Origin of the sequence: Hymenobacter sp. HDW8, from assembly GCF_011305775.1 — a bacterium.
GTDB classification, from domain to species: domain Bacteria; phylum Bacteroidota; class Bacteroidia; order Cytophagales; family Hymenobacteraceae; genus Hymenobacter; species Hymenobacter radiodurans.
In genome coordinates this window covers 1,547,501-1,605,171 of sequence record NZ_CP049907.1, presented here as the reverse complement: position 1 = coordinate 1,605,171, position 57,671 = coordinate 1,547,501, and the positions used below count along the sequence as shown (strand labels likewise).

General features: G+C 54.5%; 46 protein-coding genes, 1 tRNA gene and 1 pseudogene (2 of these 48 running past the window's edge). 26 read left to right on the top strand and 22 right to left on the bottom strand.

The features are described from left to right. The 4 genes from G7064_RS06615 to G7064_RS06600 all read left to right on the top strand — a co-directional run. A protein-coding gene (locus G7064_RS06615) for a glycoside hydrolase family 10 protein (protein WP_166075063.1) crosses the window boundary here: on the top strand, window positions 1-837 show its 3' portion. 825 nt of this gene lie to the left of the window's left edge; 837 of the gene's 1,662 nt are visible here — the last part of the coding sequence; the start codon falls outside the window, past its left edge; the stop codon is at window positions 835-837. A 73-nt stretch (window positions 838-910) separates the two neighbouring features. Further along, window positions 911-1,144 (top strand): hypothetical protein, encoded by a 234-nt coding sequence (locus tag G7064_RS06610; protein ID WP_166072966.1) that lies wholly within the window; start codon window positions 911-913, stop codon window positions 1,142-1,144. Continuing rightward, a complete protein-coding gene (locus tag G7064_RS06605; RefSeq protein ID WP_240935779.1) occupies window positions 1,137-4,334 on the top strand; it encodes a SusC/RagA family TonB-linked outer membrane protein in 3,198 nt (1,065 codons plus the stop codon). Before G7064_RS06610 ends, G7064_RS06605 begins: the two co-directional genes overlap by 8 nt. A gap of 32 nt (window positions 4,335-4,366) precedes the next feature. Next, entirely contained in the window at window positions 4,367-5,686 is a 1,320-nt protein-coding gene (locus G7064_RS06600; RefSeq protein ID WP_166072965.1) for a RagB/SusD family nutrient uptake outer membrane protein, read from the top strand. A 75-nt stretch (window positions 5,687-5,761) separates the two neighbouring features. Here G7064_RS06600 and G7064_RS06595 read toward each other — a convergent pair whose 3' ends face one another. From G7064_RS06595 to G7064_RS21890, 4 genes are read right to left on the bottom strand one after another with little or no spacing between them, the layout of a single operon-like run. Then, a complete protein-coding gene (locus tag G7064_RS06595) occupies window positions 5,762-7,012 on the bottom strand; it encodes a hypothetical protein (protein ID WP_166072964.1) in 1,251 nt (416 codons plus the stop codon). Between the two features lie 55 nt (window positions 7,013-7,067). After that, complete coding sequence (locus G7064_RS06590; protein ID WP_166072963.1) at window positions 7,068-8,609, bottom strand: SusD/RagB family nutrient-binding outer membrane lipoprotein; 1,542 nt, start codon at window positions 8,607-8,609, stop codon at window positions 7,068-7,070. A 60-nt stretch (window positions 8,610-8,669) separates the two neighbouring features. Continuing rightward, window positions 8,670-10,571, bottom strand: coding sequence for a TonB-dependent receptor domain-containing protein (locus G7064_RS21895; protein WP_205711188.1), 1,902 nt, complete (start codon window positions 10,569-10,571; stop codon window positions 8,670-8,672). Continuing rightward, the gene (locus tag G7064_RS21890) at window positions 10,568-11,791 is read right to left on the bottom strand and encodes a carboxypeptidase-like regulatory domain-containing protein (RefSeq protein WP_205703489.1); all 1,224 of its coding nucleotides are present in this window, start codon (window positions 11,789-11,791) and stop codon (window positions 10,568-10,570) included. The genes G7064_RS21895 and G7064_RS21890 overlap by 4 nt, the downstream gene beginning before the upstream one ends. A gap of 442 nt (window positions 11,792-12,233) precedes the next feature. On the opposite strand from G7064_RS21890, the gene G7064_RS06580 reads away from it, so the two are divergent. After that, a complete protein-coding gene (locus G7064_RS06580) occupies window positions 12,234-13,412 on the top strand; it encodes an acyltransferase family protein (protein WP_166072962.1) in 1,179 nt (392 codons plus the stop codon). A 54-nt stretch (window positions 13,413-13,466) separates the two neighbouring features. Here the strand turns inward: G7064_RS06580 and G7064_RS06575 are convergent, their stop codons facing one another. After that, entirely contained in the window at window positions 13,467-15,092 is a 1,626-nt protein-coding gene (locus G7064_RS06575; RefSeq protein WP_205711187.1) for a 3-(methylthio)propionyl-CoA ligase, read from the bottom strand. Window positions 15,093-15,448: 356 nt separating this feature from the next. After that, window positions 15,449-18,574 carry a glycoside hydrolase family 3 N-terminal domain-containing protein gene (locus G7064_RS06570; RefSeq protein ID WP_240935778.1) on the bottom strand — a complete coding sequence of 1,042 codons (3,126 nt, stop codon included), beginning with the start codon at window positions 18,572-18,574 and terminating at the stop codon, window positions 15,449-15,451. A gap of 509 nt (window positions 18,575-19,083) precedes the next feature. Here G7064_RS06570 and G7064_RS06565 point away from each other — a divergent pair. Continuing rightward, a complete protein-coding gene (locus G7064_RS06565) occupies window positions 19,084-19,719 on the top strand; it encodes a hypothetical protein (protein ID WP_166072961.1) in 636 nt (211 codons plus the stop codon). Between the two features lie 51 nt (window positions 19,720-19,770). Here G7064_RS06565 and G7064_RS06560 read toward each other — a convergent pair whose 3' ends face one another. Continuing rightward, the gene (locus tag G7064_RS06560) at window positions 19,771-20,778 is read right to left on the bottom strand and encodes an alkaline phosphatase D family protein (protein ID WP_166072960.1); all 1,008 of its coding nucleotides are present in this window, start codon (window positions 20,776-20,778) and stop codon (window positions 19,771-19,773) included. A gap of 159 nt (window positions 20,779-20,937) precedes the next feature. Between G7064_RS06560 and G7064_RS06555 the strand changes: the two genes are divergently transcribed. After that, complete coding sequence (locus tag G7064_RS06555) at window positions 20,938-22,263, top strand: carboxypeptidase-like regulatory domain-containing protein (protein ID WP_165963493.1); 1,326 nt, start codon at window positions 20,938-20,940, stop codon at window positions 22,261-22,263. Between the two features lie 102 nt (window positions 22,264-22,365). On the opposite strand, the gene G7064_RS06550 is transcribed toward G7064_RS06555, so the two are convergent. Then, window positions 22,366-23,901 (bottom strand): ArnT family glycosyltransferase, encoded by a 1,536-nt coding sequence (locus G7064_RS06550; RefSeq protein WP_166072959.1) that lies wholly within the window; start codon window positions 23,899-23,901, stop codon window positions 22,366-22,368. 228 nt (window positions 23,902-24,129) lie between these two features. Here G7064_RS06550 and G7064_RS06545 point away from each other — a divergent pair, with 228 nt between their 5' ends. The 5 genes from G7064_RS06545 (at window position 24,130) to G7064_RS06525 (ending at window position 32,213) form a co-directional block, all read left to right on the top strand. After that, on the top strand, window positions 24,130-25,938 hold the full coding sequence (locus G7064_RS06545; RefSeq protein WP_166072958.1) for a DUF885 domain-containing protein: 1,809 nt from the start codon (window positions 24,130-24,132) through the stop codon (window positions 25,936-25,938). Between the two features lie 135 nt (window positions 25,939-26,073). Beyond that, a complete protein-coding gene (locus tag G7064_RS06540; RefSeq protein ID WP_166072957.1) occupies window positions 26,074-27,897 on the top strand; it encodes a DUF885 domain-containing protein in 1,824 nt (607 codons plus the stop codon). Between the two features lie 116 nt (window positions 27,898-28,013). Continuing rightward, a complete protein-coding gene (locus G7064_RS06535; RefSeq protein WP_166072956.1) occupies window positions 28,014-29,813 on the top strand; it encodes a DUF885 domain-containing protein in 1,800 nt (599 codons plus the stop codon). A gap of 138 nt (window positions 29,814-29,951) precedes the next feature. Then, entirely contained in the window at window positions 29,952-31,538 is a 1,587-nt protein-coding gene (locus tag G7064_RS06530; protein WP_166072955.1) for a serine hydrolase, read from the top strand. Between the two features lie 177 nt (window positions 31,539-31,715). Then, window positions 31,716-32,213, top strand: coding sequence for a DUF4126 family protein (locus G7064_RS06525; RefSeq protein WP_166072954.1), 498 nt, complete (start codon window positions 31,716-31,718; stop codon window positions 32,211-32,213). A 93-nt stretch (window positions 32,214-32,306) separates the two neighbouring features. Here the strand turns inward: G7064_RS06525 and G7064_RS06520 are convergent, their stop codons facing one another. Beyond that, a complete protein-coding gene (locus tag G7064_RS06520) occupies window positions 32,307-32,756 on the bottom strand; it encodes a hypothetical protein (RefSeq protein ID WP_166072952.1) in 450 nt (149 codons plus the stop codon). A 147-nt stretch (window positions 32,757-32,903) separates the two neighbouring features. Between G7064_RS06520 and G7064_RS06515 the strand changes: the two genes are divergently transcribed. Further along, a complete protein-coding gene (locus tag G7064_RS06515; RefSeq protein WP_317172838.1) occupies window positions 32,904-33,662 on the top strand; it encodes a hypothetical protein in 759 nt (252 codons plus the stop codon). A gap of 38 nt (window positions 33,663-33,700) precedes the next feature. Beyond that, window positions 33,701-34,192 carry a VOC family protein gene (locus G7064_RS06510; protein ID WP_166072951.1) on the top strand — a complete coding sequence of 164 codons (492 nt, stop codon included), beginning with the start codon at window positions 33,701-33,703 and terminating at the stop codon, window positions 34,190-34,192. A 51-nt stretch (window positions 34,193-34,243) separates the two neighbouring features. On the opposite strand, the gene G7064_RS06505 is transcribed toward G7064_RS06510, so the two are convergent. From G7064_RS06505 to G7064_RS06485, 5 genes are all read right to left on the bottom strand, one after another. Further along, window positions 34,244-35,113 (bottom strand): RES domain-containing protein, encoded by an 870-nt coding sequence (locus tag G7064_RS06505; protein WP_166072950.1) that lies wholly within the window; start codon window positions 35,111-35,113, stop codon window positions 34,244-34,246. Window positions 35,114-35,241: 128 nt separating this feature from the next. Beyond that, window positions 35,242-36,201 carry an MBL fold metallo-hydrolase gene (locus G7064_RS06500; RefSeq protein ID WP_166072949.1) on the bottom strand — a complete coding sequence of 320 codons (960 nt, stop codon included), beginning with the start codon at window positions 36,199-36,201 and terminating at the stop codon, window positions 35,242-35,244. Window positions 36,202-36,342: 141 nt separating this feature from the next. Continuing rightward, window positions 36,343-37,854: a hypothetical protein gene (locus G7064_RS06495; RefSeq protein WP_166072948.1), complete on the bottom strand. Its 1,512-nt coding sequence runs from the start codon at window positions 37,852-37,854 to the stop codon at window positions 36,343-36,345. Between the two features lie 122 nt (window positions 37,855-37,976). Beyond that, complete coding sequence (locus G7064_RS06490; protein WP_205711186.1) at window positions 37,977-38,660, bottom strand: hypothetical protein; 684 nt, start codon at window positions 38,658-38,660, stop codon at window positions 37,977-37,979. 210 nt (window positions 38,661-38,870) lie between these two features. Further along, window positions 38,871-39,299, bottom strand: a complete 429-nt coding sequence (locus G7064_RS06485) for a hypothetical protein (RefSeq protein ID WP_165963494.1) — start codon at window positions 39,297-39,299, stop codon at window positions 38,871-38,873. 701 nt (window positions 39,300-40,000) lie between these two features. On the opposite strand from G7064_RS06485, the gene G7064_RS06480 reads away from it, so the two are divergent. Continuing rightward, window positions 40,001-40,405, top strand: coding sequence for a thiol-disulfide oxidoreductase DCC family protein (locus tag G7064_RS06480; RefSeq protein ID WP_166072947.1), 405 nt, complete (start codon window positions 40,001-40,003; stop codon window positions 40,403-40,405). A gap of 47 nt (window positions 40,406-40,452) precedes the next feature. On the opposite strand, the gene G7064_RS06475 is transcribed toward G7064_RS06480, so the two are convergent. Then, on the bottom strand, window positions 40,453-40,863 hold the full coding sequence (locus G7064_RS06475; protein ID WP_205711185.1) for a MarR family winged helix-turn-helix transcriptional regulator: 411 nt from the start codon (window positions 40,861-40,863) through the stop codon (window positions 40,453-40,455). 432 nt (window positions 40,864-41,295) lie between these two features. Between G7064_RS06475 and G7064_RS23000 the strand changes: the two genes are divergently transcribed. The 3 genes from G7064_RS23000 to G7064_RS06465 all read left to right on the top strand — a co-directional run bounded on the left by G7064_RS23000 (window position 41,296) and on the right by G7064_RS06465 (window position 42,731). After that, on the top strand, window positions 41,296-41,805 hold the full coding sequence (locus tag G7064_RS23000; RefSeq protein ID WP_317172837.1) for an alcohol dehydrogenase catalytic domain-containing protein: 510 nt from the start codon (window positions 41,296-41,298) through the stop codon (window positions 41,803-41,805). Between the two features lie 17 nt (window positions 41,806-41,822). After that, window positions 41,823-42,299 (top strand): zinc-binding dehydrogenase, encoded by a 477-nt coding sequence (locus G7064_RS22995; protein ID WP_317172836.1) that lies wholly within the window; start codon window positions 41,823-41,825, stop codon window positions 42,297-42,299. 174 nt (window positions 42,300-42,473) lie between these two features. Then, window positions 42,474-42,731: a hypothetical protein gene (locus tag G7064_RS06465; protein WP_166072945.1), complete on the top strand. Its 258-nt coding sequence runs from the start codon at window positions 42,474-42,476 to the stop codon at window positions 42,729-42,731. Between the two features lie 77 nt (window positions 42,732-42,808). On the opposite strand, the gene G7064_RS06460 is transcribed toward G7064_RS06465, so the two are convergent. From G7064_RS06460 to rfaD, 3 genes are all read right to left on the bottom strand, one after another. After that, window positions 42,809-43,648 carry an FAD/NAD(P)-binding protein gene (locus G7064_RS06460; protein ID WP_166072944.1) on the bottom strand — a complete coding sequence of 280 codons (840 nt, stop codon included), beginning with the start codon at window positions 43,646-43,648 and terminating at the stop codon, window positions 42,809-42,811. Further along, window positions 43,573-44,139: an FAD/NAD(P)-binding protein gene (locus G7064_RS06455; protein WP_166072943.1), complete on the bottom strand. Its 567-nt coding sequence runs from the start codon at window positions 44,137-44,139 to the stop codon at window positions 43,573-43,575. The genes G7064_RS06460 and G7064_RS06455 overlap by 76 nt, the downstream gene beginning before the upstream one ends. Window positions 44,140-44,319: 180 nt before the next feature. Further along, window positions 44,320-45,285, bottom strand: coding sequence for an ADP-glyceromanno-heptose 6-epimerase (gene rfaD / locus G7064_RS06450; protein ID WP_166072942.1), 966 nt, complete (start codon window positions 45,283-45,285; stop codon window positions 44,320-44,322). A gap of 415 nt (window positions 45,286-45,700) precedes the next feature. Here rfaD and G7064_RS06445 point away from each other — a divergent pair, with 415 nt between their 5' ends. From G7064_RS06445 to lpxB, 4 genes are all read left to right on the top strand, one after another. Further along, complete coding sequence (locus G7064_RS06445) at window positions 45,701-46,456, top strand: ABC transporter substrate-binding protein (RefSeq protein ID WP_166072941.1); 756 nt, start codon at window positions 45,701-45,703, stop codon at window positions 46,454-46,456. After that, on the top strand, window positions 46,453-47,460 hold the full coding sequence (locus tag G7064_RS06440) for a FecCD family ABC transporter permease (RefSeq protein ID WP_166072940.1): 1,008 nt from the start codon (window positions 46,453-46,455) through the stop codon (window positions 47,458-47,460). Before G7064_RS06445 ends, G7064_RS06440 begins: the two co-directional genes overlap by 4 nt. Before the next feature lie 86 nt (window positions 47,461-47,546). Next, entirely contained in the window at window positions 47,547-47,963 is a 417-nt protein-coding gene (locus tag G7064_RS06435; RefSeq protein WP_166072939.1) for a 6-pyruvoyl trahydropterin synthase family protein, read from the top strand. A 58-nt stretch (window positions 47,964-48,021) separates the two neighbouring features. Next, window positions 48,022-49,131, top strand: a complete 1,110-nt coding sequence (lpxB, locus tag G7064_RS06430) for a lipid-A-disaccharide synthase (RefSeq protein ID WP_166072937.1) — start codon at window positions 48,022-48,024, stop codon at window positions 49,129-49,131. A 107-nt stretch (window positions 49,132-49,238) separates the two neighbouring features. On the opposite strand, the gene clpX is transcribed toward lpxB, so the two are convergent. From clpX to G7064_RS06410, 4 genes are all read right to left on the bottom strand, one after another. Further along, window positions 49,239-50,465: an ATP-dependent Clp protease ATP-binding subunit ClpX gene (gene clpX, locus G7064_RS06425; protein WP_166072936.1), complete on the bottom strand. Its 1,227-nt coding sequence runs from the start codon at window positions 50,463-50,465 to the stop codon at window positions 49,239-49,241. Window positions 50,466-50,673: 208 nt separating this feature from the next. Next, window positions 50,674-51,372 carry a ClpP family protease gene (locus G7064_RS06420; RefSeq protein WP_133272071.1) on the bottom strand — a complete coding sequence of 233 codons (699 nt, stop codon included), beginning with the start codon at window positions 51,370-51,372 and terminating at the stop codon, window positions 50,674-50,676. Window positions 51,373-51,475: 103 nt separating this feature from the next. Then, entirely contained in the window at window positions 51,476-52,810 is a 1,335-nt protein-coding gene (gene tig / locus G7064_RS06415) for a trigger factor (protein ID WP_166072934.1), read from the bottom strand. A gap of 108 nt (window positions 52,811-52,918) precedes the next feature. After that, window positions 52,919-53,000: transfer RNA gene (locus G7064_RS06410), tRNA-Leu, on the bottom strand. A gap of 314 nt (window positions 53,001-53,314) precedes the next feature. On the opposite strand from G7064_RS06410, the gene G7064_RS06405 reads away from it, so the two are divergent. The 4 genes and pseudogenes from G7064_RS06405 to G7064_RS06390 form a co-directional block, all read left to right on the top strand. Then, entirely contained in the window at window positions 53,315-55,525 is a 2,211-nt protein-coding gene (locus G7064_RS06405; RefSeq protein WP_133272073.1) for a RelA/SpoT family protein, read from the top strand. A gap of 212 nt (window positions 55,526-55,737) precedes the next feature. After that, window positions 55,738-56,208, top strand: coding sequence for a Fur family transcriptional regulator (locus tag G7064_RS06400; protein WP_133272074.1), 471 nt, complete (start codon window positions 55,738-55,740; stop codon window positions 56,206-56,208). Continuing rightward, complete coding sequence (locus G7064_RS06395; protein ID WP_133272075.1) at window positions 56,205-56,552, top strand: STAS domain-containing protein; 348 nt, start codon at window positions 56,205-56,207, stop codon at window positions 56,550-56,552. Before G7064_RS06400 ends, G7064_RS06395 begins: the two co-directional genes overlap by 4 nt. Continuing rightward, window positions 56,552-57,671 (top strand): annotated as a pseudogene (locus G7064_RS06390) (adenylosuccinate synthase); it runs 151 nt beyond the window's last position. Before G7064_RS06395 ends, G7064_RS06390 begins: the two are co-directional and overlap by 1 nt.

The following is a 57,671-nucleotide window of genomic DNA, read 5'->3' as shown; positions in this document are numbered from 1 at the left end:
ACCACTTTTAAGCCAGCTTCTTATTCAGTGCTGCTGGACTGGTGGGCCCGCAACCGCTTCGATCGGCACTTATATATCGGGCAGGGAGCCTATCGCATCTTCGAAACCAGCAAGCGCGACCCTTCCTGGCGCGACCCCACCGAACTGCCCCGCCAGATTCGGCTGAATCGCTCGTACCCGACGCAGGTGAATGGTAGCGTATTTTTTAGCTCAAAGTCATTGATGGCTAATCCGCTGCATGTAGCTGATACGCTGCGTCAGGATTTGTTTCGCTATCCGGCGCTGGTGCCTTCCATGCCTTGGCTGGATGCTGTGCCACCCCGTCCTGCCCAAAACTTGGTACTTACCCGCACTGGTCGGGCTGTAAGCCTGCTCTGGCAGCCAGGTCCCGCCGCCACCGACGGCGACGTAGCCCGCTACTTTGTGGTGTACCGCTTCGGGCCCGGCGAAACGCCTGCCCCCGATGATCCGCGTCGCATTGTGGCCCTAGTGCCTCGCCCCGCCAACAATCTGCCGGCCCTGGTAGATACTACCGCCCGCCCCGGCGTGGAGTATTCGTACTATATCACCGCCGTCGACCGCCTCCACAATGAGAGCCCGCCCGTACGAGCCAGCACGGTAGCCGGCGCGCCGGTGCTGGTGGCGCAAGCCCCTCCCGCAGCGCCAGCACAAGCCCCAGCCGCTCCGCCAGCAGCCACGCCACCGCCGGCCCGGCCCGTGCCACCCGCCGCATCTCGGCCCCCTATTAGCCGCCCGACGCCTAGCACCACCAAGACCAAGGTGAAGATAAAGAAGCGTAAGCGTGGTGGCTTGTTGGAACGCGTATTTGGCCGGTAACTGGCGCAAGAAAGTCGAGCAATAGGCCTTATACTACCATAAAAAAGCCCCCGGAGTTTCCGGGGGCTTTTTTATGTGGCTTCAAACGGCCTTAACCAATTTCAAACCCCAGTGGAATGCAGGCAGAGAGTTTGGTATGCAACAAGCTGAGAAAAAGAAGCAGCTACCAGAAGCGGCTTTGAATGGAGTTCCTATGTCTTTGACAGGTAAAGTTTTATTCAAACTGGTATTTATCCCATATATTGATAGCACTCAGTTCTTTGCCACTTTCCTTTCTTTCCACCTTAATCTCTCCTTTTATGCGTAAAACTTACTCGATGAGGCTAGTCTTGGCAGTAGGCTGGCTTCTCGTATGCGTACTATTCACTACGCAACTGGCGGCGCAGCCTGGGGGCGGAGGGCGCGAGTCCTACACCTTGCAAGGGCGCGTTGTGGATGAGCGGGGGCAAGCGCTGCCTGGAGCTACGGTCTTGTTGGGTGGTACCACGCTCGGTACCGCTACCGGCGCCGATGGCACCTACAGCTTGTCAGCACAAGTAACGCCCGGAACCTACACCCTCACGTTTTCCATTATTGGCTACCGGCCTCAGTCTCGATCTATCAGCCTGGCAAGCACCCCAACCGTAACCACTGATGTCACTCTCACGGAGGCTCTTCAGACCCTGGACGATGTGGTTGTAATTGGCTCCACCATCAGCGTAAATAAGCGGGAGCTAGGCAACGCCATTAATACGGTAACGGCCCGCGACTTAGAGCAAACCGGAACTGGGGGCGCGCTCAATGCCTTGCAAGGCAAACTGCCCGGCGCGCAAATCGTGCAGAACTCCGGCGACCCCTCGGGCTCCATGTCGGTGCGGTTGCGGGGTATTCACTCGTTGCGGGGCTCCTCAGACCCACTTTACGTTATCGACGGCGTAATCGTGAGTAATAGCAGCACGAACGTGTCGCAGCAGGCCGCGGGCCCCGACATTGGGACGGCTAATGCCGGCCAAAACCGCCTCGCCGACCTTAATCCGAACGACATTGCCAGCATCAACGTCATCAACGGAGCGGCAGCGGCGGCGCAGTATGGGTCGCGAGCCTCAAATGGGGTGGTGCTCATTACCACTAAACGCGGGAAGACAGGCGCAGCACGGGTATCTGCCTATGCTAGCTTCAATATAAACGAGCTGCGCAAATCGGTGCCCGTCAATACCTACGGCCAACAGTTTGGCTTTGCGGGGCTACGCCTATACACAATTGGAGCTCCCACCGCCCAGCAGATAGCGGCCAACCCCGGTATCACGACCACAAGCATTACAAGGGCCGGAGCCACTACGCTATTGGCCACCAACTTAGTAGAAACTCCACGCTACAACTACTTCAACGACGTTTTCCGGACGGGCTACGGTACGGATAATGGTGTGTCTATTTCGGGCGGGGCCGAGCGGACGCAGTACCTGGTGTCGGTGGGCTACCTGAAAAATCAGGGTATTATTGAAGACACCGATTTCACGCGCTACAACGTGCGGGCCCGCGTCGATCAGCGCTTGGCCAATTGGGTCCGGGCTTCGGTGGGAGTGGCTTACAATAACAGCTTTTCCAATGAGAAGGCTAATGGAAACGTATTCTACAGCCCCATCAACTCCATCAACATCACCAACAATATCTACGACATCAACCAGCGCGACCCTAATGGCAATTTGCTGGCCGTAGAGCCTACCCGCGTTAATCCGCTGTCTACTATTGAGGACATGAAGTTTACGCAGCGTATCAACCGTACCATTAGTGATATTCAAGTTAATCTGACGCCGTTCAAAGGTTTTTCGGTTGATTATATCTTCGGGGCAGACACGTATTCCCAGGTGGGTGAGAACTACATCCGGCCTTATCCATACCAAGCTGCGGCCGGCCTGCCGCTACAGCGCTATCCGTCCGGGTTTGCAGCCAATGCGAATAACAACGTGCTGCAGCTCAACTCCGACGTGAACGTGGGGTACGACCGGCAACTGACCGAAGACTTTAAAATGACGCTATTGGCCGGCTATAGCTATCAGTTCCTGCGGGGGGAGTTGGTGCGCACGCAGGGCCAAAATCTCGCGCCGTTTATTACCACTGTGAGCGGCGCGGCCAGCAATACGGTAGCTTCTGGCGCCGAATTAGATCGGTTTGATTTGAGTGGAATTTTCGGGCAAGCCACCTTTGGTTTCCGCAACTTGGCTTTCCTGACGGGGGCCATTCGCCGCGACCGATCGTCGAAGTTCTCGTCCTCCGAAACCAACCAGTACTATCCTAAAGTGAGTGCCTCTGTGGTGCTCTCCGACCTAGGCTTCTGGAAGGATGCAGCGTACGCCAAAACTTTCAACTCACTGAAGCTGCGCGCCAGCTACGGCGAGGCCGGTAACCTGAACGGCATTGGTTCCTATGACCGGTTCTATCAGTTTACGCCCATTGGCTTTCAGGGCCGCAATACCTTCCTACCCAACGCACGGCTGGCAAACCCCCGGGTGCGGCCGGAGCGCGTAGCCGAACTGGAAGTGGGGGCCGACCTAGGCTTCTTTAATGACCGGCTTGGCTTGGGCGTAACCGTGTATGATCAGAAAACCACCGATCTGGTGGTAGACCGGCCGCTGGCGCCGTCGCGGGGCGGTTCATCCATCGTGGAGAACGTGGCTCGGCTCAACAACAAGGGCGTGGAAGTGCAGCTGAGCGCTGCCCCAGTGCGAACGGCCGATTTCAGCTGGGACTTCACAGCCATTTACAGCCGCAACCGCAATAAGATTGTGGACTTGGTGGGTTCGGCGGCCATAGCGGTCGACAACGTGGCCGGCGCGCCGGTGTATCTGATTAATGGACAGCCCGCGGGCGTATTTTATGGCTCGGCGTATGCCCGCAACCCCGATGGCTCCCTGCTGCTGACCCCTCAGGGCTTTCCGCAGGACGAGCGCACTACGGGCCAAGGTGTTGGCTCAATTGACTTCACACCGGCTCGCACCGCCGAGGGCCAGCCCAGCTACGCACCGGGTACTACTATTGCCAACGTCATCATTGGCAACCCAAACCCGGATTGGACTGGCTCATTCAGCACCAGCTTTACGTACAAGAAGCTCTCTTTGCGGGTGTTGCTCGATGCCGTGCAGGGCGTGGATGTATTTAATGCGGACTATCGTACCCGCCAGGGCGTGGGCCTTGGCGAACTGGCCGAGCAGGAACTGCGGGGGGAGATTCCACGCGGCTACATCTTCGCCGTGTATAACACCCAGGAATTCCGGATTGATGATGGCTCGTATGTGAAGCTTCGCGAAACGGCCCTCACGTACACATTGCCCCCCATCAGTAAATTCATCAGCGACCTCAATGTGTCGCTTATTGGCCGCAACCTCTATTCGTGGGACGACTACAAGGGCTTCGATCCGGAAACCAGCGCGGGTGGCGCTTCCGATTTGTTTCGGGCGGTGGACTTTGGTAACGTGCCGATTCCGCGCACTTACCAGCTCCGGTTGTCGGCCACTTTCTAATGGGGTTTCCTCTTCTCCAAACTAGCCAATCCATGAAAAAGATACTGATACTGCTGGCTGTGCTGTCGATGGCCACGAGCAGCTGCGACAAAGAATACCTGAACCCCAGCACCGCCAGCGACGTGCAGGTGCTAACCAACGCCGACGGCCTGATTACGGTATGCAACGGTTTGCAGGCCCGCTTCACGACGGGTGGGGCGCTGAGTCCGCTCTACAATACCGTGGCGGCTGGGGGCCTGAGTACCCGCGAGCTGACGGTAATTAACGTCGGCAACATCGAGGAATTTAACGTCAGCCTGGGGGCCGGCAACGTGACGAACCTCAACGGCGTGGTGCGCAATCTTTGGACCCAGTCGCAGCTGGTGCGCGCCAATGCTGACCTTGTGCTGGCCAACGCCAACAACGCTACCGACCCTGGCACGCGTAGCGGCATCATTGCCTACGCCAGCATCTTTCGGGCCCTGGCAATTGGTACTTTGGCGCAATACTTTGAGCAGGTGCCCATTGTTACGCAGGCCAACGCGCCATTCGTGAGCCGCGTGCAGGCCCTACAGTCGGCTGTAGAGCAGCTGGAGGCAGCTGCTACCCAATTGAATACTGCGCCCGTATCGGCCGACTTCAACAGCAAAATTATTGGAGGCATTAACCTGCCCAACACCGTGCAGGCCCTTATTGCCCGCTACAGCCTGATGGCCGGCGACTACGACAAGGCCATTGCCGCCGCCGGGCGAGTGGATCTGGCAAGCCGCTCAGTGTTCAGTTTCGACGAGCTGGCCCGCAACCCGTTGTTCGAGGTTGCTTTTGGCAACCGCAACGTGTTTGAGCCGACCAACGTGAATCTGGGTTTGACCGGCGCGTTGACTCCCGAAGCCGGCGACCGGCGCATTCCGTTCTATACGCGCGCCAACCCCACCGCTACCCAAAACCGGGGCACGGGCTTCTATAGCGCCAGCGCAGCGCCCATTCCGGTGTATGTGCCCGGCGAAATGCTGCTGATTCGGGCCGAGGCGTATGCTCGCAAAAATGACCTTGCCAACGCCGTGCTGGAGCTCAACCGGGTACGCACCAGCACGGCGGCCGCCACTACTGGCACCGGCGGCTTGCCCACTGCACCTCCCGGTGCCGGCCTAGCGCCGTATGCTGGTCCGCTCACGCAGGAGGCCGTGCTGTTGGATATCTTGCGGAACCGCTCTGTTGAGCTTGCCTTCCAGGGTTTCAGGCTGGACGATAGCCGCCGCTTCAATCGACCTGGGCCGGGGGCAGCGGGCTCCGAGCGCAACCGCAATTTCTACCCATACCCCCGCACTGAGCGTGAGAACAACACGGTTACGCCTGATGACCCAGCGGCGTAGCGCCAAGCAAGCGAATACAAAAAAAGCCCCCCGGAACTTCCGGGGGGCTTTTTTGCTGAATGGAAAGATGCTAGTCTACAGCGCCTTCACATCCAGCGCCAAGCTTACACCGGTAGCCGTCCGGTTCAGGCCGGTCACCGTGAAGATTACATACTGGTCGCCGCCCCGCACGCGGGCTACATACACGTCGCCCACCAGCACGCTGGCTACGCTGGCAACCTGATTAGCAGCGGTGGCCGTGAGATAAGTCTGACGAACGCTGTTCAAGGTAGCTGCTGTGTACACGGCGGCCGTTGTTTTTACCAAACGGGTAGTGTTCAGGGCATCCAGCTTCACCTGGTTGGTGGCAATGCTGGTGATGGCAATATCCTTCACCGTGGCCGCGTCGGCGGCAGTGGCCGCGCTGAAAGTGGCGAAGTTGAAAGCTGCCAAGTCGCCACCGGTAGTGCCGGTGTAGGTGAGCGTGATAGGACGCACCGCCGCCAGCGCCGTGGGCGTACCGGGCGTAATAGCAGCCGAAGTAACCGAAGCCGTACGGGCCGGCGTGCGCACTTTTGCCTCAAAGCGGAAGGTGACAGGCTGCCCCGCCGAGTTGGCTGGAACGGTTGCATCAACGTTTACTGTGGTAGCCGCGCCGGTTTGGGCTCCAACGGCTGGGAGGCGCTGGCGCAGCAAGCGCCGCTCGGCGGCCGTGCCTACGCGCACGTAGGTAATCAGGCTGTCGAGGTCTTTGTAAAGAATGCTCGTGGCAGGAGTCGTAGTCGTGGCGGTCGTCACGCCGTTCACATTCAGCGTCAGGTTGTAGCGCACCACGTCGCCGGCCACTACGGGGCCAGCGGTAGGCGCTGTCACGTTCGCGACGCTATTGATGCGAATGGTTGGCGTGGGTTCAGCTACCCGAAAAGAAGCAGAGCGGGTTTTTGATTGGCCATTTTGGCTCACCAAGCGCACATCTACCCGAATTAGCGCTTTATTGGCCGCCTGCGGCACCACGTAGCGCACTACCAGCGTATCGGCCCGCTTGATGCGGGAATAAGCCGGCTGATACGGAATGGTTTGGACCACCACAGAGTCGCGACTGGGCTCTACTTTTTGCAGCACCAGTACTTCCTTGATTGGCTCGCCCTGAGAGGCAAAGTTTATTTCCAATGGTACTGTTTCCCCCACCGCATACTTGGTGTCGGGGTTACTGGTGGCGGCCAGCAGGGTTGGGAGCTGGGGCCCTACCTCGGTATAGTTTTCGTCCAGCTCATCATCGCAGCTGGTGGTGAGGCCCGTGAGCGTCAGCAGCAGGAGGGGAGCGTAGCGTTTTAGAAAATGCTTCATATGCAGCGTTGCGGAAGTAAGTCAGTGAAAAAGGGGCTGGGGGGCAAATCTGGCCTTATGGCTGATCCCACCATACCGGCTGAGCAATATAATCGGGGGCATTTGCTCCGATGCGCGCAATCTCATTTGGGTTGTACAGCACTTCCGTGGCACCGGGCAGCAGGCGGCGTGGGAAGCGTATGCTCGCCGGAGTTGTTGGCGTAGCAGCCGTTACTAAAGCCTGATTTACCCCACTTGGCACCCGGAAATTCACGTAAATGGCCGGGTTAAAATCAAAGCGGCGCAGGTCAGACCACGATTCCGGGTTCAGGAACATGGCGATGTACTTCTGCTCCATAATGCTTTTCAGGGTTAGGTCGGCAGCGCTTTGCGGCACGGCTGAGCTAGCCAAATAAGCCGTGATCTGGGCTTCGCTGATCGTTGGGTAGGTCAAGGGCGGCGTGCTGGTGCTCGTGCCGCCTACCCCGATTTTGCGCATGTGCGCCCGAATACCTTCTTGGAAAGCAGTGAAAGCCCGCGCCCGGTTGTTGGCCCGGAAAGCGGCTTCTGCCTCAATAAACTTCAGTTCGTGGTAAGTAATCAGCTCAAAGTAGCCCAGCTCGCGGGCGTACCAGCTCGCGTAGAAATCAGTCTGCACGGTAGTTGGTTGCGGACCGCCGCCCAGGCCGGGGTCGGCGCCAGTGCTGGTGGCGGTGGCCATAATCGGCAAACGCGGATCGACTAGGCCAAACGTGCGCCCGTCCAGGTACTTGATAAAGTTGGCCGAGAAAGTGGAGGTCGCGAAGTTGTTGCGGGTAGTACCAAAGATGTTGGTAGTGCTTACCAAAGGAGCCACAGCTACTTGAAACTGAAGCTGTGCGTCATCGGCCGTCGCCTTAAAGCCTTGGTCGACCATCGCCAGAATAGCGTTGGGGTCGTAGGAGGCCTTCTTCGTCAGGTGATGATTTTGCCGGGCCTTCAGCGAGTTCGCCAGCTTAATCCACTTGGTTACGTCGCCGCGGTACAGAATATCGCCGCTGACGCTAGGCGCGGTCACGTAGAGCGGGCGGAAGTTAGCCGAAGCAGGCTTGCTCATTTCCACGATGCCTTCGTCGAGCAGCCGATTAATGATGGCATAAATCTCTTCCTGCGAATCGTACTTGGGCGTGTAGTTCTGCGCGCCCAGGAAAGCTTCCGTGTACGGAATGTCGCCGAATATATCAGTGGCGTGGCTGAGAATTAGCGCCATCATGATTTTGCCCGCGCCCACGTAATACACCGAGCCTTCCGCCTCCGCGGCCGCAATCATCGGCGGAATATTGCCCCCCGAGTAGAAGTAGGTGTAGTTAAAGGAGTTGGTGCTCTGAGCGTTGGTGTAGAAGTAGTTATCTACTGTGTTACCACCGGTGCGAGCCACCAGATATTGCGTGATAAAGGGAGTGCGCAGGGCCGTGAACATCTGCGTCTGCGCGCCGTTGGAGATGATGTTCGGGAGCAGGAAGTTAGGCGTGGCCGTAGTGGGGTTGTTCGGGTCGGTGTTCACGTCGAGGAAATCGTCGCAGGAAGTGAACATACCGCCGCCCAGCACCAGGCCCAGCAGGAGAATGAGTTTTTTCATAAAAATATAAAGACAGGAAAGCCCGAAAAAGCCCCCCAGCGGAGGCCGGGCCGATGAAGTTTAGAAAGTAACGCGCACACCCATATCCACGCCGCGCGTGGCTGGCACGCTACCAAAGTCGAAGCCATTGGAGCCGCCACCGCGCACGCCGGCACCAGCCGCCGAGGTTTCTGGGTCAGCGCCGGTGTAGTTGGTGAGCAGCAGCAGGTTGCGGCCCGTTACGCTCAGCTCCACACCCTTGATGAAGGACTGTCCAAACGTAGCCGCCGGAATGTTGTAGCTCAGCGTAGCGTAGCGCAGACGCGTCCAGGACACATCCTCGATAAAGGCCGAGCCCACCGTACCTAGCGTATTCTGGTAGTAGCCTTGAGTCAGCTCCACGGGGCGGGTGTTTTGGGTGTAAGTAGTCGAGCCGTCGGCGTTTGGCGTGGCAATTACGCCGTCAAATACCACTTCCTTGTACCGGTCCAAAGTCCGCTCGCTCAGGCCGCTGGTGCGGGTTGCATACCAGTCGTTGCCGTTCACTACTTTGCCCCCCTTGCGGAAATCAAGCAGGAACGTAAACTGCAGCGCCTTGTAAGTGAATGTGTTAGTCAATTGGGTAGTGAAGTCTGGTGCGCGGTCGCCTTGGTAGGTAAAGTTGGCATCTACCAAAGGATAGCCAGTGGTAGGGCTGATGAGCACGCGGCCATCGGGGGCGCGCTGCCAGTCGCTGGCACCAATACCGGTGATGGGCTTGCCGGGGTAAGCGCCACCCTGCGCAAAGTCAATAATAAAAGCGTCCGACTGGTTTACCACCGTTAGTACACTAGGTAATTCCACCGTGCGGTTTTCGTTGCGGTAGAAGTTGGCCAGCACATCCCAGGTAAAGTTGTTGGTTTTCACCGGTGAGCCATTGAGGGAGATTTCAATGCCCTTGTTTTCTACAGTGCCACCATTGATGTACTGCAGAATAAAGCCCGTCGCCTGACTCACGCGGGGGGCAATTAGCTGGTCGGTGGTGCGGGTGCGATATACGTTGGCGTCCAGTCCGAGGCGGTTTTGCAGAAAGCGCAACTCCACGCCCAACTCATACGAGCGGCTGCGCTCGGGAATAAGCAGGCTGTTTGAGCCGAAGAAACCGTTGCGGAAACCGCCACCGATGTAGGTGTTGGCCGCCAAAGGCGATTCCACGCGGTAAGGGCCAGTGTCTTTGCCCACTTCGGCAATAGAACCGCGAATCTTGCCGTAGTTCAGAATGGGGTTTTGCTCTAAGCCCAGCGTGCGGGTAAACTCGTAGCCCGCTCCGATAGAGCCGTAGCCAAAGCCTTTGCCGTAAATCTTGTTCTTGTCGGGGCGGGGCAGGGTAGACGAGATGTCGTAGCGCCCGCTCAGCTCCACAAAGAGCTGATCCCAGAACACCATGCTCAACTGAGCAAAGTTGCCCACGAGGCGCCGCTGTACGTTGCTGGTCAGGGCGTTGCGGTTTACGGTGTTGTTAATGCTGATAAAGTTCGGGTTCTGAAAAATCAGACCGATAACGTCTGTCTTCTCATTGCGAAGCTGCTCAACCGTATTACCCAGCGTCAGCGTACCGCTGAAATCCTCGCTGAACTGATGGTTCAGGGTCGCCAGGAAGTTGGAGTTCAGAATGCGATTAGCGTTGGTGGTCTCGGCAATACCGCCATCCTGGTTGTTCACCAAGGAGGTACCCACGGCCCGTACCGAGCGCACGCGCTCCTGGTAAAAGTCGGTGCCCAGGGTATAGCTGAAGTTGAGCCACTTATAGGCCGCAAAATTCAACGTTGCGTTGCCGATAAAGCGGTTGGTGCGGTCGGTTTGGGGGTTGCGGTTTACTGTAAAGTAAGGATTGTCGGCGTCGTTGGCGCTGGTAGATGCGCCCGTGAGGCGGCGACGGCTGCCGTCGGGGTTCAGGTAAATGCGCGCATCATCGTTGCGGGGCCAGTTGAGTAAGCTGATCAAATAGCCCCCGAGCCGCCAAACAGGCCGGGGCCCTGCACGGGGCGCTCACCGCCCGAGTTCAGGTAGTTGGCCGAGGCGTTGGCGCTGAACTTAGGCGAAATCTTCACGGTGCCCGCTAAGCGTACCGAGGCTTTGTCGTACTTGCTTTCGGGTGTAATACCTTTCGAGTCGAGGTGCTGAACGGAGAGCAGGAAGCTGGCTTTTTCGGTGCCGCCCGTCATGTTCAGGTAGTTCTGGAAAGAGGTGCCTCGCTGGTAAAAATCTTCCAGGTTGTTAAATACTGTTTCGCCGGGCGCAAAGCGCGGGCCCCACGACTGGCGGGTGCCTGGGTCAGAAATGCCCAACGAACCCTGCTTGTATTGGTCCTGTAGCTTGGGCAGGCGGTTCACCTGATCCACAGAAAACTGAGTACGATAATTCAGCGTAATCCGACCCGCCGTGCCGCTTTTGGTCTTGATGATTACGGCACCGTTGGCCGCACGCAGGCCGTAGAGTACAGCCGCTGCGGGGCCTTTCAGCACCGTCATGCTCTCGATGTCCTCGGGGTTAATGTCCGAAGCGCGGTTGGTAGTACCCACCGAGCGGCCCAAAATGCCATTGAAGGCCGAGCCACCGCCCGGCGCCGTCGATTCGGCAAACGAGGAGTTGTCCATAATCACCCCATCGATGACGAACAGGGGCTGGTTGTCGCCGTCGAGGGAAGTACCTCCCCGAATAACGATGGCTGCGCCCTCGCCGGGGCCACCGCCTGAGCTGGTGATGTTTACGCCCGCGATTTTGCCCTGCAAGGCATTCACGATGTTAGGCTGGCGTGAGTTGACTAGCTCGGTGCCTTGTACTTCCTGCACGCTGGTCACGATGCTGCGCTGCTCTTTCTCAATGCCAAACGAAGTCGTTACTAACACTTCCCCCAGATTGGTGGTGCTCGTAGCCAGCGCTACATCTACCGTAGCACCTGTCGCGGGTCGCTCCTGAGCGGTGTAGCCGATAAAGCTAAAAACGAGAGTGCTGCCTTCAGCTACATTGCTAAGCGTGTAACGACCTTCGGCATCAGTCTGAACACCGTTGGTAGTTCCTTTCACAATGACGTTCACGCCCGGCAGGGGCGAGCGGTCCTCGGCGGCTGTTACGACGCCGGTTACGGTTCGGGTGGTTTGGGCATGGACTGGCGGGGCTAACAGCCACCCCAGCGCCAGGAAAAACCATAAAAGTTTTTTCATAGAAGGGAGAGAAAGGTGAATAGATGAGGCGAGTGGGAAAAAAGAAAAGACCGGAATCCGAGCGCTCGAAGCAGTTGGATTCCGGTCGATGAAACGTCCGAAGTTATTGGGGGACAATACACAAGCAAGTACAAGTACCCATAGAAAGAGGGAATAATCGAATTACAAAGTCAGCTTTAGTGGGCGGCAACTCTGCGATTCTGCGCTTCCAGAGCAGAAAATATGAGTTAAAGCTAAATGCATGATTTAAGCTGCACAACTATATATGTAATTTTATTTAGTGAAGCTTATACCGAAAATGAGTTCAGCCGAATCGGAGGAGCGTTTCCTAAAGCGTTTCTTTACCTTGGCGGGGCTGGCGAAACGGTACCTCTCCGATTATTCAGGCTGCCTGACGTCTGCTTTTTTTCCCGGCAAACCTTACCTCTAGCTCATTTAACCTATGCAATCCACTACGCAGGCCGCCATCGAAACAACGCACACGGTACCGTTGGTGGAGGCCAGCGGCCCGGCCCGACTAGTGTCGCTCGATGTATTTCGGGGCATCACCGTCATGGCCATGATTCTGGTGAATAACCCCGGCAGCTGGGGCCACATCTATGGGCCGCTGGAGCACGCCAAATGGCACGGCTGCACGCCTACAGACCTGATATTCCCTTTCTTTCTGTTCATTGTGGGCGTCAGCATTGTGTACGCGCTCGACTCGGCCAAACAAGATAAAAGCCGCCACCCGCAGCTGTTGCTGCGCATTGTGAAGCGTTCAGCTATTTTGTTTGGACTAGGGCTGTTTTCGGCGCTGTTTCCCAGCTTCGTGTTCGAAACGGTGCGGATTCCGGGAGTGCTGGCGCGTATTGCCGTTGTATTCTTGGTGTGCGGTACGATATTCCTGAAAACGAACTGGCGGACGCAGGCGTGGCTGCTGGGGGGCATTTTGGTGCTGTATAACATCCTTATGCAAGTGGTGCCGGTGCCCGGCTTCGGCCCAGCCAATCTCGAGCCCGCCACCAACCTCGGCGCCTGGCTCGATCGGCTCATACTAGGCGAAAATCATCTGTGGAAATCCAGCAAAACCTGGGACCCGGAAGGGTTGCTGAGCACCTTGCCCGCCATCGGGACAGGCATTGCTGGCATGCTCGCCGGGCAATGGCTGCGTCGGCGCAATACAGAGTCGGCCACTAAAGTGGCGTGGCTTTTTGTAGCTGGCGGCGCTGCTATTGTGCTGGGAATGATCTGGAATGGGTGGTTTCCGATCAACAAAAGCCTCTGGACGAGCTCGTATGTACTCTATACGGCCGGTATTGCAGTGGCTATGCTAGCGGCGCTTTACTGGCTCTGCGACGTGCACGGCTACCGCGCCTGGACCAAGCCTTTTTTGGTGTACGGTGTGAATGCCATTACTGTATTCTTCCTATCGGGTTTGGTGCCGCGCTTGCTGCAGATGATTAAAGTACCTGCGGCCACTGGCGAGTTGGTGGGCCTGCGCACCTGGCTTTACGACACGTTTTTTGTGCCCTATTTCAGTCCTATCAACGCTTCGTTGGCGGGCGCTATCGTGTGCGTGCTGATTTGGTTGGGGATACTGTGGGTGATGTATAATCGACGAATAATCATCAAGGTTTAGATAAAAAAGCCCCCCAGAGTAGTTATGGGGGGTTTTTTTATAATAGATTGAATCCTAGAAAGTATAGCCCGCGAAATCCTGACGCAGCTTGGTTTTGAGGAGCTTACCCGTAGCCGTGTGGGGTAGTTCACTCACAAATTCTACCGCGTCGGGCGTCCACCAGCGCGCAATTTTGCCCTCGAAGAATTGTAGCAGCTCTTCCTTGCTGACTTCGGCGCCCGGTTTGAGCACTATCACCAGTAATGGCCGCTCGCTCCACTTCGGATGGGGCACACCGATAACGGCTGCCTCGGCTACGGCTGGGTGGGCAATGGCGTGGTTTTCCAGATCAATGGACGAAATCCACTCGCCGCCCGACTTGATGACATCCTTGGAGCGGTCAGTGATCTGCATAAAGCCATCAGGGTCTATAGTGGCTACATCGCCAGTTTTAAACCAGCCACTTTGAGTTAGCTGGCCCGGCTCACCGGCCCGGAAATAGTCGCCCACGATGAAGGGGCCGCGAACGAGCAAGTCGCCGAAGGCAACGCCATCGTGCGGCAACTCTTGGCCGGCATCATCCACTATTTTCATGTCTACCCCAAAGATGGCGCGGCCCTGCTTGGTTTGAATGGCAAATTGCTCATCGGGGGAGAGGAGTAAGTGTTTGGCTTTGAGCGTGCAGGCCGTGCCCAGCGGACTGGTTTCGGTCATGCCCCAGGCGTGCCGGATTTCGATGTGCAATTCCTCGTCAAAGGCTTTTAACAACGCCGGCGGGCAGGACGATCCGCCCACAATCATGCGCTTAAGAGTGCTGAATTGTAGCTTTTTCTCCCGCATAAACGTTAGCAGACCAAACCAAATAGTGGGCACACCAGCCGTAAACGTGACTTTTTCCTGCTCATACAGTTCGAACAAGCTAGCAGCGTCGAGGCCGGGGCCGGGCATCACCAGCTTGCAGCCGTTCATGGGCGCCACGTAGGGAATGCCCCAGGCATTGACGTGAAACATGGGCACGACGGGCAATACCACGTCGCGGGCCGAGCAGTTGAAGCAGTCGGGCAGGGAAGCGGCGTAGCTGTGCAGCAGCGTGGAGCGGTGGGAGTAGAGCACGCCCTTGGGCTCGTCGGTGGTACCAGACGTGTAGCAGAGCGACGAAGCGGTGTTCTCGTCGAAAACGGGCCACTCAAAGTCAGATGTTTGGTCGGCCAGCAGCTCCTCGTAGCAAAGTAGCTCGCCGGGCAAAGTGGAGTCGGCGGGCATGTGGGCGCGGTCGGTGAGCAGAACCCAACCGGCAACTTTTTGGCAGTGGGGGGCTAATTTCTCGGCCAGCGGCAGAAAGGTGAGGTCCAGAAAAATGTAGCTGTCCTCGGCGTGGTTGATGATAAATACTAGCTGCTCAGCAAACAGCCGCGGGTTGATGGTGTGGCAAATGGCCCCCAGCCCCGACACGCCATAATAGAGCTCGAAGTGGCGGTGGTTGTTCCAGGCCAGCGTCCCGATTCGGTCGCCCATGCCGATACCCAAACTCTTGAGCGCGTTGGCTAACTGCTTGCTGCGCTGGTGGGCATCGTGGTAGGTGTAGCGGTGGATGCCGCCTTCCGTTAGGCGCGACACAATTTCCGTGTCGGAGTGCCATTTGGCCGCGTGTTCAAGAAGCCCCGCGATGCGCAGGGGCTGGTTCATCATCAAGCCGAGCATAGAAAAATGGGTTGGGTGGGAAACGGACGATACCGTTTTCTAAGCTAATAAAAAACAACGAGTGGCCTCACCCCCCGGCCCCCTCTCCTAAAAGAGAGGGGGTGCCAGACGCTCAGCCTACGCGGTTACGTCGGCTACTGCCTCTGCAACCGCTACAGCGCGATTAGCTTTAACACAAAAAAGCCCCCCAGATATTTTCTGGGAGGCTTTTTTATAACGCTTCACTTCCTAACGAAAGCGGTAGCCGTACTGGAGGCACGAGCCGAAAGTGCGGCGTAGAAGTAGAATGATTAGCGTCAGGCTCCCCTCTCCCTTAGGAGAGGGGGCCGGGGGGTGAGGCCACTCGTTGAAGCCTCTTAGTTCTCCTTCAGCACCGGCGATTCAGTGGGCGTGCTTTTGCCCTGCTGCACCGCTTCAATGGCAACTTGCAATAAGTGACTGCGCACGCTCAGGTCGCTGATTTTATTGTTGTTGCGGGTGGGGTTGACCCGGTTGGAAAGGAAAATGACCGTAAGATCGTACTGCGGATCGACCCAGAAGTAGGTGCCAGTGTAACCCGTGTGGCCGTAGCTGCTTGGGCTGGCATTTTTGGCTGAGTTCACCGAGGGGTTGGCAGCAGGCCGGTCGAAGCCGAGGGCGCGGCGGTTGTCGGGGCAGAACTGGCAGCGCGTGTATTCGGCGATGGTTTCGGGCTTGATAAGCTGCTGCCCGCCGTATTTACCATTCCAGGCGTACATCTGCACTACTTTTGCCAGGTCATTGGCATTGCCGAACAGGCCCGCGTGCCCAGAAATGCCCCCCAGCAGAGCCGCGCCTTCGTCGTGCACGGTGCCGTGCAGCTGGCTGTGGCGAAATAACGAGTCGTACTCGGTGGGAGCAATGCGGCTAAGCGGGAAGCGGCGGGTGGGGTTGTAACCCATGGTTGTCGCACCCAACGGCTTATAAATCTCATCCACCACAAACTGATTGAGTGGCTTGCCCGAGGCTGAGCGCACGAACTGCGGGTACATGATAAACGACAAGTCGGAGTACACGTAGCCGGGCTTCTCATTCAACGGCGACTCGGCAATGGCTTCGCGAATGCGCTCGGGGAAGTCTTTGCGGGCCCACAGATTGGTGGCAGCCTGATAGGGAAAGCGCGCCGACGAATCGGAGCGGAAGAAGCGCCGGTTTAGCTCCGACGGCTTGGTGGCCGATACGTCGGCCGCATCGGGGCTTTTGCCAAACAGCTTATTGAAAATACCGCGGGGCTTGGTGTAATCTTTCCAGAAGGGAATCCAGGCCTTGAGGCGGGCTTGATGGGTAAGTACGTCGCGTAGCTTCAAATCCTGCTTGTTCGTGCCCACAAACTCGGGGTACAATTGCCCCATGGTCATGTCGGGGTTGAACTTGCCCTGATCCTGAAGACGCATGAGTGCCGGCAGCGCCGCCGATACTTTCGTGACCGAAGCCAAGTCGTAGATGTCGGTGTTCTGCACTGGGCGCGGCTTTTTGCCCCCCAGACGTGGATTGTCGGCGTAGTCGTGGGTGCCGTAGCTTTTGCGCAACACCACCGTGCCTTTTCGGGCAATCAGTACTTCGCCACCAGGGAATGCCTTGGCCGCCAACGCCTGCTGCATCATCGAGTCCACGCGGGCTTCGAGGTTGTTATTCATGCCCACCGCTTCAGGCCAGCCGTAGCTTAGGCGCATGCCACCCTGGGTGCTGAGGCCGAAGCCGCGCGGGTAATCGTCAGAGATAGTAACGGGCAGTTTGCCTTGGGCGCCAATGCCGCCAAAAATCATTTGAGCAGTCAGGTCCTGAGCGTTTTTGCTTTCCTGATACGCCAGCACCACGGCGTCGGCGCGGGCCAGGTCGCGAACTTTAGCCACAGCATAGGCATTGCCAAACACGCTTACCACAATGCGCTGCTTAACCGAGGCCAGCTCGCGCAGCAGCACGTTAGTCTCCGGCGTCACGCCAAAGTTGGTCGCCGGCAGGCGGCCTAAGTTATTCAGACCGACAAGCAGCGTATTGTAGCCTTTCAGCGCCTCCCGAATTTTCACCAGCTCATCCAGCGTGGGCGTGGCCGACAGCCAAAAATGGTCGGCGGGGGCGTAGTCTGCCACCATGCGCTGGAAGTCAGTGGTGTCTTTGGTGCCGATGGCCACCGTGGCAATACGTAGCGTGTCGAGGCCTTGCAGCGGCAGCATGCTCTTCTCGTTGCGCAGCAAGGTCAGAGACAACTCGCTCAGGCGCTGACTCAGGTAGTTGGCGTGCGGGGTGTTGAGGTCCTTGTACAGGTTTTTGAGGTCGATGGGCTGGTACTTGTTCAGCCCTGCCCACTCCTTCAGCGCCAGTACTTTGCGGCAACGGCGGTCAATTTCTTCCTGCGTGATTTCACCTCGATTAATGGCTTCCCGAACCATCGTCAGGGCGAGCGGAATGTTTTTGGAGAACTCCAATACGTCGTTGCCGGCCAGCAGCGCACGTACATCCCCTTCACCGGGCGGGAACATATTGGTGAGGCCCTTCATGTTCATGGCATCGGTGAAGATAACGCCTTCAAAGCCCATTTTCTCCTTTACCATGCCCGTCACGATGGGCTTGGAAAGGGTAGAGGGAATGCCGGTGCTGTCGAGGGCCGGAATGTTGAGGTGAGCGATCATAATTCCCCCCAGACCACGTCGCATCAGATCACGGAAGGGGAACAGCTCTAGGGTATCAATGCGGCGCTTGTCTACCCGAATGAGGGGCAGGGCGAGGTGAGAGTCGGTGTCGGTGTCGCCGTGGCCGGGGAAGTGCTTGGCTACGGCCAGAATGCCGTTGTCCTGCATGCCGCGCATGTATTGGTAGCTCTTGGCCGTTACTTCCTCGCGGTTGTCGCCCCAGGAGCGGTAGCCAATGACGGGGTTAGCCGCGTTGTTATTCACATCGACCACCGGCGCAAAGTTGACGTGCATACCGGTGCGCTTGAACTGGCGGGCAATTTCAGCGCCCATCTCGTAGAGCAAGGCAGTGTCCTGCACGCCACCCATGCTCATTTGGTACGGAAACCGCGTGGTGCTATCCAGGCGCATTCCGATGCCCCACTCCGCATCCATGGCCACCAGCAGCGGCACTTTCGCTTGGGCTTGGTAGCGGTTCAGCAGCTTGCTTTGGCGCACTGGGCCGCCCTGGAAGAAAATAAGCCCCCCAACGCCGTACTGCTGCACCAACTGCGACACAGAGTCCTCATCGATGCGCTTACGGTTAGAATACGCCGCCACCATAAAGAGCTGTGCCACCCGCTGGTCGGGGGTGAGCGTGGCCATCACCGAGTCTACCCATCGTGACTTCGCCAACTGGGGGGCAAAAGGCACCGGCGCATTCAGTGAAACTGGCTTTATCGGAGCAGCAACTTTAGGTTTAGTGGGTTTCTTCCGTCGTTGCTGGGCCGAAGTGGCGAAAGGCAGGAACAACAGAAGCAGGATGAAGAGCGAGATATTCCGGGTCGTGAGCAAGGGCGCAGGGTTCGGTGGATGACAACCGCGAAATTACGCGAATATGGAAGTAATCTGAAGTGCACGCACGCAGGGTAAGCATGATAGCATCAAGACATCCAAAAGAATACTATCAAACAGTGCTGATTACTGTCATTATAAGTAGCAAAAATTTGATACTTATCTGTACATTACCGATATAATGGCAGCCAAGCTACAGCAGGCTCCTACTTGCAGCACAAATGCTTAATCGTATCTGTCGGATACGTGCGACTTGTCTACAGAACCACATTCAGTTATGTAGTTGTGCCACTTGTTGCTGGTTCACTTTATCGTACTAAATGACTTGTTTAGTAATTAAATAGATTTTGTATTTAAGTATTTTACCTCCTATAATTAGTGCATAAATAACATAAATGAATAAAATTATGAAATAATATAAATAGCTAGTAATATGATGTGTTTACTCTTGGTGTCTTTTAGTAGACTGGGTTTGCTTTGTATATCTCATCATTTAAAATATGTTTACCATGTTTAACACTGTTGTTGAAAGTGTGCGAGAGAATATGAAAGCTTTTTTCGCCAATATTATTGCAATATTTCTTTTGGCGATAATTCCAATATGTATTGTTGTTTATGGTTATTTCAATTTCAATATAAATGCTGCACTATTTACGAAGGATACAAATTCAATAGCCGGCAGTCCTTTCTATTATGGCATGCTGTCAAATTTAGGGGCTGTATTTTGGGCGTGTGCTGCAGCTATCTGCTTTTTAGGCTCAAACGTGGTCTTGTTTGATGAGGCTATAAAAACTTTTTTTACCTGGTCGTTTTTGTTTTCTTCCCTGTTGCTGTTTGATGACTTATTCCTGCTTCATGAGCAAATACTTCCCGTATACTTAGGCATAAGTGAGGTTGTTTGGTTCGGTATTTACGTGCTTGCCATGCTCGTATATATTGTAAAATATAGAATGATATTAATTCGGGGGCCTTATCTATATTTCTTATTATCGGTTTTTTTCTTCGGTATGTCTATTCTGATTGATATTATTCCTTTTGAAGTGAAAGGGGAAATAATAATAGAAGATGGGTTCAAGTTTCTAGGAATTATATATTGGATGGCTTTTTTTTATAAATTATTTATGGTGCAGTTGAGAAAAAGTTAACCACTGTAAAATTCTATAAGTAAGCGTCTGCAGAAATTCAGCACAAATTAGCTACCTAATCTGTATTTCCTCGGTATGAAACACGTTGCCTTGCTCTCCTTTTAATTGCATAGCTACCAAAAGCTTTTTGCCTTTCTGCCGAAGCTGAAATAGGGCATAGTGTTTCTGATTGACCAGCGGACCTACGCGGTATTTATTTGGCTCGCCAGTGTTGTTGGTAGCTGGGTGCGTGAGGCCGCTGGACGTGACTTCGTACACGGGATAAGGCACGCCAGGGACGGACATTTTGGCCATTTCGCCAATGTGGCGGTCGCCGCTCATGAGCAGCACGCCTTTAGCTTTCGTGCTGGCTAGCAATGCCAGAAAGCGCTGGCGGGCAACCGGGAAATTGGCCCATTTCTCATACCGATGCTCTTCGGCCAGAAACTGAATGCCGGAGCCAATAATATGGGCATCGGCGTCGCTGTTGGTCAGTTGTTCTTCCAGCCAACGCCATTGCGCCTCGCCCAGAATATCGCCGGTAGGGTTGGGTTGATACACTTTGTTGGCGTCCCGAAACAAGGCATCTTGATGGTAGCGGTCATCGAGCAAAATTACCTTCACTCGTTTCTTCCCGACAGTATAAGTATACGCGGCATAAATGCCCTCCTGCTGGCGGCGGGGGCTGGCAGCAGGCTCCTGCAAGAAGTCGAGGGCTAGTTGCTGACTTTCTTTTTTGGGGCCAAACGATTTGTCGCCATCGTTGCGGCCATAGTCGTGGTCGTCCCAGGTACCGATGACGGGGACTTGGGTGCGGAAGGCTTTGTACTCGGGTTGGTTGAACTGCTGGTCGTACTTGGCTTTGAGCACGGTCATGTCTTCCGTGTCGCCGTAAATGTTGTCGCCCAGCCAGATCCAGAGGTCCGGTTTATCCTTGGAAATTGTCCCCCAGATGGTCTGCGGAAGGTCTTGGCGGTCGCAGGAGCCGAAAGCAATTGTCATTGCTTTGTTGCGCTGAGCCACGGCCGTCGGGCTGCCCAGAGTTAAAAGTAAACTCAGGATCAGGAGATAGTTTTTCATGCTGCAAATATGAAAAATAGAGCAGAAGGAGCGACGTGCTTGGTGTGAAGCTACGGTTATAAAAAGCCCCCCAGCCGTCAAAAGCATCCGCCGCCGGTCTAATTTTTGTGAGTCGGGCACACGCCACGCCGCCGCTGCGCGTTAAGTGTGCTACTTGCCTTGAAAACTAACCGACTCTTGCCCTTGAATACGCTCCTGATTTTTCTTGCTTTTCTTCGTGTGCGCCTGCTGGGCGGTAAACTCGCTGCCCGCTTTGGTGTCGTCATACTGTTGGTTGGTGGCTTAAGCCACGGCGCCTATGCCCAGTATCCAGTGCGGGGTATTATCCGGGATAAAGAAACCAAGGAGCCGCTGCCATTCGTGGGCATTGGTGTAAAAGGCACCACTATGGGCACGGCCAGTAATGAGAATGGGGAGTTTACCCTGAGCTTGCCCTCGGTGCCGCAAACGCTGATTTTTTCCGAGCTAGCCCATATAAAGGATACCGTGCGGGTTACGCAGGCAGGTCAGTCGTTGGAAATAGAGTTGGCGCCGGCTACAGTGGTGCTGTCGGAGGTGAAAGTGGCCAGCTACGCCTACCAGCTGGTAGACCGCGCGTACCAGCAGATGAAGAAAAACTACGGCCGCAAATTCTACGGCAAAGCCTATTACCGCCAGATTACGCGCATCGACAACGACCCCACGGAGCTGCTGGAAATGGTGTGGAATGCCAAGTCCAACATCGCCCGCATTGAAGGCACGAGCATAGCACAGGGTCGCTACGCCGCTAAACAGGCGCTGATCAGCGACAAAAACTTTTCGCTCTACACCAAAGCTTTCGGCCTCTACGACGATAAGGCCGACACAACCAAAGCGCTGGGCCTTTTCAGCCCCAACGTGGTAGCGAATTACCTGCTAGAAATCAAAGGCGTGTTGGAGAAAGGAGAGACCGGCGGCGTGGCCGAAATTGCCTTTGAAACGCGCCCCGAGCAAACCAAATACCGCTCGAAAGGCACCGTCTGGATTGACGTGGATACCTACCAGGTAATTCGCTACAAAATGACCACGCCCCAGCTTACCCGCAAAGCCAACAACCCAACGTTCTCCTTCAAAAACACAGAGCTGGAGCTGGATATGGTGTTTCAGAACGATACCACGGCCGTAAACCCATTGGAGCACATCAAAGCAGACATGACCTACGATTTGGTGCGGCCTGGTTTGCCACCATCCAAAATGAAAGTGTCGGCGTTTACCTTCTTCTATGACACCAGCCGCAAGCCTACTAACCTGACATACAACAAAGTCACCAGCAACGAGCGCGACCTGGAAACCATCCGAAAGGTGAAATACGACCCTGAGTTTTGGGCCAATAATCCGGTGGTAAAACGTACGCCGCTGGAAGATGAAGTAGCCAAGTCGTTTGAGCAGAAAGGCGCCTTCGGAACGATGGTGAAAAAGCCCGAGCCTAAGGCCGACGTCCGCATTCGCAATGGCCGAATAGAATAGCACGCTGGGGGGCTTTTTGCTAGCCCCAAAACAATACTTTTCAACACCACGCCCCAACTTCTGCACGGAGTTGGGGCGTGGTGTTTTTGATGAAAGTGGCATTTACTTATGTTGCTCCCATTCGGCCAGCTTGGTTCGGTGCTCCCAATAAATTCGATTGATAATAGCTGTATCCGGATTGGTGCCGAGCGCAATGGTAGTGCCTTGTTCGCGGGCGTAGCTATTCTCAATTTTGCCCAGGCGCTGGTAGCTGGAAAAATGCCCCCCAAATTCCTCCGAGTCATCCGTGACCAGTAGTATGTGGCGATATGGCTGGGCAGGGCGCACTGGAAACCAGTACAAGTAGCTGCCATTGAAGCTATGCGCGGCGGGCATATCCCGCTTCCGATTATAGTAATTTAAAGCCCCGGCTTGGCCGTAGTTGTCGCACAGCACCAGCGTGCGGCTGCGCGAAGAGTCGGGCAGACTCTGGTAGGCTTGCCAGGCTTTGTCGGCCAGTTCTTGCCAGCCCAGCATATCGGCAAAATCCTGGGGTAGTGGGTGAATTTTGCCGTCTTCCCAGCGGTTGGCGCCAGTGCTGCGGTAGGCTTCACCAATCTTCTGCATTTGGGCCGGCGGATAGAGCGCATAGGCATACGGAAACAGGGGTATAGCCAGCACCAGCAACACGGCCGGCAATAGGGGGCGCGCCAGCTTGCTCAGGCGCGGGGAGCGCTCCAACTGCTGCTCCAGCCACGCCGCGCCGGCCGCGAACAGAATAGGGTAATAGCCCAAGGCATAGTAGCTCTTGCCGTGCAGCACAGTCAGCAATAAAAGCCCCCCAACGAAGACTAAGCCCACGCTGCGGTACGGCCGAAAGGGTTGGTAGAACAACAGGGCCAACAGCCCCGGTACCCACACCCACACAGCCGGAAAACACATCAGCAATTGGTCTTGCCAAAAGTCAGCCGCCGACACATTCACTAGCTGCGACTCGTGCAGCAAAGCCATATGATGCAGGAACGGTATGCCGTGCCGCAATTGCCAGATCAGGTTGGGTAAAAACAGCGCTAGGGCAATGCCAGCCGCTATCCAACCGGCTTTAGTAACCAGAATACGGCGCTGCTCAGTCAGGAGTAGAGCGGTGAGAAGTGCTCCGATGAAAAAGAAAGTGGTGTACTTATTCAGCAAACTCAGGCCCAGCACCACGCCGATGCCATACAGGTAGCGCGGCTTTAGCTGCTGGCTGTGGGCAATCAGCGAGTAGCAGCTTAGCGTAAAAGCAAAGACCTCAAACGAGTTGGGTTGAAAGAGAAAATTGAGGCGCGAATAAGCACACACGATATAGCTGAGGCACGCCAGCACCTGCGCCCACTTGCCGCCGCCCAGCCGCTGGGCCGCTCGCCCTACCACATACACGGTGCCCGCGCCCCACAGCAAGGGCCAGAATTTTACCCAAAAATACCCCCCGCCCAAGGCCAGCGTAACCCAGCTTTGCATGGCCATCAGGGGCGGCACTTCTAGGTAGCCCCAAGCGAGATGCTGGCCATAGTTGAGGTACAGGTATTCGTCGCGGTGCAGCTCGTACACCCGGCTGGTCAACACGAAGCCCAGCACAAACTTAAGGCTGGCGAAGAGCAGCGGAATTAGACGTTTCATGTCGGAATATATTCGATTTGCAATAAATGCCGACGTTACGTTGTTTCTGGCTGATTGATGCAGCCTTTTCAGAGTAGAGCGCTCTTATGCAACGAAGTAAAATACTGCGTTTGATCAACCGCAAGGTTACCCTAACCCCGCTTCAGCCTGCAATGGTAGCCTTACTGTGTAACTGACTAGCTATATTGCTCCCCACTCAACTCCTCCTCATCTCTCACCCATTTCCCCATGAAAAAACTAGCCCTTACCGGGTTGCTGGTTGGCTCACTGCTAACCGCTTGTAATCAGCAGAAAACTACGGCCGATGGCGGCAGCGACACGGCGGCTACCGGCACCGCCGAAGTGAATGATCTGTCGACGCTGTTTGCGAATTTCTGGGAAGAAAACCTCAAGCTCTTTCCGCTGGACGCCACCACCCAGGGCGATAATCGCTACAACGACCGGCTGCCCAACGACCAGACCAAAGCCTTCCGCGACACGCTCCAGACGACGTATCAAAACTACCTTACCCAGCTGCAAAAGTTTGACCGCGAAAAGCTGTCGGACAATGACAAAATCAGCTACGATATCTTCAAGTATGACCTTGAAAATAAGCTGGCCGGCCTGAAGCAGAATACCTGGATGATACCGTTTCAGCAGTTCTGGGGCATGCCCCTTACGCTGGGGCAGTTTGGCTCAGGTTCGGGCATTCAACCCTTCAAAACGGTGAAGGACTACGACGACTGGCTAAGCCGCGCCAAGGGCTTTGCCGCCTGGGGCGACTCGGCCATCGGCAACTTCCGCAAGGGCATAGCCACGGGCGTGGTGTTGCCGCGTCCGCTGGTGGAGAAGATGATTCCGCAGATGCAGGATTTGGTGGTCACGGACCCAACCAAAAGCTTGTTTTACGGCCCCGTAACGAAGTTTCCGGATGGTTTTTCGGACGCAGATAAGCAGCGCCTCACCGCCGCTTACAAGGATGTTATTCTGCAGGACCTCGTGCCGACCTACCGAAAGCTGGGGACCTTTTTGAAGAATGAATACCTGCCTAAAGCTCGCACCACCACGGGTATTTCGGCTATTCCTCAGGGTCCGGCTTTGTACACCTACCTAGTGAAGAATTGGACCACTACCGACAAAACGCCCGAGGAAATCTATCAGACGGGTTTGTCGGAAGTAAAGCGTATTCGCTCGGAAATGGAGCGGGTAAAGAACGAGACAGGTTTTAAAGGCGACCTGCCGGCTTTCTTCACTTACCTGAAAACGGACAAGAAATTTACCCCTTACCAAACGCCGGAGGATGTGTTGGGAGCGTTCCGTGCCATTCAGGCCAAGATTGACCCGAACCTGAAAAAGATGTTTGGGCGCACGCCCAAAACACCATTTGAGATTCGGCAGACGGAGGCTTTCCGCGCTGCTTCAGCCTCAGCCGAGTACAACCAGGGTAGCCCCGACGGCTCGCGTCCGGGCGTGTTCTACGTACCAATCCTGAACGCTAAGGAGTTCAACACGACCTCGGGAATGGAGTCGCTGTTTTTGCACGAAGCCATTCCGGGTCACCACTACCAAACTTCCTTACAGCAGGAAAATGAAAGCCTGCCCAAGTTTCGCCGCTTTGCTTGGTACGGCGCCATGGGCGAAGGCTGGGCGTTGTACACCGAAAGCCTCGGCAAAGAGCTGGGCCTCTACAAAGACCCATATCAGTACATGGGTGCGCTAGGCGACGAGATTCACCGCGCTATTCGCCTAGTAGTGGACGTGGGTATGCACACCAAAAACATGACCCGCGAAGAGGCCATTAAATACATGATGGACAACGAGGCCATCAGCGAGCAGGGCGCCACAGCCGAGATTGAGCGCTACATGGCTATTCCGGGGCAGGCGCTGAGCTACAAAATCGGCGCCCTGAAGATTCGGGAGCTGCGCCAGAAGTATGAGAAGCAGTTGGGGGGCAAATTCAACCTCAGCAACTTCCATGACGAGCTACTGAAAGACGGGGTGATGCCGCTGGCCGTGCTGGAGCGCAAAATGGACGCTTGGGCCGCCACGCAGAAGTAGCCTTGCTTCTCTTTTGCTGAGGTCAAATTGTCTTCACAAAAAAGCCCCCAACTTTATTTGGGGGGCTTTCTTTATGCCTAGTTAGGAGGGCTTGAAATCTTATATATTTGATGAATTCTACTTTTTCCCGCTTTTATGAAATTACCTTTTCTCACTGCTTTAGTAGCATTTGCGCTAGTAAGCCCGGCCGTGGCGCAAAAAGCGAAGCCAGTCACAACTAAGCCCGCAACCAATTCCCGAGCCGCTTCGTCATCTTCTTTAGCGCCACTGGCGGCTTTGTTTGAGGCTTACTCAGAAGAAGAAGCTCGGTTGGAGCCTTTTAATGCCATGCAACAGGGCGACAACCGCTACAACGACCAGCTGCCCAATGACATGACCCAGGCGCGGCGTGAGGAGGTGCGCGACTTTTACCAGCGCTACCTCAAGCGGTTGGGCCAGATAGACCGCAAACGCCTCGGCGCCACCGACCAGACTAGCTACGACATCCTGGTGTATTCGCTGACTCAGCGCCTGGAAGGCTATGCATTCAACAACTGGATGATGCCGTTCGACCAGTTCGGTGGCCTGCCTACTTACCTGGCCGTGATGGGGACGGGCACCGGCGCACAGCCCTTCAAAACGGTGCAGGACTACGACAACTGGCTAAGCCGGGTGGGTAAATTTCCGGTGTGGGCTGATTCAGCCATCGGTAACTTCCGCCAGGGAATAAAGGCCGGCGTAGTGCTACCCAAGGCGCTGGTTCCCAAAATGGTAAGCCAGCTGCGCCCCCTGGCCCAGGCGGGCGCCGACCCGACTAAAAGCTTGTTTTTCGGCCCGGTAAAGAACTTCCCGGCCAGCTTCTCGGCGGCCGACAAAGCCCGCCTCACGCCCCTGTTTGAACAGGCTATCCGCCGCGACTTGGCAGCCCCCTACCAGAAGCTGGCCGACTTCCTCGAAACCGAATATCTGCCCCAGGCCCGCGTCAGCAGCGGTATTGGAGCGCTACCGCAGGGTGCTGCCCGCTACGCCTACGCCGTGCAAGTGAATACCACCACCACCCGCACGCCGGAGCAGATTTACCAGACGGGCCTAGCCGAGGTGGCGCGCATTCGCACGGCCATGGAGACGATTAAAAAGCAAGTTGGCTTCGCCGGCGACCTGAACGCCTTTTTCGAGCACCTGCGCACCAGTCCACAGTTCAAGCCTTTCAAAACGCCGGAGGAAGTGCTGGCCGTGTACAACGGCATTCTGGCCCGCATCACGCCCAACTTGCCCAAGCTGTTCGGGCGCACGCCCAAAGCAGGGTTTGAGGTGCGGCGCGTGGAGGCGTTTCGGGAGGCGTCGGCGTCGGCTCACTACATGCCTGCCGCGCCAGATGGTTCGCGGCCCGGTATTTTCTACAATCCGATTCCCGATGCAACGCAGTACAACGTGACGCGGGGCATGGATGCACTGTTTTTGCACGAGGCCATTCCGGGCCACCACTACCAAATCGCCTTACAACAGGAAAACACCAGCCAGCCCCGGTTTCGCCGTTTTGCCATCTACAGTGCCTACGTGGAGGGCTGGGGCTTGTATGCCGAGTCGCTGGGCCGCGAACTAGGCGTGTACACCGACCCCTACCAGCAGATGGGCGCCCTGAACACCGAAATTCACCGCGCCCTGCGTCTGGTAACGGATGTGGGCTTGCACACTGGCAAGCTGACCCGCGAAGAAGCCATCAAGTACCTAATGGCCAACGAGCCGATAGACGAGCAGCGCGCCACGGCCGAAGTAGAACGCTACATGGCCGCGCCCGGCCAGGCGTTGAGCTACAAAACCGGCCAGCTTAAGATCAGCGAGCTGCGTGCCCGCTACGAAAAGCAGTTGGGCCCAAAGTTCGACCTACGCGCCTTTCACGACGAGATTTTGGCTGGGGGCTCCATGCCGCTAGCCGTGCTGGAAAAAACAATGGACGCCTGGGCCGCGAAGCAAAAGTAGACTTGCTGCTCTTTTACTGAAAAAGCTCCCCAACTCCAATTGGGGGGCTTTTTTGTGCCTAGCTAGCTGCACTAAAAAACCTATATATTTGATAAATTCTACATTTTCTACTTTTTATGAAATCACCTTTACTCACTGCCTTTGTGGCCTTGGCATTGGTAAGCTCGGCCGTGGCGCAAAAAGCCAAGCCAGCCACAACCAACTCCCGAGCCGCTTCGGCACCGCTGGCGGCCTTGTTTGAGGCTTATTGGGAGGACCAAGCTCGCCTTGACCCACTCAATGCCACTGCCCAGGGCGACAACCGCTACAACAATCGCCTGCCCAACGACCAAACTCAGGCCTTCCGCGACACGCTCCGGACCACGTATCAAAACTACCTTACCCAGTTGCAAAAGTTTGACCGCGAAAAGCTGTCGGATAATGACAAGATCAGCTACGACATTTTTCAGTACGACCTGAAGCAGCGGGTAGAATGGCTGAAGTTTAATTTATGGATGATACCGTTTCAGCAGTTTTGGGGTCTGCCTATCAACATGGGTCTGTACGGCGCGGGCGTGGGCAACCAGCCGTTCAAGACCGTGAAGGACTACGAGAACTGGCTGGGCCGGGTGCAGGGCTTCACGGTGTGGGCCGATTCGGCCATTGGTAACTTTCGCCGCGGTATGAAGGCCGGCGTGGTTTTACCTAAAGCCTTGGTAGTGAAAATGCTGCCACAGATGCGAGCGCCTGACATGGTGCCGACTGATCCAACCAAGTCGCTGTTCTACGGCCCCATCAACAACCTTCCCAAAGACTTTTCCAACGCCGACAAGCAGCGCTTGACTGAAGCCTACAAGAAGGCTATTACAACGCAGGTGGTGCCTACGTACAAGAAGCTGGGCGACTTCCTAGCCAACGAGTACTTGCCCAAGGCACGGACTACCACGGGTCTCAACGCCGTGCCGGGCGGCCCTGAGATGTACCGCTTCCTAGCCAGCTACTCGACCACTACCGAGAAAACACCCGCCGAGATCAACGCCATTGGGCTGCGCGAAGTGGCCCGCCTCCGTACCGAGATGGAGCGTATGAAAACTCAGTTGGGCTTTAAAGGCACGTTGCGCGAGTTCTTCGAGCAGGTAAAACACGAACCTAAAGCCCAGCCCTTCAAAACTGCCGAGGAGGTGCTGGCCGGCTTCGATAAAATCCACGCCACTATTAAGCCCAACCTGAAAAAGATGTTTGGGCGCACGCCTAAAACGCCGTTTGAAATCCGCCGCACCGAAGCCTTCCGCGAAGCTTCAGCTTCCGCTGAGTACAATCAGGGCTCACCGGATGGCACCCGTCCAGGCATTTTTTACGTGCCTCTACCCAAGCCTGCCGAGTACAACGTGACGCAGGGCATGGAGTCGCTGTTCTTGCACGAAGCCATTCCGGGCCACCACTACCAGATTTCGCTGCAGCAGGAAAATACCAGCTTGCCTAAGTTCCGGCAGTTTGGTGGCTACGGCGCCATGACCGAAGGTTGGGCTCTGTACACCGAAAGTCTAGGCAAGGAGCTAGGCCTCTACAAAGACCCGTACCAATACATCGGCGCCTTGAATGATGAAATGCTGCGCGCCGTGCGCCTGGTAGTGGACACCGGTATGCACACCGGCAAAATGACCCGCGAGCAAGCTATTGCCTATATGCTAGACAATATGCCCGCCAGCGAGGAAGACGACATCTCAGCTGTAGAGCGCTACATGGCTATTCCGGGCCAAGCATTGAGCTACAAGATTGGCCAACTCAAAATCCGGGAGCTGCGCGCCAAGTACGAAAAGCAACTGGGGAGCAAATTCAATCTCAGCAACTTCCACGACGAGCTGTTAAAAGATGGTGTGATGCCGCTGGCCGTGCTGGAGCGCAAAATGGACGCGTGGGCAGCTACGCAGAAGTAGTTTCGCTTCTGATTACTTAGAGTTAAATCGTCTCCATCAGGAAATGCCCTCCAACTTCACTGGGAGGGTATTTTTTTGTCATAGCTAGCTGCACTGGGAAAGGTTATATATTTGATACGTTCTACTTTTTCCTGATTTATGAAAAAACTTTTCCTTTCTACTTGGTTGGCCGTCACGCTAGTAAGTACTGCCTTCACCACCTCAATCCTGGCCCAAACCGCCCCGCCTGTTACCGCCCCACTCGATGTAGCAGCTGTGGACGCGGTAGTAGCCCGCACTCTGAAGGCATTTGACGTACCAGGCATTGCCGTGGCCGTGGTTAAGGATGGGCAAATAATCATGTCCAAGGGATACGGCGTCAGTTCTATGAAAACCAAGGCGCCGATGGACGCCAACACGCTAGTGGGCATTGCCTCGAATACCAAGGCATTCACTACGGCGGCGCTAGGTATACTGGTGGACGAAGGCAAGTTGGGCTGGGACGATAAGGTGACGAAATACATCCCGGAGTTCAAAATGTACGACCCTTACGTGACGGCCGAGTTCACGGTGCGCGACCTGCTCTGCCATCGTAGCGGCCTGGGCCTGGGCGCCGGTGACCTGATGCAGTTTCCCGACTCAACCGACTTCACCGTCCAGGACATCATTCACAACCTACGCTACTTCAAGCCGGTGTCCTCGTTTCGCAGCAAGTACGATTACGACAACAATCTCTACATCGTGGCCGGCGAGGTGGTGGCGCGCATTTCGGGCCAACCCTGGGCCGAGTTTGTGGAAGCCCGCCTACTGAAGCCGTTGGACATGAGCCGCAGCGCCACCAGCTTTGCCCGCCTGCCCGATCCGACTAATGTTATCGACGCACACGCGTCGGTGGATGGCCGAGTGCAGGTCATTCGCCGCGACCAAAACAGCGTAAGCGGTCCGGCCGGCGGTATTTACAGCAGCGTAACTGATTTGAGCAAGTGGACCATGATGCTGCTGGGCGGGCCCAGCGCCCCCGCGCCCCTGTTGAAGCCTGCCACGCAGTGGGAAATCTGGAGCCCGCAAACCATACAGCGGGTGGGGCCAGGTCCGACGCCCTACAATACGCATTTTGTAGCCTACGGCCTGGGCTGGCGTCTAAGCGATGCGCGGGGCTACAAGGAAGTGTCGCACGGCGGTGCCCTGCCGGGCATGTTTACGCGAGTGCAGCTGGTACCGGAGCTGCGCTTGGGCATCATCGTGCTTACCAATCAGGAAAGCAGCGCCGCCTTCACGGCTGTCTCCAACACTCTGCTGGACCACTACCTAGGCATTACGGGTAAAGACCGGGTGCAGGAAATGACCGACATCATGAAGACGAGGACCGCTGGCAACACGCAAGCCGACGAGGCCGTGTGGAAACAAGTGGCCGCCGCCCAAAAGGCCGCGCCCAAAAAGCCGAACTATAGCGCCTACGTCGGCCGCTACCACGATGCCTGGCTCGGCGACGTGAACATCGTTGCCCAGGGTAACCAGCTCTGGCTGAAAGCTAAACGCTCACCACGCCTGACGGGACAGCTACTGCCCTACGGCGACAATACTTACGTGGTACGCTGGCGCGACCGTAGCTTCAATGCCGACGCCTTCGCCGCTTTTACCCTCGACGCGCAAGGCAAGGCCACAAGCATCAAAATGAAGCCTGTTTCGGCTACCACCGACTTTAGCTACGACTTCCAGGACTTGGACCTGCAGCGGGTACTGTAATGTCGGGCGGCAAGGTGCTTACTTTCTTTGGCCGCTACGCTGAAATAGACTTCCGAACTTCAGTTTTTGATTGAAAAAAGGCAGCCGAAAGGTTGCCTTTTTTATGCCTGGTTGGTGGCTACTACAGATTGACTTCCGTTTAAGGTACTAATCACTATTTTATTAACTGTCAATCCAATGTCTAAGCAACTCCAACAAACGCTCGCCCTTGGCGCCATAGCCGGTATGCGTAGCATGTCGGCGCCCGCCACCATCAGCCACGTCCTAAGCAACAATAAATCGAAGGCTATTGGCCGGTCGGCGCTGCGGTTTTTGCAGTCGCCAACCACGGCTAAGCTGCTGAAAGGAGTAGCTATATCCGAAATGGCCGCCGACAAGCTGCCCGGTATGCCCGACCGCACTTCGCCTCCTATTCTGCTGGGTCGTATTCTGGCGGGCGGCTTAGCGGGTGCGGCGGCGTATAAAGCCCAGAAAGACAGTGTGGTAAAAGGCGCGCTTATTGGCGGGGCCGTAGCGGTGGCCGCTAGCTACGGGGCTTTGTACCTGCGCAAAGCGTTGGGTTCCAGTACTGGCCTGCCCGACCCTGTGCTAGCCGTAGCGGAGGATAGCCTGGTTCTCAAAAGCGCTCTTTCCGTAGTGCACGATGCTCGTCGGAGCACCAATAATCAGTTGTAATAGAGCTTTATAGTTGCAAAAAGCCCCCAGAGGATATCTGGGGGGCTTTTTTGTATCTACTAGTAGCGATTCGCCACTGTAGTTGGTGGGCTGTTATTGCTGCGTGGTTTGTCCACCGCCACTACCTGACGTTGTGCCGCCTGTTGTAGCGCCGTTGCCACTCTGATCGGTGCCTGAGGCTTGCGATGGTGCCTGCTTCGCGTTTTGGCTGTTACCGTCCTGCGCTTTATCCACCGGAGCTGGCTGACCCGAGGCCGTTTGCGGCGACGTAGCCGTGTTGCCGCTCGGAGCCGAGTTCATCGCATTATCAACAGACTGCTGCTGATCGGCGGCCGAACCTTTGCCCGCTGGGGGCTGCACGTTCTGTACACGGTTCACGCTGTCGCGGTCAGTCTCGTTGCTGGTCGCGTCTTTGGCCGCTTCCGTGTTGAGGTTCTTATCGAATTGGGTGTTTTCGCCGGGGCCCTTTTCGTAGTCGCAGGAGGCTAGCGGGGCCGTAGCGACCAGCAGAATAGCCAGCGCGTAACGCTGTTGAAGTTTCATAGAAAGTGTTTTGAGTTGAAAGACTAGGGTTGGAAGCCCTGTATACGACAAGCGGGCGTCAATAGCCGAAGCTACTGCGGCAAGAAAGTTTGGGAAACGCATTTTTGTCAGATGAGCCAATTCCGCGTGGCCCGATACCTTTGCCGGATGCCCGTTTCAGCCCTGATGAATTGGAGTGGAGGCAAAGACTCCGCCCTCGCTCTCTATCACGCCCTGCGCGACCCTAGCTACCAGGTGACGCACCTGCTTACCAGCATCAACGCCCATTACCAGCGCGTATCCATGCACGGCGTGCGGGTGGCCCTGCTCGAAGCGCAGGCCCAGCGCATCGGATTGCCGCTGGTGCCGCTGGCACTTCCCGAATCGCCCAGCATGGAGGAGTATGAGCGACTTATGCACGATGCCTTGGCTCCGTTGCAGGTTCAGGGCGTGAGTCAGGCTATTTTCGGGGATATTTATCTGGAAGATCTTCGCGCCTATCGGGAGCAGCAACTGGCGCGCGTGGGGCTGGGAGGCATTTTTCCGCTCTGGCAGTGCCCTACTGCCGATTTGCTGCGCGAATACATCGACCTAGGCTTTCAGGCTGTGGTGGTGTGCGTGAATGAGCAGCACCTCGACGCCAGCTTCTGCGGCCGCCTCCTCGACGCTGATTTTCTCCGCGATTTGCCCCCGGCGTTGACCCTTGCGGCGAGAATGGCGAGTACCACAGCTTCGTATTCGACGCCCCGTATTTCAGCGGCCCGATCCCGTTTGTGCGCGGCGAGTTGGTGCGCCGCACCTATCCGGCCCCTACGCCCGGCGCACCTGAAGCCGGCTTTTGGTACTGCGATTTGCTGCCAGCCTCGTAGCTCATCCTTATGGTGTGGGCAAGTAGGCGTGAAGAATGATTTTATCAGCATAACTTGAATAACGCATCCGTATTCCTCTCCAAATCTGAACGCCTCATGAGCCAGCCGTATACCATCCCCGCCACTACTCGCATTGGCCACGTACACCTGAAAGTGGCTGATTTAGATCGCGCCATCGACTTTTACTGCGGCCTGCTGGGCTTCGAGATAACCCAGCGCTACGGCTCACAGGCCGTGTTTATCTCGGCGGGCGGCTACCATCATCATATCGGGCTGAACACGTGGCATAGCCTGGGCGGACCACCCGCGCCGCGCAACACGGCTGGCCTGTATCACTTAGCCATTCTGTACGCCACGCGGCCGGAGCTGGCTGTGGCCCTGAAGCGGCTGTTAGATGCCAACTATCCCGTCACCGGGGCCGCCGATCATGGCGTGTCGGAAGCTATTTATCTCAATGACCCCGACGGCAATGGCGTAGAGCTGTACTACGACCGCCCGCAGGAGGAGTGGCCTCGTTCCGCCGCCGGCGAAATCAATATGGTGACCGATCCGTTGGATATTCCAGCATTGCTAGCATTGGCTAAGTAAGCGTAAGAACCAAAAAAGCCCCCCAGAAATGTTTCTGGGGGGCTTTTTTGGTTATAAGCAATAGTCGTTTGCTTGGGCCCCTTCGCGCAAAACCCAGTTGCCGGGCTTATTGAGCCAGTGTAGCTTTTCACCGGGAGCTACGCCGCGGGCAAAGTTGAGCGAGCATACATCAATGGTTTCAGTCTCAACACGATTCACCGACAGGTGCTCCACATATTGAAGCACGAGCTTTTGCTCATCAATGCAGCGCGGATGCAGCGCTAGATTGTGCGAAGGGCTGTCCATGGCCGCCGACGGATACAGGAGGCCATCGAACTTTTCGCCTAACCCCAAGGCTTCGGTAAGGGCAATGGATAAGCGGTAGCGGTGCTCTTCGCCGGGCTTAATGGGCTGAGTGAAGCAGCCTGTCATAAACTCAGTCATGAGTCGCTCCGGCTCCGGTAGCTGCTTTAGTGCCTTTCGTAGTACCTTCTCGCGGTCAGAGTGCGGGTCGTCGGCGCAGAGGTCGGCGTGGCTGAAGCCCGCAATGCGCAACGGCTCCCGGGCCTGCCAGCGGCTGATGATGATTTGGTCGCCTTTTTTTACGCCGGCCTCAAAAAAGGGTGGGTGCCAGGTGGCGCTGCAATAAAACATGGGTACGCCCGCCCGGTTGGCGCGCTGATCGTTTTTTACCCGCTCAGCCGGCGCATACGACACATCGGCGAAGCGGTGTGGAAGCTTTTCGCAGGGCGTACCCCGGTACAGCAGCAGGCCAGCATCAAAGTCCAGGCAGCGTAGTGAGTGACCCGCGAGTAGCTCACGCATCAGTGGTACCAGGTCGTCAACGGATTGCTCGCGAAGGTCGAGCTTATGAATAGCGGCTATTTTCTCTTTGATTTCCTTCGCAGCCGATTTGTGGGTGTTGGGTTGGGAGGAACGCATGGGTGGGAAAGCTGAATAAGTATAGACGAGCTTGGTGGCTATAGTACCTAATGAGACCTCACCCCAGCCCTTTTGGAAAGAGCAGAGTGAGGTCTCACTGGGGAATCCAGGGTAGTTTACGGCAAAACCTAGCGGCGGTAGCGCTTCTTGCCCTTTTTGTTCTTCACTACTACCAGCGCCACTGTGGCAGCTAAGCCCAACCCTAGCGCCCACTTAGAGAAGGCGGTGCTCACCGCCGGCGGTACTGAGGTCACGCCGGTTTCGTCAGCGGTAGCGGGCTGGGGCACGTAGCGGCCGTGCTTCGGAATGGCTACTTCATCGAAGTTATCTACGAGCGCCTGAAGCTGCTGCAGAAGCTGCGTGCCGTGCATCGGAATGCCGTGGCCAGTAGCAGCAATTTGGGGCTTCAAATCGGCTAGCAGCGTCACCGATTGGCGGGCCTGGGGCCAGTTGGGCGTGAAATAAGCGGGCGGGCCATGTACCTCTTGGCGTTGCTCCCACACCGCCGAGCCCGATTCCTGCTTCACGGTCACGAAGGCGTCGCCGGCAAGCAGTACGCGGTCGTGCTCGCGGAAAAACGCAACGTGGCCGGGTGTATGGCCGGGCGTATGATACCAGCGCCAGCCGGGCAAGTGCGGCACCGAGCCATCGGCTGGCAGCTCCTGCACCCGGCTGCCGAGGTCGATGGGCTGCTTGGGGTAGAGAAAAGACAAAGCAGCCATCGCGCCGCCGCCCACGGTTGGGTCAGGTGGGGGATACGACGAGCGGCCCGTGAGGTAAGGCAGTTCCAGCTTGTGCGCGTACACGGGCACATCCCATTCGGTCGCCAGCGTAATTAGCGCCCCCACATGGTCGAAGTGGCCGTGGGTGAGAATGATGGCGGAGGGCCGCGCCTCCGGGCCAAATATCTCGGCCGCATGGCGACGAATAGTGCCAGCCGAGCCCGGCAGGCCCGCATCTAATAATACCCAGTCATGGGTTGGCGCTTCCGGCTCGCGCACATAGTACAGATTGGTAAATACATTACGCAGACCCCAGATACCCGGCGCAACGGCCTGAAGCTGGGGCGTACTAGCTCGGTTAGCCATATAGAAAAGTGTTTTGGTTAGAGATAGTGAAGTAGGTAGCAAGTGATACGCCGGGGGGCTTTTTCTGGTTTATTTCAACCAGAAAAAGCCCCCCAGTAAAACCAGTAGTAACGCACTAGCCAAGAAAATGGCAGAGGCAGCTTATTTGGTGGGCAGCGCGGTTTCGCAGCTACAGAGCACTTCCCGAGTGGGCTTAACTACCCGATAGTTGGGCTGCGAAACTTCCTTCATATAAATGACATCCAGCCGCTGTACGGGGGCATTGCTGGAGTCTTCATTCCATACGCGCAACAGATAGTTGCAGTAGTACGGGCGCAGGTAAGCATTGGAAATGAACAGGTAATTCTCAGAATACTTGCGCCACCGGTCGTTTTTAAACAACGACACCACCGACTTTGGCTTGGCCAACGTAACGGGTTTTCCCTTGCGGTTTAAGTCAATATGTTGGCCTTTAGGCGTGGTGGCATCCAGAATGTACCAGCCGTCATCTTTGAAAACAGCCGGCGCAAACATGCCCCAGTGCTGATCGACGCGGAACAAATAGCCAAACCACCGCAAAGGCTCCGACATGGTGAGTGAAGGCTTGGCAATCGAATCGAGGTTCCACCAGCAAATATACGCCAGCAGTAACGTGACCACTCCGTTGCGTAAGCCGTGCAGTATTTGGATAGTCTTGGGGGGCAAATTCAGGCTCGATTCCACGTTTACCCGCACCGGGCTGCGCCAGCTATTCAGACGGGCCAAACGGGGCCGCAGGCGCTGCGTGCGCGTCCGCACGTGCCGATCTATCCAATCCATGGCTGGTGTTGGCAGCAAGCCCAGCACCGAGGCCATGTTGATGAGGAAGAATAAGCCCACAAATAGCGTCAGGCTGATACCTAGGTGAAACCCGTACATCACCACCACAAACAGCACCCGCCAGAACGGCACGCCCACCGGAATAAACAGTACAAACGGCAGCAGCAGCTCGGTGTAATAAACCGCGAAGGTGAGAAAGCGCATTACCTCCGGAAACTGATACAGAATCCGGCCGCCCGGCATCAACACTTGGTCGAGGCTAAGGGCGTAGTAGATGGCGGTGCCTTCCGTGGTCCATTCGGGGGCATTTTTGAGCAACGCCGTGCACCAGTACACCAGCGCCAGCTGCACCACATACGCCACCGTGGCTGCGCTGAAGTACGAATACGAAACTGACTTCGGCTCCGTTCGGCCCGCATCGGCGGAGTACATACGACCCCAAGGCAGAAAAATGCCCCAGAACAACAGCATCCGCAGCAAATCGTCGCCGCCCTGCCCGATGATGGGGTTCCTGTTTTGCAGCGACACCAGCAGCAGCCACGATACCACCGTTGCTAAGCGGGTTTTGTAGCCCAGCAGCAGTAGTATGGCAAACCCAGCCGCCACCAAAAACAGCAGCGCCTGTATTTGCCACAACCCACTGATGTTGTGCAGACTAACTTGGTAAGCATTCCAGTTGCGCTCGTACAGCACATGCAGCGGCAGAATGCCCATGTTGGCATAGTGCGCCTCCAAATCGGTGCTGCGGATGGCAAGGTCGGTCAGAACAACGGCGGCTGTTGCTATGCGCAGCAAGGCCAGCGCACGCAGGTCGAGCACGAACGGCTGGCGCAAAAAATCGAGGACACGGGTCATGGGAGCCGCGCTGGGGGCAAAATGGGAGAAAAAAAGAAAGCGAAAAGGTACGCCACCGAGTTGGATGGTTTGCCTTTTCGCCTTCAAAAAGAGCAACCGACTTTTAAGGTCGGAATCAGAAATTAGTTTGTCGTGGTGCCAGTAGTAGAGCCACTGGTGGTGCTACCGCTGGTAGAACCCGTTGTGCTACTGCCACTAGTAGTGCCAGTAGTGGTACGACCTGACGTGGTGCCTGTGGTCGTACGGCCTGACGTAGTGCCGGTAGTAGTAGTACCTGACGTGGTGCCGGTAGTGGTCCGGCCAGTACCCGTGGTAGTGCTACCCGATGTGGTACGCGTGTTCGTGCGGCCCGACGTAGTGCCGGTAGTAGAAGTGCGGGTAGACTGTGTAGCCGTGGTACGGCCACTAGTTGTGCCAGCAGTAGTTCCAGCAGTGGTGCCGACCGTAGTGCCCGTGGTGCTGCCGGCTGTTGAGCCAGCGGTAATAGTGCCCGCCGTGGTGCTACCGGCTGTCATGGTGCCTGTGGTAGAACCGGTGGTCATGGTACCGGCAGTGCTGCCCGCCGTCATTGTGCCAGCGGTGGTTCCTCGGGTCGTACCGGTTGTGGTAGAGCCTGCGGTTACGCTTCCGGTAGTGGCACCAGCCGTGGTGCCATAGGTAGTGCCCGTAGTGGCACTTGTAGTGGTGCCGGTGGTCGAGCCGGTGCTACCGGTGGTCGAGCCTGCGGTAGTTTGTGCAGTGGCGCTAGCCGAAACGAAAACTGCTGCCAAAAGGGCTGCGAACGAAACAAAAGATGACTTTTTCATAGCTTTTTGAGAATGAGTGATAAAAACATGAACAGTAGCATAACAGAAACCATAAACGGTAACTTGTAAGCTGGTAAGCAACTTAAGAGTAGGCCTACGGTCGAAAAATGACCTCAGAAACCAACTTCTATCTATAAAAAGAGGGATAATTACTAGACAGTAATTATCCCTCTGGTCTTAGGTTATATGTTCAAATCAATGAACATGACCCTAGCGGGTGGTTGTGCCCGTAGTAGTGGAGCCCGTAGTAGTGCTACCTGAAGTAGTACCGGTGGTGGTACCAGTAGTGGTGCCGGTGGTAGTACCCATGGTCGTGCTACCGCTGGTGCTACCCGATGTGCTACCCATAGTAGTGGTACCAGTAGTACCCGTTGTGGTTGAGCCAGTCGTGGTGCCGGTAGTAGTAGTGCCGGTGGTGGTACCGCTGGTGCTGCCGGTATCATAAGTCGTGCTACCGCTAGTGCTGCCCGAAGTAGAGCCGCTGGTGCTGCCAGTTGAAGTGTCGCTGGTGGTACCCGTGGTGCTACCGCTGGTCGTGGCGCTGTCAGTGCCAGTAGAGGCGCAAGATGACATCAGCGAAGCTGATACAAACATGCCGGCGAATGCGAGAGTCGAGAGAAGAATCCGTGATTTTTTCATTGGAAGGATTAGTTGGTGAATGGGTTAAACCAGAGCGGGATAGAATTCAAGGAGCCCCTTCTACGTGCAAACCGAAAGAAATAGTTACTGATAGATGCATTTATTTTTATGGACGGATCGAAATAATAGACAATAAATCAAGGTTTTAATTATAAAAACTCGCCTGTAGACCCTGATTTTACTACTATTGAAGGGTTAAATAAGAATCAGACATAGATCTGTAATTAGAGAGTAAAATAGTTGTAGGGGGCTTTTTAGCTATCGATTAGCGGGTTGTAGAACTATTATCTACTCCAGCACCCGCACCTCCACTAGTATCACCTGCGCCAGCCGTTGAGCTACCCCTTACGGTAAACTGTGGTGGTGCCTACTGTTGTGTTGGTGGTCGTACCACCAATACCTGTTGTTGAGTCAGCAGTAGTACTAGGGGCTGGTGGGTCGGGGAAAGTTTCGTCATCGCGAAGAACAAGGCCTGCTGATAAGCCCATAAAGCCAGTCGCAGTGGCCGATAACCATACTTTCTAATAGCTCAGTTAGAATGAAAAGTGATTTACCTGTACTACACGTTTGAGGTGGAGGGATAACGAAACACTTAGCTTTAATGTATTCAAACTAATCAACCGCATTATGTGTGGTTCGTATGGCTACTAAACGCTACGTTTCAGCACAGCCGTTTGTGTTTGGAAGTAGTCGTATCCTCTATGAAAGATCAGCCCGCCGTTATCTTATTCGATGGAGTTTGTAACCTCTGCAACGGCTTCGTGCAATTCGTTATTAACCACGACTCCGGGGGGCATTTTCGGTTTACTTCGCTGCAATCGGAGGCGGGTCAGAAGCTGCTGACTCAACACGGCACAGCCGTAACTCCCACTCCCGAAACAGTAGTATTGATTGAGCAAGGACAAGTATTTACTCACTCCACGGCCGTACTGCGCATCCTGCGTGGCTTAGGCGGAGCCTGGCAATTGCTGTACGTGGGTATTCTGCTGCCGCGCGCGCTGCGCGACGCGCTGTACCGTTTCGTGGCGCGGCACCGCTACCAATGGTTTGGCCAGCAAGAGTCGTGCATGTTACCTACGCCTGAACTGGCACAACGCTTTTTATAGACTAGAGCGCTTCTAGAAAGTATCTGTACTCGGAGCGTCCAGCAAGCCTATGTAGTTGCCGCCTCGGTGACGGCGGGCAGCAATGTTTTTAGCTGCTTGAGCACCGCCGCATCGGCACCCATAGAGGCGAAAAACCGACTCTCAAATTCTTCTACGGCCCATGCGGCCTGCACCGCCGCCCGTACACCCGCCGGAGTAAGACTTATGGCTTTGGCGCGGGTATCGGTGGCATGTTCAGCGCGCAGAAGTAGGCCTTTGGCCTGCAGTGTACGGAGCAGCTTACTGGTCATCATCTTATCGATGCGGGCGTGGGCTGCTAAGTCCGTCTGCGTAATTGTACCCTGCTGCCCCAGCCAATAGGCTGCCGCCAGCACCACAAACTGAGCATGGGTAAGCCCGAATTGCTCCAGTGCCTTCTTTATTTCCCGCTGCCAATGATTGCTGACCTGCCAAAGCAAAAAGCCAGGGCTGTCATCCGGGCTTTCAAAGGAAAAAAGCGATTGGGCAACCATCGTGCGTAGTCATGAAAAGTAAGTGAACAGAACCTGCCGTTCCATCATACGGACAGGTGCATAATGGTGCTTAAAAAGCCCCCCAGTAATTTTTTAAGCCATGTTTGATCTCTCAAAGGAATCAGTACATTCGAGCTGCCGCCGCGATTAACTAATCAGATCATAGCGCCCTGCCAGCACAGCATGCATGGAAAGCCAACAAGCCAGATATCGCGCTCTCACCAGAGGAGAGAAAGCTTGATCTGAGTCAATTAGAGCGTATTTCATTAGTAAGGTGAGTAGTAATCGAGATTATAGTAATCATATTTACTATAACTATGTGTGCGCTTTTTGCTTTCTCTGCGTACTAAATTCTATTCCTTCACTTACGCTACATTCATGCAAGTTTTACAGCTTGATGGCATCAACCAGCCACTAGTTATTCAGGAAGTACCTACCCCCACACCAGCCGCTGGCGAAGTGCTGGTAGAACTTCGGGCCGCGGCCTTCAATCACCGCGATGTCTGGATTCAGAAGGGGCAATATGGTGGCCTTAAATTCCCGTGCATTCTGGGTTCCGATGGAGCTGGCGTAGTAAGCGCCGTGGGAGAGGGAGGCGATGAGTCGCTGTTAGGCCAAGCGGTAGTTATCAACCCGGGCCATAACTGGGGCGATAACCCGAGGGCGCAAGCGAAAAACTTCAAGATTCTGGGCTTGCCCGATCAGGGTACGTTTGCTGAGTACATCAGCGTTCCCGCCCACTATGTGCGAGCCATGCCGGCCCATTTGAGCTTTGAGCAAGCCGCTGCGCTGCCCCTTGGCGGGCTTACAGCTTACCGCGCAGCCTTCACCCGAGCAGAATTGCAGGCGGGCGAGCGAGTACTCATCACGGGTATCGGTGGGGAGTAGCAGTGCTGGCGCTGCAAATGGCCGTAGCACGCGGCGCCGAGGTGTGGGTAACGTCCAGTTCGGTTGAAAAGCTGGCTCAGGCCCAAGAGCTAGGTGCGAAAGGTGGAGCCAATTACAACGACGAAAACTGGGTGGCCGACCTCACGAAGGAGGCTGGGGGGCTTTTTGACGTGATTATAGACAGTGCTGCTGGTCCCAGCTTCAATGCCTTGCTTGATGCTGCCGCACCTGGCGGTCGTATCGTGTTCTTTGGTGGCACGCTGGGGACTATTCCGCAGGTACCGCCGGCAAAGGTATTCTGGAAGCAACTCACCATCCTCGGCTCCACAATGGGCACGGAGCAAGATTTTGCCGCTATGGTGAGTTTGGTAGAGGAAAAGCAGATTGTTCCGGTCGTAGATCAGGTATTTCCGCTCGCCGAGGGAGAAGCTGCCATTCGCCGTCTGGCCGACGGCGCACAGTTCGGTAAAGTTGTCCTTAGAATTAAGGACTAGAGCGCGGATTTCGGGCTTTTAAAGAAGGCTAAAATAGAGTAAGTAGAGGCGGTGTTCCAGATAGTAATCTGCGGAAAAATACAAGCTGATAATAGGCGGATCAGGGAATGAAAACGGTGCTGAAGCTGTTGTCTTTTTGACTGCTTTTCTGATGTATACCTTACTGCTCTAGCTATGAAATCACCCGCTGAATACCTTACTGGTCCGGTTTTTCAACTGACTTATCCTACCGGCGAAACTGATGAGTCGGTGCCGGTCGTTACCTACTACGATGCATTGCGGGCGCTGGAAGAAGCGTTAGCTGACGCGGAAGAGTACAAGTATTTGTTGCTGCGTGCTATCCGTCGCAATGCCTCGGACGCAGTTGCTCCTGAAGGCACTACCATTACTCCCGAAACGCCGGTAGTTCCTATGTATGCCGAAGCGGCTTAGACTACTAATCGAGCAACAAAAAAGGGCGCCATATGTGGCGCCCTTTTTTGTTGCTGGCAGGTTTGGAAAACGTACGTTTACAGCTGGCTAAGAACGTGCTGAGCCAGTGCAGCCGCCTGCTCCCGTAGCTCCGGCACGGCTGTCGATTCGAAATAGGCAGGGCGTCGGCTGGGTCCCAAGGTGAAAAACAGCGAAGAGGCCTTCCCGTCAGCATCCAGGAGTGCTCCGTGCTCGTCGGTCTGAATGCCCAAACGCAACGGGTCGGAAACAAGATGCTGTGCTTCCCGGAGGCCTTTTATAAGTGGATCTTGCACGCGGCTGTAGTCGAGTAAAGGACCAGTGCAGGCAATGACATGACGAGCTAAAAGCTGCGCTTGTTGGCTGCCGTGCGTTATTTCAACACTTAAGTCGGAGCCTTGGGGGGCAATTTGGCGCACGCGGCCCAAGTGGGTTTGAAGCTGTCCGCGGCTTCGCAGCTGCTCTACTACTGCTACATTCTGCTCCGGGCTTCGGTGCCGCACCACCGACCACAGAGATGATACATGACGCAGAAAACGCTCCTGCTCCGGTAGCGGCCAATTAGTCCATATCCGCCCCAGATCAGGGCGAAGCGAGTCCAGCACATCCCGCCAGTTGTAACCAGCAGCTTGGGCCGCGCGGATGTGCTGACGCACTACGCGTACTACCGCGCCTACATCTGTGAGATGAGCTAAATCGGAAGCATAAAAACTGGGGTACTGCGCATGCTGTCCTGGGCCGTGCACCGTTGGCCACCAGCCATGACGCGAAACGGCGATAATTGGCCCTTGATGCTCATCGGCGTGCAAAGCCATGAGTACATCTACGGACGTAAGGCCGGTGCCAATAAGCAAAACCGAATCCTGGGGGCAATTCCGGTCAGTGCGCCGGGCGTCCACGGATTAGGATGATAGTTGGGAGGAAATTTGCCCCCCAATCCCGCACTAGTAAGCCCAATTGGCGGGAAATTGCCCAGTGCTAATACCACGCGGTGACTGCGCAACACGTGGCCATCAGCAAGCTCTACCAACGCCGTATTATCTGTCTTATCGATGGTGGCGGCTATTGCTGCCTGAGAATGCCATTGAATCCGAATCCCGTTGCTCGCCTCGCCCAGAACCTGACTGACGCATTCCTGGATGTACTGCCCATACGTCTGGCGCGGATAAAAAACGTCTTCGTCGCCCGGCAGGCCTTTTGCCCGTAGCCATTCCACGAAATGCTGTGGCTTATCAGGAAAGGCGCTGATACGGCCCGCCCGCACATTCAGCAAATACTCCGGCCGCGGCGCCGAATAAGCTAAACCCAGTCCCGGCGCGGGACGCGGGTCAACCAGGTGTATGTCGTAAGGATAGTGGCCGTTCGCGTGGGCAAACTGTACAGCCAACATGGAACCCGAAAACCCCGCGCCTATTATCGTAATGGTACATCGCTGGGGCATGCAAGTGCAGTAGAAACGGGTGAAAGAGTAAAAGCAGGAGGAAGCTCAGGCTTTAAAACGGACAGCCTGACCAAGAGTTTACCAAGGTCAGGCTGTTTTTAGTTAGCCAGAAAAAGGAGACCGACTGATTTATAAATAAGCGCCGCTCACTAAATAATTCTGCACATAGTCTTGAATGCCATCCTCGAGCCGCGTGAATGGCCGATCATAGCCAATGCTGCGCAGCTTCTGCATTTCGGCCTGCGTGAAGTATTGATAAGTGTCGCGAATGTCTTCGGGCGTGTCTTTAAAACGAATGTCCGCTGTTTGATTAAGGGCCGCGAACGTGTTCAGCGCCAGATCTAAGAAGGTGCGCGCCTCGCCGCTGCCCAAGTTATAAATGCCCGAATTTTTGCGGTGGTGCATCAGAAAATAGCACACCTCGCACACGTCCTTCACATACACAAAGTCGCGCTTCTGCTCGCCATCGGCGTACTCAGGGTTGTGAGAGCGGAATAGCTCCATGGATCCCGTACGCCGAATTTGCTCATAGGCGTGAAATATCACCGAGGCCATGCGGCCTTTGTGGTATTCATTGGGCCCATACACGTTGAAAAACTTTAAGCCGGCCCAAAAAAATGGCTTTTCAGTCTGCGCGACGGCCCAGTTGTCGAAGTCATTTTTTGACTCTCCATAGGGGTTGAGTGGCCGTAGCAACGGCAGCAGCGCGTCTTCATCGGCGTAGCCCAGCGTGCCCGAGCCATACGTAGCCGCCGACGAAGCGTACACCAGCGGCAGCTGGTATTGGCAGCAGGCCTGCCACACCTTTTTAGAGTACTCCAGATTCAGCAAATCCAGGATTTCACGACTCTTCTCGGTGGTATCGGTGCGGGCGCCGAGGTGGAAGATGAACTCTACCTGCTCGTGGTTTTTGTCGAGCCACGCAAAAAAATCGGTGCGGTCCACGTACTCGCGCAGGCGCTTGCCTTTGAGGTTGGCAAGCTTGCGCTCCACGGTGAAATTATCGACCACCACAATATCATTGAAATTGGCGGCATTCAGGCGGGTGACAAGGCAGCTGGCGATAAAGCCGGCGGCCCCAGTGACGACGATCATAGGGCTAATTTTGCCTTAAAAGTAGGCAAAAGCCATGGAGTAGACTTTCAATCCTCATGAACATACTGGCAGATCATGCACAAATAGAACGTCATGCAGAGCAGAGCGAAGCATCTCGCGTGTTTAGTTGGATTAGTAACCCACCATCAGCACGCGAGATGCTTCGCTCTACTCGGCATGACGGGCTAGAGTGACGTTCTATCAAATAGCTGTGAGGCAAGTGAAATCACCATCTTTGTGCTATGCATCGTTTTTTGCTTCAATTCCTGGCTTTCTTCCCGTTTGGGCTAGTGCTCACGGCGTGTAATTCAGATCAAAAAGCCCCTCAAGCCACTGCGGCCACCAAAAATGCCCCCAGCACCTGCGCGACGACCTTGGGCGGCCCGTGGTGGTGCCCACGCATCCGCGGCGCATTATGGCTCTGGCCCCATCCATGACCGAGATGCTGTATGCCGTGGCCGATACCGCTACTATTATTGGTCGTACTCAGGTGTGTGACTTTCCGAATGCGGTGCTGAGTAAGCCTGTTGTGAATAGCTACCCTCTGGATATGGAGCGCTTGGTAGCTCTCCAGCCCGATATCGTGTTTACAGTAGAAGGTATCACCTCGCTCGATGATGCCACGCGCCTTCAGCAACTCGGCGTGCAAGTGTATTACCAACGCTATACCACTGTGCCTGATGTGCTGCGCGGCCTGCGTGATATTGGCCGCATTCTGCACCGCGAGCCCCAAGCGCGCCGCCTCACCGACTCGTTGGCCGCAGAACTCAAGCAGCTGGAACAGCAAACAACAAATAGCTCACGACCCAAAGTGCTGGCCATTACTTGGCAGGACCCCATTTACGTGTACGGCCAGAATACATTGTTTACGGACAAAGTTTGGCGGGCTGGGGGGCAAAATGCGGTAGTTGAGAAGTTTACACAGCCCTATCCAGCGCTCACCCGCGAGTACATTCTGCAGCTTAACCCCGATGTGCTGCTAGGCGGTAGTTTCGGTAAGCTCGATAGCACATTCTTCAATAGCTATCCGGAGCTACGCCGCATCCGAGCCTACCAGACGCGGAAAGTGTACGGCATCAACGGCAACCTAATGGAGCGCCCCGGTCCGCGCGTAGTAGAATCGGTGCGGGAACTCCAGCAGTTGTTGCGCCAAAGTCCGGCTCAGCTATGAGCCGCCGCGTGGGTCCCTGGCTGTTGGCCAGCCTGCTACTTACCATTTTGCTCTTGATTGTCGGGCTTCGGGTGGGCAGCTTCGAAACTGATTATGCCATCATCTGGCGCGCCCTAAGTCATTACGACCCCACCGATCCGGTGCAGTTAGTATTGGTTCAATTGCGCCTGCCGCGCCTGCTTCTGGCCCTGCTGGCCGGCGCGGGGCTGGCTTTTAGTGGCTATCTAATGCAAGCCATGGTCAATAATGCCCTCGCCGATCCGTATTTGCTCGGAACGGCTTCCGGTGCATCACTAGGGGCCATTCTGTGCTTTGCTTTTCTGGATACCCTAGTGCTGGGAGGCTTTTATCTGCCGCCCTTAGCCGCCCTGGCCGGCGCGTTACTCACCACGATAGTTGTAGTCACGCTGGGCACTCAGCAGGGCCAACTTCGGCCAGCCCAACTACTACTGGCCGGAGTGGCCGTAGGCGCGCTCACCGCGGCTATTGGCAGTCTGGTTACATTTCTGGCCGCCACCGACGCCAAGCTGAGCACCGTTATTTTTTGGGCGATGGGAAGCTTCGAACGAGCCGGCTGGAACCTGTTGCCCTACCCGGCCGTGGCCGTTGGCGGGGCATTATTGCTTTTTACTTTTCTGCAGAAAGACCTGAATGTGTTGCTGCTAGGGGAGGAGCGCGCCCAGGCGTTGGGCCTGAATGTGACGCGCCTGCGTTGGATACTCATCCTCACCGCTTCCGGTCTAACGGGCTGTATTGTGGCGCTTTGTGGCCCTATCGGTTTTGTCGGGCTGATGATTCCTCACCTTACACGCTGGCTGTTGGGCGTCACGGGTAGGGCCAATTTATTGTTCTGCGCCTTGCTGGGGGGCAATTTTATGCTGGCCTGCGACTTACTGGCCCGCTTGCTCTACCCGCCCGCTGGACTTCCGGTAGGCTTGATCACCGCCCTTTTCGGCGTACCGTTCTTCGTATATTTGCTGCGGAAAAAGCGCGTCGCGCTTTGAGAAGCTGATCTGCTGCGCTGTTAGTCATTTCATTCCCGTTTCAGCTTCTTTCGCATCCGCCTATTATTTTACTAGAACCGCCACAAATGATTTACGTCAGCCGCCAGGAGCATTTCAATGCCGCGCACAAGCTGCACAACCCCAACTGGTCCGACGAGCGCAACCGCGAAGTATTTGGTCCCTGCGCCAATACCAACTGGCACGGCCACAATTACGACCTCATCGTAACCGTAAAAGGCCAGCCCGACCCGGAGACCGGCTTCGTAATCGACCTCAAGCAACTCAGTAACCTCATCCGCGAGCATATTACCGATCAGGTAGATCACAAAAATCTTAACCTGGATGTGCCCTTTATGCAGGGCAAAATGGCCAGCACCGAAAACTTGGTAGTGGCGTTTTGGGAAATCCTGACGCGCGAATTAGGCTCTATCTCCTCTGCTCAACTCCACTGCATCAAACTGTACGAAACGCCTCGGAACTTCGTAGAATATTACGGCGAGTAAAGGGTTATTACGGTGAGCGTCATCTGAATAATCTGTCACCTATTCAATTCTGTACCCATTGAAATATTACCTCATTGCCGGCGAGCGTTCCGGAGATTTTCACGCCGCCAACCTGATGCGTGCTCTACGCACAGAAGATGCCGCGGCCGAATTCCGGTGCTGGGGCGGCGATATGATGGAGGCTGCGGGGTGCAAATTAGTCCATCATTACCAGGAAATGGCCATTATGGGCTTCCTGGAAGCGGCCACCAGCATCCTCAAGTTTCGCGGATTCCTGAAAGAATGTCAGCGCGATTTGCTAGCGTATAAGCCTGACGTTTTGATTCTGGTTGATTATGCGGGTTTCAACCTGCGGGTTGCCAAGTTTGCTAAGCAGCACGGCATCAAGGTGTTTTATTACATCTCGCCTAAAATCTGGGCCTGGAACCAAGGCCGCGTCCATACGGTGAAAGCTGTGGTCGATAAGATGTTTGTCATCTTACCTTTCGAGCAGGAATTCTACCAGCGTTTTGGCTATGATGTCGATTACATTGGTAACCCCACCGTTGATGCCATTGCCGAGCACGAAGCCTCGACTGACTTCCGCGAACGAAACCGCATTCCGGCTAATAAGCCCATTATTGCCGTTCTGCCTGGCTCGCGCAAGCAGGAAATTGAGAGCATGCTCTATGTGATGCTTTCGGTGCTGCCGCCGTTTCTAAATTACCAGTTCGTTATTGCTGCCGTCTCCAATCTGGACCGCAACTACTATCAGAACTTCCAACGCAGCGATAACATCACCATCGTCTCCGACCAAACCTACGATCTGCTTCGGCACGCCGATGGAGCTATGGTTACGTCCGGTACGGCTACCCTCGAAACCGCGCTCTTCGATGTGCCGCAGGTGGTGTGTTACAGCACCAGCATTGTTTCCTACACCATTGCCAAAGCCTTAATTAAGGTGCCCTATATTTCCCTGGTGAACTTAGTGGCTGGCAAAGAAGTCGTGAAAGAATTGATTCAGGGTGAGTTCAACTCCCGTAATCTGGTGCAAGAATTGAAAAATATTTTGGAGAATCCAGAATACATCGCTCGCCAAAAAGCCGATTATGCCGAGCTGCGAGAGAAGCTTGGGCGTAGCAATGCCGCGCAGAAAGCTGCCAAGCTGATAGTAGGATATTTACAGTAGTAGATTCAGCACGTCTGTAACAGTTCAATTTTTACAGCATTGCTTAAAAAGGAAAGACCCAAGGATATATCCTTGGGTCTTTCCTTTTTAAGCAATGCTGTAATCCACTAAGCTGCTCGCAATTGCTTCAGAGGTGACTTCTCGAATTTGCTTTGCGCGTAATCCAAGTCGATAACGAGTTCCTGAACATCCGTTTCAGAAGGCATATCAAACATGGCATCTGTCATGATGCTTTCGCAGATAGAGCGCAAGCCGCGAGCACCAAGACGATATTCGTCGGCTTTCACAACAATGTATTCCATAGCCGCCTCAGAGAAGGAAAGCTTGATGTTTTCCATCTCAAATAAGCGCTGATACTGCTTTACGATTGAGTTCTTAGGCTCCGTCAGAATCTTACGCAACGTAGCGTGGTCGAGCGGATTAAGGTGAGTAAGTACGGGCAAGCGGCCAATCAGCTCAGGAATAAGCCCAAACTGCTTCAAATCCACAGCCGTCACGTAGCGCAGGAAATTCTGGGTATCGACCTTCTCGTCCAACATCGTTTTGGAGAAGCCCATGGGCTTAGTGTTCAAGCGGCTCTTAATGATGCGCTCGATACCAACAAAAGCCCCCCCGCAGATAAACAGGATGTTTTCGGTGTTCACCGTAATCATCTTTTGCTCAGGGTGTTTGCGGCCACCGTGGGGCGGTACATTCACTGTAGTGCCTTCTAGGAGCTTCAGCATTGCCTGCTGTACACCCTCGCCACTCACGTCGCGCGTGATGCTAGGGTTGTCGCTTTTACGAGCGATTTTGTCAATTTCGTCGATATAAACGATGCCGCGCTCGGCAGCCTCTACATTGTAATCAGCTGATTGGAGCAGGCGAGTCAGAATGCTTTCTACATCTTCTCCTACATAACCGGCCTCCGTAAGCACAGTAGCATCGGCAATACAAAAGGGCACTTGCAGAATGTTGGCCAGCATACGCGCCAGAAAGGTTTTACCCGTTCCGGTTTCGCCGACCATGATGATGTTTGACTTCTCGATTACTACATCATCCTTGGTGGCGGGTTTCTGCATCAGGCGCTTGTAGTGGTTGTACACCGCCACTGACATCACCTTTTTCGCTTCATCCTGACCAACCACGTACTGATCCAGATACTCCTTCATCTCGCGCGGCTTCACGAGGTTAAATTTTGGCGTCTTGCTATTTGAGCGAATTTTGTTCTCTTCGTTCAATATCTGCTGGGCCTGACCCACACAACGCTCACAGATGTGCGCGTTGATGCCGGAAATCATTACCGAGACGTCTTTTTTGCTCTTACCGCAGAAGGAGCACGTAATATCTGCCATTGCCTGGATTATCAGAATAGGATAGGTAATCTCCGCTCACGCTGGAGCGGCATCAAAGGTACAAAAGGCTAACGCCCTGCGTACAAAAAAAAGTTGCCCTTCCGTAGGGCTTCTATTTAAAAGTAAAAATCCCATCCCTGGTTTTTAGGCCAGAAATGGGATTTCAATTTAGATTAGACCGTCGTATAGATCGATCAACAAAGACAGCTTAAGCTACTTTGCGCTCAAGCACTTCATCAATCAGGCCATATTCCTTGGCTTCATCAGCACGCATCCAGTAGTCACGGTCGGAGTTGTCATGAATTTCCTGATATGTCTTACCAGTGTGCTGCGCCAGAATGTCGTACAGCTCTTTTTTGAGCTTCAGGATCTCGCGAGCGGTGATTTCGATATCAGAAGACTGACCTTGGGCACCACCAGAAGGTTGGTGAATCATAACGCGAGCGTGGGGGAGGGCTGAACGCTTGTCTTTGGCACCACCAGCCAGCAGTACTGCGCCCATCGACGCAGCTAGACCAGTGCAGATAGTAGCCACATCAGGACCCACATATTGCATGGTATCATAAATACCCAGGCCGGCATACACCGAGCCACCGGGTGAGTTGATGTAGAGCAGAATATCCTTTTTGGCGTCCGCTGACTCTAGGAAAAGCAACTGAGCGGTGATGATATTGGCAATATAATCGTCAACGGCCGTACCCAGGAATACGATGCGGTCCATGATCAGGCGAGAGAATACGTCAATCTCAGCAAAGCGGGTAGGACGCTCCTCAATTACCGACCGGGTCATGCCCGTCACGGAATGGCGCATCTGGCCTTCCATGTGATGCAGGTATTGATCGACACCCAAGCCGCTCAAGCCTTGGCCTTTAACAGCAAACTTGCGGAATTCTTGTTTATTCAGCATGGCAAATAATAATGGGAGAAGAAGTGTAAAAGCGAAGCCGTTGGGCAACAAAAAAGCCCTAACGGCAAGTAAGGGCTTTTTTGTGGGTTAGAAAACCGACAGACTAGCGTTGACTAGCTGCCTGATTCCGGAAGTCCTCAGCCGAAATCGGCTTATCAGTAACAACAACTTTGCCGCGCAGGTTTTCAAGTACTTTCTCTGCCAGAATGGCCTCATACTCGTCTACGTAGTTTTTGCCATTTTCCTGCTTCAAGTAATTGTCGGCGAAGCTGCGGATAGAATCCTGCAGTTCTGGCGTCATTTCCATGTTGAACTGACCCAAAATCTTCTGCATAGTGCGCTCTACGATTTCGTCGTTCGACACCTTCAGGCCCTGTTCCTCTACTACTTTATTGCGAATCATCGACCACTTCAACTCGCGCTCGTAGTCGTCGTAGTGCTCTTCTACCTGCTCTTCAGTGAGTTTGCCTTTGTTGGCACGTACTAGCCACTTCTTGAAGAATTCCTTGGGAACTTCGATGGTCGTATTATTTACCATCTGGTCCACTATCTGGCGGTTAAGCAGGCCATCAGCCTCACGATCGTAGTTCTCCTGTACCGTAGTGCGCACTTTCTCATCGAATTCCTCGCGAGAAGTAATGATGTCCTTGCCGAAAACTTTGTCGAACAACTCCTGATCCAACTCGGGCTTGGTCGTGCGGTTGATTTTCTCAACGTTCAGCACGTATTCGCCGCTTGCGTTGGCAGCCTCATCTTTCGAAAGGCCGGAGAAGTTGGCAATAGCAGAAGCATCGCCATTGAAAGCGTCCTTCAAATCGAAGGTCACGGAATCATTAGGCTTTACACCGATAAATTTATCGACGTTGTTCTTTACCTTATTAATAGGCAGCAACACCGTGCGGCCTTCGCCTTCCTCATCAGCTTTTTTGAGCTTACCATAGAGGTAATCAGTAGCTTCCGACGCCTCGGGGTTGGTGCTCTCACCATACTGGCGAGAAATCTGGTCGTAGGTTTCCTGTAATGTAGCCTCGTCAACACCTATTTGATGACGCTCCACATTCAGTGTTTGATCAGCAGGCAGCTCAAAATCAGGAAGTAAGCCCAATTCGAACTTGAAATCGAAATCCTTCTGCGTGTCAAAGTCAATATCGCTGGCCACGGGCAGGGGCTCGCCCAGAATGCGCACGTTGTTTTCTTTGATATAATTATCAACTGCTTTGCCTAGCAAACCGTTGATTTCTTCCACCAGAATGCTCTTTCCGTACATCTTACGAACTAAGCCTACGGGTACTTTACCCGGCCGGAACCCTTTGATTTGCGCTCTCTTGCTGTAGTCCTTGAGCTTGTTATCAACTGTGGCAGCATAATCGGCCTCAGTCAGGTGTACTGTCAGGATGGCACTAAGCTGGTCGTCGTTTTTATCGAGGGTAATATCCAAAACAGGTGGTCGGTTAAAGGGTAACGGAAATGAAACGGGCCGGCAGCCGGCGAAAAAGAAACCCCCAACGTTTGGGTTGAGGGTTTGGGCATTCTTTAAACTAATATGTGCGGATGGAGGGACTCGAACCCACACGCCTTGCGGCACCAGATCCTAAGTCTGGCACGTCTACCAATTTCGCCACATCCGCCGCAAGGCCAACTGCCTCGGGGCCGCAAAGCTACGCAACGAGTTGGGAAATTCAAACCAACTCCGCAATGAGTAGAGAAGGATTATAGTAAACCCGCGCAAATTTGCCCCCCGCGCACTTTATTTAATAAAATTCAGTGCTGCTCGCTTTCATTCGGATAGCAATCTAGTCTTCTTAAGCCTGATTTTGCCCCCCAGGAGTTGAGCCGCACCTTTTTATGCTGCTGGGTTGTTATAAATGCAACTCGCCCACTAATCATACGCTGAGTTCGTACTTTCGCAGATAACTACGGAGTATTTGCTCCGCCCGCTTACATGGCTACCCTTATTGATCCTGAAGTAGAGCGCAACGAGATTCTGCGGCATTACCGCCGCTTACTTCGTACCGCTAAGCCGTACTTGCACGGCAACGATGCTAAGCTTATTAAAAAAGCTTTTAATACATCGTTGGAGGCGCATAAGAATATGCGTCGCAAGTCCGGCGAGCCATATATTCTGCATCCGTTGGCGGTAGCGCAGATTGCCGTGGAGGAAATCGGGCTGGGCACCACGAGTATTGTTTCGGCGCTGCTGCATGACGTAGTAGAGGATACGCCGATGGAAATATCGGATGTTGAGCGTGAGTTTGGACCTAAGGTGGCGCGCATTATTGACGGGCTAACCAAAATTTCAGGCGTGTTCGACTACGGTACCAGCGAGCAAGCCGAGAACTTTCGCAAAATGCTGCTTACCCTTTCCGAGGATGTACGCGTCATTTTGATAAAGCTTGCCGACCGGTTGCATAATATGCGCACGCTGGAGTCGATGCCCCGGCATAAGCAACTCAAAATAGCCTCCGAAACTATTTACCTATACGCTCCGCTAGCGCATCGTCTGGGGCTATATGCCATCAAAACTGAGCTAGAGGATCTGTACTTAAAGTACACCGATACCGAAGTCTATAATGACTTGGTGACGAAGGTGCGCCAGAGTCGTAGCGCGCGTAATCGCTTTATTAAGGAGTTTGTCGCGCCTATCGACGAGGAATTGAAAGATCAGGGCTTCGATTTTGAGATTAAAGGCCGCCCCAAATCGATTTATTCCATTCTGCGCAAAATGCGCAAGCAGAACGTAACCTTCGATGAGGTGTATGATTTGTTTGCCATTCGCGTCATTCTGGATGTACCGCAGGAGCAAGAAAAAGCCGCTTGTTGGCAGGTGTATTCGATCGTTACCGACTTTTATCAGCCTAACCCCGACCGCCTGCGCGATTGGGTAAGTACGCCCAAGGCCAATGGTTACGAAAGCCTACACACTACGGTCATGTCGCGCACGGGGCAGTGGGTGGAGGTGCAGATACGCTCTAAGCGTATGGACGACATCGCCGAGAAGGGCTACGCCGCGCATTGGAAATACAAGGATACCGGCACCGTGCAAGCGGAATCGACGCTGGAGGCTTGGATTGCGAAGGTGCGTGAGATGCTTGAAACCAATAATTCAAGCGCGCTGGAGTTCATGGATGAGTTTAGGCAGAATCTCTTTGTTAAAGAGGTGTATGCTTTCACACCCAAAGGCAAGCTGGTGATTTTGCCAGATAAGGCAACAGCGCTTGATTTTGCCTTTGATATTCACTCGCAAATTGGCTTACAGTGCTTGGGGGCCAAAGTCAATCAGAAGCTGCAGCCTTTAAGCTATCAGCTCCGCAACGGTGATCAGGTAGAAATCCTGACTTCTCACAAGCAACGACCTACGGAGGAGTGGTTGCAGTATGTAATTACGTCGAAAGCCCGCTCAAAAATTAAAGAATACCTGCGTGATGATAAGCGCTCGAAAGCAGAGGACGGACGCTATCTGGTAGAGAAGCGGCTGGAACTGTTGGGAATCGAGAACAACCAGGAAAACTTAAACCGCCTGCTGGCTCACTTTAATATTTACAACGCACAAGATTTCTTCTATCGCTTGGCAATCGGCCAACTTGACGGGCGTGAAATCAAGGTGGAACTGTTCGATCCAACGATTGAATCGCCTCAGTTGCCTTCTTCCTTGGCGCCAAGATCCTTCGATCAGGAAGTACAAAAGATTCGGGGCGTGAATGCCAATATGCTCGTTATTGGTGAGCACACAGATAAGTTCGACTATCATATTGCCCCCTGCTGCAATCCGATTCCTGGTGATGATGTGTTTGGTTTCGAGACAGAAACCGAAGGCATTATCATTCACCGAACGTCTTGTCCGCAGGCTGTAAAGCTCATGTCGAACTACGGCAGTCGCATTGTGCGTGCCAAGTGGACTGATCAGTTGGAACTGGCTTTTCTGGCTGGTATCCGCATCAAGGGTTCTGATCGGGTAGGCTTGGTCAATGACGTGACGCGTATTATTTCCAATAGCCTCAAAGTCAATATGCGCTCCATCACCATCGATTCGAACGATGGAATGTTTGAGGGGCAGATTATGGTTTTTGTCAATGATACCGACCACTTGCACAAAATGATTCAGCGCCTAAGTAGAGTGAATGGCGTGCTGCTAGTGGAGCGCTTCGCTACATAAGTTCTTAATAGTCCTAGTGAGCCCTAGTTGGTATAAAGAATAAGCTGGGGGGCTTTTTAGCGGTCAGTAATTGGCTTCATCATTATTCAATGGGCAGAAAAGCCCCCCAGTGCTGGAAAGAATTTGGTGATTTAGACAAACGCCCGAAAGTTGAGACTACTAACTCACCTTACCCCCTTACCTTTGTTACTCCTTATATATAAGGTTACAGAATGCTTGATAGAGATAAATTTGAGGAGGTGAAGAAAATTTTCACCGCTTACTTAGAGAATAAAGGATTGCGCAAGACCTCCGAACGCTATGCCATATTGGAGGAAATATATTCTCGTACCGGTCACTTTGATGTTGAGGAGCTGTATACTGGCATGAAAGCCCAAGGCCTACAAGTGAGCCGAGCTACAGTATATAATACGCTTGACTTGTTGGTAGAACATGGGTTGGTAAGCAAGCATCAATTCGGACGTAACCTTGCTCAATATGAGAAGTCATATGGCTACCGGCAGCACGATCACGTTATCTGTACGGAGTGCCACAAAGTAGTCGAATTCTGCGACCCCCGCATTCATGGCATTCAAACCATGGTCGGTGAGCTTTTGAATTTCCATATCTTGCACCACTCTTTGAATCTGTATGGCGTCTGTGGCGATTGCCGCGCTAAAGCCGCCCGCTTACTTCCTGAATGAAAACTGAATCCGCCGTTCAAGACGGTATCCTCTTCGTTCGCCTCACTGGCGACCTCATCGGCAGCCCCGATTCCCAGCCTCTACTGCAAACCATCAATGATCACCTTGGTGAAGGTATAATTCACTGTGCCATCGATCTGTCTAATGTGCGTTTTATCAATAGCACAGGTATTGGGGTAATGGTATCCATTCTGACAAAATTCCGCAACCAAGGAGGCGAATTAGTACTGATCAATCCTTCCGACCTCGTTCGTAAGCTTTTGGTTATTACCAAGCTCGACGCCATTTTCATTATTGCGGCTGATGACGCATCAGCTGCCGAACAATTGAAAGCTACAATCTAATGCCAGTTGACGTACTTGTTGGATTACAGTGGGGAGATGAAGGGAAAGGCAAAATAGTAGATGTATTAGCCCCCACATATGATGTGGTAGCCCGTTTTCAGGGCGGGCCAAATGCTGGTCATACCCTTACGTTTGATGGCCTAAAGCATGTGCTGCACCAAGTCCCTTCGGGTATTTTCCACTCACACATAATAAATGTAGTTGGTAATGGTGTTGTTCTTGACCCCGTGGTTTTCCGGGGTGAACTGCAAAAGCTCACTGATCGGGGAGTAAACTGGGCTCCCAACTTATATATCTCTAAGAAAGCACAGCTTATACTCCCCTCTCATCGTGCTCTTGATCGTATTTCAGAAGAAATGCGTGGGGGGGCAAAATTGGGTCTACTCTCAAAGGTATTGGTCCTACTTATCAGGATAAGATTGGCCGTACAGGCTTACGAGTAGGGGATGTATTGTTGCCCACCTTTCGGCAGCGGTACACAGAAGCCGTAGCCCGGCATGCACAATTTGCGTCTTTCCACGGCCGAGATCTTGAGATTGAATCCTTAGAAGAGGATTTTTTCTCTGCAGTCGAATTTCTGCGTACTCTTCAACTCAGTGATACTGAGTACTTGCTGAACGATTTGCTAAGACAGGGAAAACGCATTCTCGCTGAAGGTGCTCAAGGTTCTTTGCTAGACGTTGATTTTGGAACCTACCCATTTGTCACTTCGTCTAGCACTATCGTTGCCGGCGCTTGTACAGGTTTGGGCGTTGCACCCCGTCATATTGACCGAGTATATGGTATTAGCAAAGCCTATTGTACCCGTGTTGGTAGCGGCCCATTCCCTACTGAGCTACATGATGAAGTAGGGGAGCAGATACGTCAGGCAGGTCGTGAATTTGGTTCTACCACTGGTCGACCGCGGCGTTGCGGTTGGATAGATTTGCCTTCTTTACGCTATAGCATTATGCTGAATGGTGTAACTGAACTTCACTTAATGAAGGCAGATGTGCTTGATGAGTTTGCTGAAATTCAGGTATGCACCCATTATCGGACGCCAGATGGGCAGGATACAGATCTCCTGCCAGACTACGAAGCAATGCAGACCTTAACTCCGGTATATACTACATTGCCCGG

Coding starts and splice junctions, on each gene's coding strand:
- G7064_RS06510 (WP_166072951.1), top strand. CDS start 33,701: ATGAGCCAGCCGTATACCATCCCCGCCACTACTCGCATTGGCCACGTA.
- clpX (WP_166072936.1), bottom strand. CDS start 50,465: ATGGCAGATATTACGTGCTCCTTCTGCGGTAAGAGCAAAAAAGACGTC.
- G7064_RS06550 (WP_166072959.1), bottom strand. CDS start 23,901: ATGAAACGTCTAATTCCGCTGCTCTTCGCCAGCCTTAAGTTTGTGCTG.
- G7064_RS23000 (WP_317172837.1), top strand. CDS start 41,296: ATGCAAGTTTTACAGCTTGATGGCATCAACCAGCCACTAGTTATTCAG.
- G7064_RS06540 (WP_166072957.1), top strand. CDS start 26,074: ATGAAATTACCTTTTCTCACTGCTTTAGTAGCATTTGCGCTAGTAAGC.
- G7064_RS06480 (WP_166072947.1), top strand. CDS start 40,001: ATGAAAGATCAGCCCGCCGTTATCTTATTCGATGGAGTTTGTAACCTC.
- G7064_RS06505 (WP_166072950.1), bottom strand. CDS start 35,113: ATGCGTTCCTCCCAACCCAACACCCACAAATCGGCTGCGAAGGAAATC.
- G7064_RS06405 (WP_133272073.1), top strand. CDS start 53,315: ATGGCTACCCTTATTGATCCTGAAGTAGAGCGCAACGAGATTCTGCGG.
- G7064_RS06495 (WP_166072948.1), bottom strand. CDS start 37,854: ATGACCCGTGTCCTCGATTTTTTGCGCCAGCCGTTCGTGCTCGACCTG.
- G7064_RS06560 (WP_166072960.1), bottom strand. CDS start 20,778: ATGAAAAACTATCTCCTGATCCTGAGTTTACTTTTAACTCTGGGCAGC.
- G7064_RS06440 (WP_166072940.1), top strand. CDS start 46,453: ATGAGCCGCCGCGTGGGTCCCTGGCTGTTGGCCAGCCTGCTACTTACC.
- G7064_RS06445 (WP_166072941.1), top strand. CDS start 45,701: ATGGCTCTGGCCCCATCCATGACCGAGATGCTGTATGCCGTGGCCGAT.
- G7064_RS22995 (WP_317172836.1), top strand. CDS start 41,823: ATGGCCGTAGCACGCGGCGCCGAGGTGTGGGTAACGTCCAGTTCGGTT.
- G7064_RS06590 (WP_166072963.1), bottom strand. CDS start 8,609: ATGAAAAAACTCATTCTCCTGCTGGGCCTGGTGCTGGGCGGCGGTATG.
- G7064_RS06485 (WP_165963494.1), bottom strand. CDS start 39,299: ATGAAAAAATCACGGATTCTTCTCTCGACTCTCGCATTCGCCGGCATG.
- rfaD (WP_166072942.1), bottom strand. CDS start 45,285: ATGATCGTCGTCACTGGGGCCGCCGGCTTTATCGCCAGCTGCCTTGTC.
- G7064_RS06565 (WP_166072961.1), top strand. CDS start 19,084: ATGTTTAACACTGTTGTTGAAAGTGTGCGAGAGAATATGAAAGCTTTT.
- G7064_RS06525 (WP_166072954.1), top strand. CDS start 31,716: ATGTCTAAGCAACTCCAACAAACGCTCGCCCTTGGCGCCATAGCCGGT.
- G7064_RS06575 (WP_205711187.1), bottom strand. CDS start 15,092: ATGCTCGGCTTGATGATGAACCAGCCCCTGCGCATCGCGGGGCTTCTT.
- G7064_RS06490 (WP_205711186.1), bottom strand. CDS start 38,660: ATGAAAAAGTCATCTTTTGTTTCGTTCGCAGCCCTTTTGGCAGCAGTT.
- G7064_RS06500 (WP_166072949.1), bottom strand. CDS start 36,201: ATGGCTAACCGAGCTAGTACGCCCCAGCTTCAGGCCGTTGCGCCGGGT.
- G7064_RS06420 (WP_133272071.1), bottom strand. CDS start 51,372: ATGCTGAATAAACAAGAATTCCGCAAGTTTGCTGTTAAAGGCCAAGGC.
- G7064_RS06520 (WP_166072952.1), bottom strand. CDS start 32,756: ATGAAACTTCAACAGCGTTACGCGCTGGCTATTCTGCTGGTCGCTACG.
- G7064_RS06605 (WP_240935779.1), top strand. CDS start 1,137: ATGCGTAAAACTTACTCGATGAGGCTAGTCTTGGCAGTAGGCTGGCTT.
- G7064_RS06395 (WP_133272075.1), top strand. CDS start 56,205: ATGAAAACTGAATCCGCCGTTCAAGACGGTATCCTCTTCGTTCGCCTC.
- G7064_RS06600 (WP_166072965.1), top strand. CDS start 4,367: ATGAAAAAGATACTGATACTGCTGGCTGTGCTGTCGATGGCCACGAGC.
- G7064_RS06535 (WP_166072956.1), top strand. CDS start 28,014: ATGAAATCACCTTTACTCACTGCCTTTGTGGCCTTGGCATTGGTAAGC.
- G7064_RS06465 (WP_166072945.1), top strand. CDS start 42,474: ATGAAATCACCCGCTGAATACCTTACTGGTCCGGTTTTTCAACTGACT.
- G7064_RS06400 (WP_133272074.1), top strand. CDS start 55,738: ATGCTTGATAGAGATAAATTTGAGGAGGTGAAGAAAATTTTCACCGCT.
- G7064_RS06455 (WP_166072943.1), bottom strand. CDS start 44,139: ATGTTGGCTGTACAGTTTGCCCACGCGAACGGCCACTATCCTTACGAC.
- G7064_RS06595 (WP_166072964.1), bottom strand. CDS start 7,012: ATGAAGCATTTTCTAAAACGCTACGCTCCCCTCCTGCTGCTGACGCTC.
- G7064_RS21890 (WP_205703489.1), bottom strand. CDS start 11,791: ATGAAAAAACTTTTATGGTTTTTCCTGGCGCTGGGGTGGCTGTTAGCC.
- G7064_RS06580 (WP_166072962.1), top strand. CDS start 12,234: ATGCAATCCACTACGCAGGCCGCCATCGAAACAACGCACACGGTACCG.
- G7064_RS06515 (WP_317172838.1), top strand. CDS start 32,904: ATGCCCGTTTCAGCCCTGATGAATTGGAGTGGAGGCAAAGACTCCGCC.
- G7064_RS06610 (WP_166072966.1), top strand. CDS start 911: ATGTGGCTTCAAACGGCCTTAACCAATTTCAAACCCCAGTGGAATGCA.
- G7064_RS06435 (WP_166072939.1), top strand. CDS start 47,547: ATGATTTACGTCAGCCGCCAGGAGCATTTCAATGCCGCGCACAAGCTG.
- G7064_RS06545 (WP_166072958.1), top strand. CDS start 24,130: ATGAAAAAACTAGCCCTTACCGGGTTGCTGGTTGGCTCACTGCTAACC.
- G7064_RS06530 (WP_166072955.1), top strand. CDS start 29,952: ATGAAAAAACTTTTCCTTTCTACTTGGTTGGCCGTCACGCTAGTAAGT.